This is a genomic window from Nostoc sp. FACHB-892, assembly GCF_014698795.1.
Lineage (GTDB): Bacteria > Cyanobacteriota > Cyanobacteriia > Cyanobacteriales > Nostocaceae > Nostoc.
Map to the genome: position 1 here is coordinate 1 of NZ_JACJTR010000048.1, position 44,293 is coordinate 44,293.

Sequence of the window (44,293 nt, forward strand, 5' to 3'; positions counted from 1 at the left end):
AGATACGTATAGCAGTGTTTACGAGAGAACTGGTCAATACATCCCCAAAGACGACAAATTGCCAATGATACCGATGGTTTGGGGTAGCGGTTTTATAACTCAGGTGCAAGAAACTTTTAATTTAGATGAGCAGCAAACGTATAGGTATAGTACGTCAGCGCGTCTGGTGGACTGCTTTGGGATGTTTGATTATTTGTTGGGGATGGAGACAAGTCAATGAACCAAAGCAAAAAGAAACGCAAGTCTCTGAGTTTGCGGCTTCAACCGTATGAGGGTGATGTTTTAGCGGAAGTTGTCGATTACTTGAACTCGTTACCCAAGGATGAGGCACAGCGTAAGATGGCTGATATCTTGGTGGCTGCTTTCTTGCCAGTGGCGCGATATTCGAGCGGTAATTTTACGCCAGAGCAGATCCGTTTTGCTTGCTGGGAAGCGCAAGACTCGTTGAATAAACACGGCAGTTATATGCGTTTGGCACTGTCGGTGGAACAACCGCAGTTTGTGGTGTCACAGCCAGCGTTGCCTGCACCAGTTGTAGCGGTCAATGCCCCAAGCTACTTGAGTAATGCTTTAGAGTCGCCTGAGCTTGAGGGTGAAGCGGCTGATTCAATCAGACCTGCTTCAATAGTTCAAGGTCAGGCTTCGTCTCAAGAATTGGATGCGATTTTTGGGGGAGATTGAGCGAAGAATATTTGAACAATAGCCGCCGCAGTTGTAGCTGTTAACTCTGAGGCGGCTTTTGTCGTGATTATGTAATTTTTCAGTAGTATTTGAAGTTTATTCTTGCTTTTTTTAGTTTTGGCTCAAAAAATCTGGTCAAAACTTTTTGGCGTACTGTGCGTCAAAAAAATTATTATACCCATCACTATGCTCCCCTTCCATGCTTAAGCTTTCACTAATATCAGCTGCTATTATCTGCACGCAATTACATGGTGCTGTATTTGCCCAAAGTAACCCACGTTCTGGTTTCCAGGTAATTAAGGTGCAAGAATTTATCTCTTCTAACCGTATTAGAGTTACTATCCCAAAAGCTGTGGCTGTACAATTATTTAGCAATTTAGAAGAACAAGAAGGAAGAAAGTCTGAGGACATTTCAGTTGCGTATCCTACACAAAACACATCTGTAATCGTACATACCACAGTAGGTTTAGCTGATGATTCAGTCAGTGGGATACGAAATCGCATCGAATTGAGACGCAACCAAAATAAATGGAAAATTGTCTGGGTAGGTCAGCAATACAAGTGTCAACCAAATCGAGGGCATCAAGACTGGTCTGGCAGTCTTTGCTCATAATCGGGTTTTTTAGCACGTTATAATCTACACAAAACTAAAGTAGATTTAGGCAGGCTTGGGCAGACTGGTTTTTAGTAAGAAAGTACACAATGCTTTACTTATAAACCCCGGTTAATACTAGGTGATTAGTCAGATTTCAACTAGTGAATTAATGCAATGATTAAAATATATTTACACTCTCTTTTCGATATGAAGTTGACCGCAGATGCGTGGTGCGATTCATAAATTCTCTGTAAAAACATGAATCTTCTTTTTCGGAACTTGCCACTAGGCAAGCTGTCTATCTAACAATACCGAACCACCTATACAGTAACGGGGCATTGAATCTATCAAGCCCCATATAAATTTATCGCGCTTTGCTGTTACTGCTCTCTTGTAAAAACTTGAGAGCAGTTTTGTATTGTCAGTCAGCAAAGCGCTCGCGCTTTGTCCGAACGGATATATACCGCGCACCTAGAAGAGTCGTAGTCAACCTAATCAACGATAATATCAGGAGCGAAGAAAATGAAATTGATGATGAGCCAGGGGTAAGGTATGGAAGCCAAAAGCGAAGTGACAATAAAATTTAGTGGGGAACTACCAACAGCCAAACCAGCAGAAAATAAAAAAGTTGCAATCGAGTTGACTGATCAGAACGGCATAGTCTTCACCGCTCAAGTTAATGCTAAAAGCTGGCGGAAGGCTGAAACTAGCGCCTCGGAATTCGCAGACTGGGCTGGGGCTATATCGGGTAAGCTTGGCAAGCGTTCAGAAAACGGTTTTGAAGTGATTGACGCGGGAATCCAGATTTTCGAGAAGAAAGTGAAGGAGGTAAAACCAGACGTGGGTGCTGCTGTATCAGAAGCTGGTGCAAGTTCATAGACAGATTTCCTTGGCGATCTCAGTTTTCTTTAAAAGCGATCGCTTTTGTTGATTAGTGTTTTCATATATATATTCAAGATTGTCAGCATGACCATTACTACCGATACACAGCAGTTATCAGTCAATAGTCCACAGATAATGCCAGCAGAGCCTCTACAATATCGTGCAGTTGGTAGAGTCTGGGGGAGGTATGTACCCTCGGATGAGCTTATTTATAAAGGTCAATTAATAACTGCTGACGGTGTAATGCTGGATACTAAGCTTGCTAAGAGAGCGTCTAAAGTAGTTCAAAACGCTCAACTTGATTTATCTCAAGATTATCTGTGGACTGCTTACCCCAGAACAGGATTAAAAAATTCTCTGAGTGAACTTTCGGTGTGTCTAAGGGACTTCCAAAGAATAAATTATTCCAAGAAAAACAAGAAATATGTTTTCTCAAGAATGATAATCATTTTAAGGGGGAGAAAAGGGGTTGCCGAGGCAATACCGTTCGGTTAAGGAATTTCTTGGTTGAGGCAGGCTGTTCTTGAGCAGGGGGAGAAGAGAAGCAGGGGGAGAAAAGAATGGCTGAACATATACCCTCTTGCCTCCTCTGCCACCCCTGCTTCCCCTGCCTCCCCTGCTTATCCGAACCGTATTGGTTGCCGAGGGCAACCCCTTTTCTCCCCCTCATCTATGCATGAAGAATCTATACACTTGTCATCTATTTTGAAGTTAAACAGTGTAGGATTAGTATGTTTTGTAGCTAAATAAATGCTGTTATTAAAATCAAATAACTTTTGTTTTACTACAACAAATATCAATAAACCAATTACCTAAATTTGGGAAAAGTTCATGAGTAGAATCGGTTAGCCGCTCAATCTGTTTTTCAATTTGAGCCATAGCTTTTTTTGTAAGCTTGACCCCATTCTCATAAGTTTTGTGTACTAACTTAACGACTGGATGTTTCCCGTTCCATGTCATAGTGCTGGCAAAATTTAGAGCCGTTTCTAGTTCATCTAAAATGCTACCATTCCAGTGATTTTCTAGTACTGCCCACGTCCTTTCTATTGGATTATATTTACTATGATAGGGCGGATAGTAAGCTAAACGTATATTTACTTGATGTTTTTGGGCAAACTCTACTATACGTTTCATAAATTGAGTACGCCGTGAGCTATTCTGTGGCCCGTTATCTTGATTGAGAAGTAGGGTTTGAATATCGGAAAAACGATGCTTTTGTTCTAACCAAAAATCTTCTAAAATATCAACAATAAAATCGCTTGTAACTTTCGATTCTGTAAAGTACAAAAATAGCTCATCAAGCTCTGGAAGAAAGATACCATAAGGAGTTACAGTTGTTTTTGGATTATAATCATGGTCATCAGCTTTCGCTCCATCCCGGCTTTTACCCCCTCGATCAAATGAGCCAATCTTAACGCGGGCTTTTCCGTCCATACTTAGACGTAAAACATTCTTATCTTCATCTGCATCTTTATTTACTATGTCTAATTGCTCAAAGATTGCGTCAGTTTGTGGGATTTTTTTTGAGGTTGAACTTTCTTTACCCTTCTGAGCTTATAACCTAAATTATTTAATTTGACGCGAATTGTTTCTGATGTATGTAACTTTTCGTCACTGTAACCATACTTTTCGATTAATTGCTTTCTGACTTCGGCTGCACTGAGTCTAGTATATAGTCTTTGACTTTTAAAACTTGGATCAGTTTGACTATGGAAGTCAACTAAATTTTTTATGTCTTCTAAAAGATTTGGCAAGTGTTCTTCTGCTTTATAACGCCCTTTGCCACTCATGTTATCAACACAAGTAATACCACTTTTTAATTCTCTTGTTCCTTTGCGAATTGTATCTCGATTCCATCCTAATTCTGATTGTGCAAGCCTTTGCCCCCCTAAACCTAAGCCCTGAACTGTCTGTGCCATAAATTTGCGCTTTGCTACACCCTTTAATTGAGATGCAGTTTCAATTAACAACTTTTTGAGAGAATCAGTTAATACTATAGCCACCAGTTACCACACTCAAAAACAAGCGTCATTACTCAAATTACTACAAAAGGGGATGAAGGGGCTGCCGACGGCAGCCCCTTCATCCCCTTTAAAATGATTATCATTACTGTTAGTGGAATAGTTTATTTTCTGGAAGTCCCTACAGCCGAAGATACTACGCTCGCTAACTGAGAGTTAAACCGACCGCAAAACTTTAATTATTTACTGGTCAATTGCTGATTTAATCAACGTTACAGGGTGCATTGTTCCCAAGAATTTATTATGCCTAAACGTAAATCTTCCAAGACGAATAGTTCATCATCTCAACAAGATGCCGCGCATCTCCCGCCAGCTATTTTGCGTGTAGTCAAGCAAAAATCTACTGCCACAGACGATAATAATCCTGCACAATCTGAATCAGCATCAACTAGCGTACCAACAGAAAATCAGCCAGTTGAGCCGGAATTAGAAGTAAATAATAACCAGAGTAAAAGCACTGAATTATCTTTATTAAACAGTAGCTCTGCCCTGAGTTATGACGCTGTGCCTCAAACAATAGAAGCAGAGAATGAACAGTTAGCTTTACCTCAAACAAGAGAAGCCGCACCAGTTAATTCATCATCATCAACTGCTTTGATTGAAAATACCTCTGCTGAACATGAGCAATCAGAGATAGAAACAGAGCAACCGCAATTAAGGAATAAACCAGCATATAAAAAATTATCAACAGCAACTAATAGTTCAGGACAGACCTTTACTGTTAAAGAAAAAATTGAGGTAAGTACCTGTAACTTTGGTATACAAACGGTTTTTATTATTTCCTTATATTCAGCAGCAGATGGAAGTATTTGGGCTTATTACCATCCTGTAGATAAAAACCAAAGACAGCTATGGAAGCGGGGGTGCTGTCGGATTGAGGATTTGAAAAAGCTGTCAATGGAAGCAAGCACTGGTTGAGGAAGTAAGTAGACGGCTTATTGATTGATCAGTTGTCGTAAAGCAATTTTGAAGAGTTAATGATCATTCAGGCGATTAATATCTGCTCATTGTAATATGGACATATATACGGAAAACCTTATACTGAAACACAATTAATCTCTTATGTCCTTTCAAGAAAATGAAGGACATTTAAGACCCCAACTAGATGCACTAGTTGGGGTGATTTTTTTGTGGTAGTGATAGGTGCAATTGCTGTTAGACATTTAACGGCTAACTACTGAATTAAGAGTGAGTGTTTGTTTAAGCCATGCTGTTGCCTTAACAGCCGCTTCCTCCACAACTTCTTGTTGGTCGTAAAAGGCAATGTGATTTTCTGTACTCATCCAGTGTAAATTTTTCTGATTGGTTGGTATGCTCTGGAAGAAGCGACGCGCACCATCAGGAACTAAAGCGGTATCTGAATGAATCACCAAAGTAGGAGCCTTGATATCACGACCAGCATCAATAGCATTGAATTGTAAGAAAGGCTCAAAGAACATTACTGCTGAACGATTGACCCAGCCAGAACGCAAACCACGTTGGGTTCCATAATAATCATAGGCTTCTTGACCAGGCATAGCCACATTAAGATTGTTTTGGTCTACGTTGGTCATGTAATCAACTTGACCAGTTTTTTCATACTTAATACGAGCAAGTCTTCCCATATTGAGACGAGCTTCGTAGTTCTCACCCAACCATTGACGCATTACCTGTGGGTCATGATAGAAGCCAGCTACGGTAACAAGGGCGTTAATTGAAGAGTCCATTGCCGCCGCTTTTGCAGAGTATCCACCACCTGAACAAATGCCCATTAAAGCAACTGCATCAGGCTTAACTTCTGGTAATGCCCGTAAAAAAGTTACTGCACTGTGAATATCCTCAACTTTCATTTGTGGATTTTCAAACTGGCGAGGTGCGCCACCACTTTCACCAAAGGTGCGATGATCAAAGGTCAAAGCCACAAATCCTTGTGCTGCTAATTGACGGGCGTAAACTTGACTTACTTGCTCTTTAACGCTCGACTGCGGCCCTACCACAACCACAGATGCCTGTGGTGCTTTGATGTTCGCTGGTAGATAGAGATTACCTACTACCTTCGTACCCTGGCTGAGAAATTGAACTTTACGAACTGAGATATTATTCGCTGCAACAGTTTGGCTTTGGGTAGGCATAGATTTGGCTTCAACAGTTTGTAAGTCAGCAGTAGCGGTTAATGGTAGAGCTAGTAAACCAAAAGAAGCGAGGAAGAGTGTTTTTACAGCAATTTTTTTCACAGACAGCATGATTTTTGCTCCTTAAGTTGGGGTATAACTGGATTTGCGGCTGTTGTGGTTGTGTTCCCTTGCCGATAGTTAAATACTCGCAGAACTCACTACTGGAAAAATTGGAAATTCTTGCTCAATTTTTAAACTGTTTTAGCAAAAGCGCGTGGAGTGACACCAAAAGCACGTTTAAATACATTATTAAAATGAGACTGGTCAAAAAAACCCACAGCTAATGCTACTTCCGAAAGGGACAGTTGGCTTGTGAGCAGTAATTTTTTCGCTCGCTCTAGTCGTAAACGCAGGACAAACTGATGCGGTGCTAAACCTGTGGTGTTCTTAAACTGGCGGGAAAAATAATAGTCGGAAACTTGGGCGGCACAAGCAAGTTGGCTGAGGCTCAATTCTGTACCAAGTTGTGTTTGTGCGGTTTCAATTACGTCTTTTAGTTGCTTCGATGATAGTTTCCCTTTTGGATTCAAAGGTTTTTTGGCATTGCGGTGATGTTTGCTCAACAGGTGCAATGTGAAAGACAGAGATAGAGTTTGTGCATACAAGGGTTCCCCCGGCTGGGCCAACTCTTTTGATAAGGCTCTAGTATAGGTGTATGCCAACTCATCTGTGATGCAGCGACGTTCGGCAAAGGTATCAATGGCAGTAGGTGTGCGGTCTTCGAGAATGGCGGTGATCAAATCTGGTGAGAGTGCCATCGCTGCTACTGTCAGTTCATCCTGCCAGAAAGGAGCGTTGGTTTCGCCATCCGATTGAAGGCAAAACCCCCCAGGCGGCAAAATGGCTTCATGGGTTCTTCCGCCGCTACGCCAACCAAAACGCACAGAGTCACCTAAATTGATGATCAGTCGATGCCCTTCAACATAATGTTCTGGAAGTTCCATCGGCTTGAGCCGTTGTACCTCTAGGGTGAAATTGTGATGCCATCCTGCTTGAAAACTAGACAGAACAACCGAACTATCTGGGGCAGATGGAAAACGCTGCCCTGTGTGCGGATTAATTAAATTAATACTGCTGTGCAACGTCACGGCTCGGTCTTCAATTTCAAGAACTTATCCTAATTGATTCTGGTTGTTGTCATTATCTCTAATTTTCTTGAGCCAAGGTGACTAAGAGCAGTATTTTTACTCTCAATGTTCTCCAAAATCATAAATGTGTAGAGATTTAAATTTCTCTGATAAGTCTGCGAATACTAAAAACAAACACTGTCACCGAATTAACTCTCGTTTTCTAGAATGACATAGAAGGTAAACCTACGCATCCAGTAAATGGTTAATAGATGGTTAACCAGTCATGTGATGAGGTGGCGATCGCCTATGCAGTCGTGGAATGATGATGTTATGGTATGCTGATTTAATTTTGAATTGGCGAAAATATAGATTCTCAGAAATACGTATTGTTGTATTACTAGCAATTTGTATTATTGTCAATTTAAGCGACTCATCCAAACTGTACTAACCAGTAAACCAAAGAGAGCTAACCAATCTAATAATTAGGGATACAGTCAAACTGTCTTTTGTTCAGGTGTAGCTTGGAGAAGCTAGTGATTACTACTTTTAAGTTTTTATATTTTTGAATTGGCGAAATTCTGTATTGCTGTCCAGGTAACATTTTATAAATTAAAAAATACAAATTTTCGTTATTTTGAGGGTAAACTAGCAGCATTTATTGGAGTACATGGAGTGATAATCACCCTAGCTAGTTTCAAGGGTGGCGTAGCAAAAACGACAAGCGCCATCCATATTGCTTGCTTTCTATCTCAGCATGGCAGCACCTTGTTGGTTGATGGCGATCCAAACCACAGTGCTACAGGATGGTCAAAACGAGGAGCATTACCTTTTAAGGTTGTAGATTTACTACAAGCTCCTATGCATAGCCGTAATTTTGACCATGTGGTTATTGACACAGCAGCTAGGCCAAGCCACGAAGATTTAGAAGCACTCGCTGATGGGTGTAATTTATTAATTTTGCCTACTACCCCTGATGCTTTAGCGATGGATGCCCTGTTGCAGACTGTAGACACGCTCAAATCATTGGGCAGCTCACGCTATCGTGTGTTGCTCACAATTATTCCCCCAGCCCCTCGTTTAACAGGACAGCAAGCACGGGAAGCATTAGAGGCAGAGGGAATACCACTATTTCAACATGGGATTAAACGATTTGCTGTTTATGAAAAAGCGGCACTGGAGGGGCTGCCAGTTTATCAAGTAAAAGACCGCAGCAGCAAAATAGCATGGCGCGAGTATCAAGAGGTGGGTAAGGAGATACTGTCATGAGCAAGCCTAGCCCCTTTAAGAAATTATTTGAAACCAAAGAAGAACCACAAATTGAGCCAGAACAACCAACAGAAGCAATCACAGAGAGTAACGTGACACAGACTCCAACACCACAAAAGACAGCGCCAATTCAAGAAGAACCCCGTAAACGTGGCAGACCTGCAACTGGAAAGCGGTCTGATGATGCTTGGATTGGGCGCACTTACTATGTGAAACGCTTAACAGATTTAGATGTAGAGGAAGAATTACTCAAACTTAAAAGACGTGGCGTAGAGATTGATAAAAGCGAATTGGTAGATTTTCTAATGTCCGTCTGGGTGAAATGGCAGCAAGGTGAAAATATAGATTTACTACTTGACGAATTTACGCCAAGGCGAAATTCGCGCATTTGACTGACCCCTTGCTGAATGCCTGGAACGCATTGTACTAAAGCTGAAAGAAACTACTGCGATAATGAAAAAGACTGATGCAGCTATTCCTGGATTTCCCATGCATCTTTAGGAGATACCCACTATGACTATCAAAGAATTGCTTCTTATCGAAATTGAATCCACCTCCGATACCATTCTGACTGAAACGCTAGACTTTTTACGCTTTTTGAAAACGAAGGAAACCCAAACACAGCCTGTTTCATCTGTGGCAGATTCTGCCGACCACACTCCAGTAAATTCCACAGGTCGCTCACTGCTCGAACATTTAAAAACAATTGGTAAATGGTCAGGTGATGATTTACAAGAGTGTCTTGAGCTAGTTTATGCCACTCGCGGCAAAGCCAAATTTGATTACGACAACCCCTTTGAATAATGTACTTGTTAGATACAAATCACTGTAGCCAAGCAATACTTGGTAATGTCAATGTGCTTCATCGCCTTGCAGAAGTGGAAAATTCTGTAATTACAACCTGCGCCATCGTTCAAGGCGAACTGATAGACATGGCAGAACGTTCTCAACGCAAGGAAAATAACTTAGCTCTAATTCACCGTTTTCTAACGGGTATATACAGCCATAATATTGATGGATCTACTGCTACTATCTACGGGCAACTGAAAGCCGCTTTATTCAATCAGTTTGCACCGAAGGAGAAAAGTAAGCGGAGAAAAACGAAAATAACTGATCTAGGCTTCGATGAAAATGACCTTTGGATTGCAGCTGTAGCCTTACAACACGGTCTTATCGTTGTGTCAGCCGATAGCGACTTTCAGAGAATTCAACAAGTGAGAACATTGTCTGTTGAATCTTGGCTGTAAATCCCATCCCTTATCCTCACCTGCGCTTGATTAGTTCTACTCAAAATTATTTCAATAGCAGAAGGTCAGAATGTAATGGGATTTAACAACGTAAATGGCAGTAAGGCGAAAATAAAAATTTGTTAATTGGCGAAATTTCGCATTGGCGAAATTATCACAATGAAGCAGGCGACTTTATAGAAAACCCTGACATACCAATTGATAGGGTGTCTACTCTTAGATTCGTTCACAATCCTACTACCCCAATGGGCGGGATAGAAACATACACTACGCCTGATATAGATTTACTTAACAAACTTTCTGAGCAATATCCAACGGATATGCTTCCTTTCCCAGAAGATGAATAAAAACTGTAATTAGCTTTCATAATAATTTTTTGTCAAAAGTGGATCACACTTGCCGAGGGTAACGCACGAGATATGACCGTTTGTAATTACCTATGCTTAATTTGTTTTGAGGCTAAGAATTGTTTCCCAAATTGTCCATTGGATCGGTTCAGCCAATAAATTTTTTGTTCGTTTTAAATAAGGTTTGCGATAAGGTCTGTTGAGTTGTGCTGTCTCGAAATCGTTTTTGTCAGCCCAAGTCTCGTAGAACATAAACCTAGTCGGGTCGTGAGGATTCTGGTTGACTTTGAAATTAAGCAGGTTTGGTTCAGCAAAGACGTGTTTGAGAACATTCATCAGTTCTTTTTTGTAGGCTTCTTCCATACCAGGCTTAGTACGGACTGAAACTAATACAGTTATAGGTTTGCTACTCATAATTCTTCCCTCAGAACGATGCGGTTGGGAAGTTGGAGCGAACCTAGTTGATAATTTGTGAATAAATTGGTGTGTGCGTTCATACTTTTAACTGGTGAAAGTTTGGTAATTAGATGTGGGGAAAATCTATTTTTGACGTTCCCAAATAGCGATGAGATTGCCATTGTTGTCCCGAAAATTTGTAATCGATGTGCCAATTTCGGGAATATAACGGCTCTCCCAAATCAGTGGTACACCTTTGGCTTTTAACTGAGCATTCGCTGCTTTTAAGTCATTCACGTAAAACACCATATTGCGGATGCCGAGAACCTCTAAATGTGCTGGAGGGTTTTTTGGTTTTCCTTCCAAATTTCGCTGATTAGGGATTTTGATTAAATCAATGAAAAAGCCATTCTTTTCCATCAAGGCAATCTCAATACCTGTAGAAACTTGCCTTCTAGTTTGCAACTTGAAGCTTAACTTGTCTGAATACCAACGCACAGATTCGTCAATATCTGGAACTGATATGGCGACATTGTAAATTTCCAGTGTTTCAAGCCCCATGTCAGCTTGTGAATTTATTTTAGGTTGGTTTTGGTTAGCAATTGCAAAAAGACTAGTACTTGCTGTAAGTCCGGTTGTGGTCAAGATAACTGCTATTAGTTTTTTCAAGCCTTTAGGTTGCATGGTGAAAATTCCTGCGCGTTCATGACCTAACAATAACTTGTGCCAATAGATAGAAAAAGCAGTTTACTGTCATATAACTTGTGAAAATAATTCACAGTCTTTAGGTACACAGATGCTAATAAGTTTGAAAATTTAGTTTGCTTGAGTTCCTCAACCAGTTCAATCAAATTTCCGTTGTTGTCCTGAATGAAGCAGAGCTTAAGCTTCAATGCCTCATCTACTCTTGGTTCCCACAGGAACTTAACGCCCTTTCTCCTGAGTTCTGCGGCGACGATATCTAAATCGTCTACGACAATTGCCAGATGTTTGTAACCCTGTATTAGCAAATCATCCGGAACATTAGTCACTGGCGGTTGAACTCGGAACGAGCTTTTGCGTGCAAATACTTCAAGACGGATGCCATTTAATTCTAGAAAAGCTTGCTGTGTAGATAGTTGAGGTAAATGGCGTCTTCCGATAACTCGGAAGCCAAGTTTATCTTGATACCACCGAACCGTCTCTTGAAAGTTAGTAACCGAAATTGCCACATGATGCAATTTGGCCGAACCTAGTGGTGTAACAGGAGTGGCTGGCTTCTGCACTTGGGCTTGGTCATGCGCCATTGCAGAAAAACCGACAATTGCAACAATTACAGTGCAACTAAGCGCCTTATTAACTGCGTTTTTGAGCATAATTACTTCTAGTGTTGTTTCGGACGGATCAATTTGGCACTACAGGCGGTCTTCAGCCGCAGAACCTTCATGGGCAGCCATACCACCGTCCACCACCATGATGTGTCCATTGAGGAAACTGGCTTCTTCGTCCGCGAGAAACAAGGCTACATTCGCTATCTCTTCTGGTTGTCCCCAACGTTTGAGCGGGACTTTGTTAGCAATAGAGTTACTGACTTGTTGATAAAGCTGAGTATCTACAGGGTTAACAAACTGATTCAGGAAAGTTGTCTCGATGGGGCCTGGTGCAATTGCATTCACGCGGATACCTTGGGTAGCGTACTCCAGCGCCGCAGCTTTCGTCAAACCGACTACACCATGTTTAGAACTTACATACGCACCAACATTTGGTAATGCCACAAGCCCTAATGTCGAAGCCTTGTTAATAATGACACCTGATTTTTGCTTGAGCATCTGTTGTAGCTCATACTTCATGGAGTAGAACACACTGTCGTAGTTGGTGCTATTTAATTCCTGCCAATGTTCCGTAGTCATCTCATGAATTCGCCCAAAACCTGGTACACGACCAATACCTGCGTTGTTGTAAGCTATATCAAGCCGACCATATTTCTGAATAGTTGCTTTTACGAAAGCTTCCACTTGTTTGGGGTCGCGTACATCAGCACGCATATATGTTGCTTCACCACCATTGTTGCGAATTGTGGCTTCCACTTGTTTGCCCAAGTTTTCGCGTCTGCCGCAAAACATGACTTTTGCCCCTTCTCTGGCAAAGAGTTCAGCTGCGGTGCGTCCCATCCCACTCGTTGCACCTGTAATTAAAACAACTTTGCCATTAAATCGTCCGTTTGCAGAGCGAATTGGCGATGACTGTGTCAGAGTTTGGTTTTCGTTCGCCTTGACCTGATGACTATTAAGTGCTTGATTGCCAATGACTGCCATCGTTCCCAAAGCTGTAGTACCACCAAAAATAAACTTGCGTCGTGTAGCAGAGATTTTGAAAGGCTTTCTGGAATGGCTCATTGTCGTTTTCTCCTTGATAAAAGTTTATTCAAAGTTTGATAGTTGTTCTATCTTCTGAGTTCTTTAAGGGCGATTCAGTCGCTCCCAAACGTTGCCGCGACGCTCCCAAAGCGTGATGAGATTATTGTTGTTATCTCGAAACATAGTCACGCGAGTACCAACTTCTCTTAGTTCACGGGCTTCCCAGACAAACTGGATATTTTTAGCTTTCAACTCACGCACGCTTGTATCCATGTCATCAACCCATAAAACAAAGTTCTTTATTCCTTGATATTTCAGGTGATTTGGTGGGTCAAGGTTTAGCATTGGCATTGGTTGGGAATTTGCTACTTCTAAAAATTCGATAACCACACCATTACGCTCAATCATGGCGATAGACACCCCATTGGACAAATCTGCTTGGGAAATTTTGCGGAAGCCCAACACGCGCTGATACCAATCTACGCTGGCATTCACATCGGGGACTGAAATAGAAACATTAAAGTGTTTCATCGAATCCAAACCACGACCGTTACGAGTATTAGTATCAAATGTTTCTTTTTTCTGTTCATTGCTCGATTGTGCAGATACAGAAAAGGAATTTTGGTTAAGTCCCGCTAAGTTACCAACAGTGAGTCCAACTGTAGCGATCACGATAGGTAGTAGTTTTTTCAACATGATGGTTTCTCCTTTTTACGGTTTTTTGCGCGAGTGCAATCCTCTATTGCCTTCAAGTTAACCTTTGGCAAAAAGAAGAAAAAGTAGTTACATTTCACATAACTTGTGAATAAAGTTCAAAAATCATTTAAGCTGGTGGGCATGGACAAACTCAACAGCCTAATCATCTTCGTCCGCGCTGCCCAAAACCGCAGCTTCTCAGAAGCTGCGCGACAAATGGGGATGTCGCCATCCAGCATCAGCAAAGCCGTGCAACGCTTAGAAGAAGAACTGGGAATCCGCTTACTTAACCGCACCACCCGCAGCGTGACGTTGACGGATGACGGTGCTGCTTTTTACTCACGGTGCCGACAAATTCTCGATGAGTTAGAAGAGGCAGAACAAGAACTGCTGCAAACGAGGTATCAACCCAGAGGGACGCTAAGAATCGATTTAACAATGGCGTTGGGGCGAATGCACATTGTTGGGGCGTTGCCTATGTTGACGGCGAAATATCCTTCACTCAAGCTGGATGTATCTCTGAATGACCGCTTTGTTGATTTAATTGAAGAAGGAATTGATGCTGTTGTGCGCTTGGGTATTGGTACGGACAGTCGATTAATTATGCATCGGGTGGCGACAGTGCGGTTTGTTGTTTGTGCTTCACCGGATTACTTCAAACGCCACGGTATTCCCAAAACTCCTCAAGACTTGAAGCAACATAACTGTATAAATTTTGTCTATCCCCAAACACGAAGGGTGTTTGAGTGGCGCTTTCAACACGGCAGTTTGCACACTCCAGGGAACCCCCGCAACGCACTGCCTCACCAAGGCGAACAATTTGAAATGCCTGTGGAGGGTTCCTTACGATTTGACCATGCCGAATCTTTACTGGAAGCTGCAATTGCGGGCGCGGGAATAGTGCAAGTTCTTAACTATGTTGCTGGAAGAGCAATTGCGGGTGGTGAACTTCAACCGATACTTGAGGACTATGCTGCTCCTGGTGAACCGATATCGGTAATTTATCCACAAAAGCGGCATTTATCAGCAAAAGTTCGCGCTTTTATTGATTTTATGGTTGATTTAATGGGTCAACTTAGGCTGGAGAAAATTGTTGAATAAAAGCTCTACATTATCTGTAAACATTAGCGTAGACTTAGGCAGAGTTATAGGTCTTTCCTAAATCAATTCTGATATTGAGTCACTCATCTGCTTTTGCAAACGCTGGCGGTTATCATCATATTTCAATACCGTCTGCACTTGGGCGTGTCTGCTGAAACGCTGGGTAGCACGGTAGTTGCCATTATTCAGATCCAATACTGTAGTAATCGCACTATGACGAACACGATGTGGTGACATCTTCTTAGTAATTCCGGCTTGCTTGCATAGCCCATCTACCAGTCGCCTGATTGCCTCCCCGGTTAATCTCGCTCCATTCTTGTGGTAAGCCAGCACAGTGAAAAGCGGGTCTAAACCACGTTTATTCTTACTTGCTTTTATCCAACTGGCGATTGCATCAACCGTTTTGTCCGATAGGTCAATAACTTCTTTCTGGCTACCCTTGCCTTTACCCAGGATTTCAAGAGTTTTCTCTTTGGCGTTAAAGTCACGCACATTTAGATTGACTATCTCCTGACGACGCAAGCCATTATCCCAAAGTAACCGCATAATGGCATAATCGCGCTTGCCCTTAAGAGTACTGCGGTCAACCAACGCTATAACTAAAGCATAGTCCTCGGCTGGAATGCCCATAGTGTCCCGGTAGGTTTCAACCTTTTCACCTTTGACATCATCTAGGGAGAAATTGCACACACCCAGCCGTCGCCCCATCTCAACCATTGACTTGATAGCACTAAGGCGACGATTCACTGTAGCTTCAGCCAGCTTTTTCTTAATCAGGTGCGCTTTGTACTTGAGAACCACAGCAACGGCGTGACGCTGTTCCAGGTGAAGAAACTCTAGAACCAAATCCCGGTTGGGTTCTTTCTTAACGACAAACAGAAAGAAATCTTTCAAATCTTTTTGGTATTCGCGCTTGGTGTTCTGTGAGCGCTTATCACCAATCAACTGCTGGATAACGTCGGGGTCATTTTCTAGAGAAAAATCCTCACCGATCGTTAAGGAGAGCGAGTTTTCTAGAACACTAAGGTTTTCGGGATGAATAGGGTTCATGGTTTTAAGCAGGGGGGCAGGGGGAGCAGGGGGAGCAGGGGGAGCAGGGGGAGCAGGGGGAGCAGGGGAGGCTCTTGAGGTTTAACGCTTTATCAGCCAAGGTGTTGGGTTGTTAATCATAGTCACCAAACCAGATAAAACGCGGTTGTAAGTGCCATAAAGTTCTCTACCGATTTCAACATTTATGTAATTGCATTTAACAGCAAATTCAATCCAGGTCTGAGTTTCAGCCGCCTCTGCTTCACAATCATTCAGCTTGGCAACAAATGCCGCTTCATATCGACGTTTTCGCCATGCTTCAGCAAAATTGGCACACACAGACCGTGACGACCGACGAATTTGGTCAGTTAATGAGTATCGTTCCTCTACTGGAAATTTTTTAGATGCTTCAAAAATCTTCATGGCTGTGTCAAAAGCCATCTTGTAGACTTCTAAATCTTTATGGTCTTTAATCGCGTCTTTGTTCATCTCCCCCTGCCTCCCCTGCTCCCCCTGCTCCCCCTGCTTTCCATCTTAGCCGTTTCGGCGGTGTTTATTACTCTAAGTGGTGTGAAAATTACTATTGTCGCACTATTGCTATTGCAGCTGTGGGTGGGGTTGGGGAGTTATTGTCAGTTGATTGACAGTTAAGGAGGGCAATTATCATAATTCTTACCTAATGAAAGTGTAAGCACTGACGATTTGACTAAGTAATAATGCTGTATGAATCTGGATATTGTTGTTTTGCCCTAAGCTCACTCAGGAGAGTCACGATCGCTGTGGTGAAGCGATCTCGCCACCGTAGATGGGCGGTGGAAGCCATCGCTCTTTGTGGGGCATTGATATCAGAATTGATATCATTCCTTCCCGGATAAGGAAAATGTCACCGCACAGGGTTAGGCATTCGGCTATTACGGCGGCGCTTGATGCGACGGATGGGAATATTAGAAAGGTGCAGAAATTGAGCCTGAATGCTGACCCGCGAACGCTGATGATTTATGACGATAACCGGAATAAAGACCTGTGGGAGATGTCGGAATTGTTGACTGGAATACTCAAGGATTCGGATCAATAAAATTTAACAATTTGACTAAGAATAGGAGATTAGTCTTATTCAATAACTGGTAATTAAATCTGTTTCATAATATATTTTACTGAAAAATCAAGTCACCTATAAAACGAAACTCAGGCAAAATAAATTCTCAAGGGTAGGAGTATGAAAGCGCAAACTTTAAAGAGTTTTATAGAGAGCTAGTAGAGCTTCATCTGCAAGAGAATTTAAGTGATTAAAGGTATGTCGGATTTCATAACTATTATCATCACCCTTATCATAGTTACATTTCCAACATATAAGGCATCACCGTGCCGAAACGGGAAAATTGGACGCGCTTGGCTGAAAACCTTATACAGTAATGCTTTCAGTCAGCTATATCTGGGGTGATATTTCATCATATAGAGATACAACTTGAAGTTTGATTTAAGAAGCTTGATGGCGGTGTTTCTTACTTTCTACCTGAAAGCCAGTTTTAGAGTGCCTTTTCGATGCCAATATCGCGCAACAACTCTGCTCGGTCGTAGCTCCAAATTTTTCTTAGCGTACAATTTTCCTTTTCTGACACGGTGATGCCTACAAGGCGCAACTAACTGCGGCTAAAGTAAGGTTTTTCCAATTGTTCTTCTGTATCTAGGCTTTTTCCCAATCGTTTTTCTAAGCTCTCAATGAGCTTTTGCTTTTGATTTTTCCGCCATTTAGCAACAGCTACAGCAGTTCCCAAGACAGCTAAACCCAATGAGTAGTCAGGTTCGGGGACTGGAGTGCTTTGAGTATTATTTACGTCTAAAACTTGGATGCGACCTTGGAAAAAGTCACCTACATAAAGCTTGCCATCTTTGTAATCCGAGCCAGCTGCCCAGTTAAATGTACCTGGTGTGAGATCAAGAGGGTCGCCATAAGGTGATTGCTCACCCAGTTGAGGAGGTCGTCCAGCCGCAGCCTTACCATATTCACTTAAAAAGTTTCCGTCTTTATCAAAAACTTGGACTCTGCTGTTGATCAAATCCATCACATAGATATTATCAAACTCGTCTACTTCGACATCAACAGGCTGATTAAACTGCCCTGGTTTAGTGCCAGCTTCACCAAATGTTTTGATAGGCTTTGCTTCTGAATTAAGTATCTGAACGCGGTTATTAAACTGGTCAGTCACAACAAAGTTTCCGCTTTTTGGAGATATTGCTATGCCTGCTGGGCCTTGGAACTGCCCTAATTGGTTGCCGGAGTTACCAATGCTACCAATAATCTCACCATCGGGATTAATTTTAATAATCCGATCATTACTAAAATCACCCACATAACCATTGCCGACTTTATCGAATACAATACTTGATGGCCCAAAAAATAGTCTCCCCTCAATTAGACCGCCAAATTGACCTTCAGCAACGGATTTGAGATAGTTACCTTTAGAATCGAATACATTAATGCGGTTGTTGAAAACATCACCTGCATAGAGATTTCCAGTACCTGGCTGGAATGCTATAGCTGCTGGCTCGTCGAACTGTCCAGGGCCACTGCCAGTGCCACCAATTCCTTCAAGATAATTACCAGAGCTACTGAATACATCGATGCGATCAATACCACGACCATTAGCGACAAAGATGTTGCCAGTTGATTCCTGTACGGCTACGCCTTGAGGAGCAGCAAGCGTCCCTGGAGTCCCTGGAAGTTCGCCACCAGCTAGGTTAGCAGGTCTACCAATACTAGTATTGTATTTTAAGCTGACAGCCTTGACTTCGGCGGCGGTTGCCAAAAGTAAGAATCCAGCACTGGCAATAGCTACTGAGAAAATTTTTACTGCTTTCATACAGTTGAACTCCTAAATTATGCAACTTTAACGGTTGTTCCTAAATAAGCGCAAAAACAACTGTGCAATTGCATACTGTTACGTTAGCAACACAGATTTAAATTATTGCGGCAATCACACACGACTGTTATTTGCTTGCTTCGTTTGTCAGATAGTAGGATTCTCTCGCTCCTGATAGAGAGAGGTACGATAACGGATGTTCAAACTTATAACGAATTAGTTACTTCAATAGTTACTATAAGTTACCTAGTAAAAATGTAAAGTAGGTACTTTAAAGTAACTAAATCACCCCTGATAAACTACTTATGCCTCTATTTAACGAACCTACAAGTTGTCCCATTGGCGTATTAACAAATTTGCTAACTGGGCCTTGGACACTAACCATTCTTTGGATTTTGCACTCCAAAGGCCCTACTCGGTTTGGTGCTTTAAAACGTCAGCTTGAAGGGATATCATCAAAAGTCCTAACTGAGAGGCTACGAATGCTTGAGGAGGCAGAGGTCATTTACCGCGTTTATAAGCCGATGATTCCTCCCCAAGTTACTTATGGTCTAACAGAACGAGCGCAAGACTTGATTGTAGTTTTAGATCAACTCGAAGTGATTGCCCATAAATGGTATGCACAGGAGCAGCAAAAGATAAAACCGTCAGTCAAAGGATAATACGAACTGCTACATTCTCCTGTTCGCAGTTTCTACAGTAGGAAACTGTGGTTTATGGGTGGAATATTGGTTAACTCGGATGTTAGCGATTGCCCAAAGGGGTGTGTATGAAGTCAATCGCTCTACTCGAAGAGATGCGTAAATGAATGCTCTTAGTCTTGCTAATCTAGATAGAGTAATTGCACTGTTATTGCCTGATAATCAAGCTTCAAAAAGAGTTGTAGAGAAAGCAAATTTACATTACCAAAAACAGGTACACATATTTAGTCTAGATGCTCTTTATTACTCCATAGTGCAAGGTCAAGATACAATAACGGCAAGTTCCGTATCAGTAGCAATGGTTTCTGAAGAAGTTGAGTATCGAGATGAGGTAGAATTACCCCGTAATCAGGTAATCAATCTTTATTGCCAATGCGGGTGGTCATCAGCAGATAAACCGGATGCACTACTGTTAGCCCTTTCAAACTCGCAAACAGTCGTCTCGGCATGGCATCAAAATTCGCTAATTGGACTTGGTAACGCTATTTCAGATAAAGCATTAGTGGTTTATTATTCCCACTTATTAGTGTTGCCATCATATCGAAACATGGGTATAGGGCGAGAAATCATGAAGCGTCTTCAAAGTCATTATACTGATTTTCATCAGCAAATATTGCTAGCTATAGACAGTGCTGCCCCGTTCTACGAAAAACTTGGTTTTAAGTATTCACATGGGGTTAGAGCAATGTGGATATACGATGGTCGTGACATTGATGCTGCCCAAAAACATTAGCTGCAAAGGTAGCCAGCGAACGCGCCATAACACTGCGTTGGTGCGGACGGAATAGGGCTAATTGAGATAACACCCGCTCTATAATCTGGGTTTAGGCGAGAGTCTGAATTAATCTACAAGGAAATAAGGAGGTTAAAAGATGGATGTAATGTCTGAATAGGAAAAATTACGTAAAAGATGCCTTATTTATAAAGATATTGTTTCTTTGGGAAAAAGTAATACCACTTTAATCATAAGTAGGTTAAACCTGTAGGAGACATTTAGTTCCACTTTTAATCTCAGTTAAATTGAGAAAACCTTATGCATTATTTGAGAAACTTATCAATATTGTCTTCGATTACTATTCTGAGTTTGTTAACACTTACACCCCAAACTCTTGCAGCTACTTTTGAACTTAACCCTATTGAAACTCTTACTATAAATTCAAAGAGTCCTTTAACTCCCGTATTGTCTAGTCCTCTTTTAAACGGAGTGCGCTATAAATTTGAGGTTTCCGGGACATTTCAGCCTGATTTTAGAATTCCTAATTGGGTTGTTGATGCTCGTTTTGTAACTCGCAATAATTTTGCCACTCAAAACGACCTTGACCCGAATTTTGGAAATTTTGATTTTGGCTTATTTTCTAATGCTCTTGGCTCTAACAATGACAATTTCTGGGGACAATATCAATCAACTAGTATCTATTCATTCGAGTATCTAGGTATTGGGAACAGAGCTGACTTCTATGTAAATGACGTTAGCCAAAGCAGTGGATTAGACAATGCTGGTAGCTATACAGTTAAAATCTTTAAGGAAAGTGCCCCCATATCTGTCCCTGAACCATCCTCTATACTAGGATCTTTACTAGCTGGTTTTTTTGGTGTAGGCTCACTTGTTAAGCGCAAACAGCTATTTACGGGTAAGTCTGTCTAAGGAAAGTGTGTCTGTCTAATGCACTATCGCCTAATTCCATTGCTGCATAAGCATTCTGTCTGATTTGGGGCAATTTCGATGGTCGAGGCATCTAGCCATCCGGCCAGACTCGCCTCTACCAACTCATTAAACAGTCGCTTCAACTCAAGAGAAGTGAACCGTTGACCCTTTACCTTAAAGTTGGGCTGTATCTCCTGTATTACTGCCGATGTTCTCCCTGTGCGTTGGAGGAATTGCAGCAACGATTGGGCTAGTTAGGGATATAGAGATTTTGTACAAAAATAAACCCCACCAATACCCGACTTAATACCTTCCGTCTCCTCACCAATACATCATTCATTCACAATCAAGTTATAGTCTATATAACCAAGCATCGCCCCTCTTTTTATCGCCTCATAACGGTTCTTGACGTGCCATTTACTGTACAAATCACTGGCATAATTTTTGACTGTACTAACAGAGAGAAACATTTCTTTGGCAATCTGTTCAAAAATCAAACCCTGAGCCAGTAAACGCAGCACTTGTATTTGTCGCTCAGTGGGAGGTTCAAACAAGTTTTTGTCAGCAAAACTAGGGTCAATATATCTGTTGTGATAAAGGCTTTCTAATAATTTTTTAGCCAGCTTCGGGTCAAGTAGACATTCATTAAAGTAAGCTCTCTTGATGGCTAGTTAAATCAATTCTACATCAGCACTTTTGAGCATATAAGAATCAGCCCCATGACGGAAAGCTGAGTTAATAAAATCTGAATGAGTCTGATTAGTAAAAATTACCACTTTACTATTAGTTTCCCTTTTGATTGAGCGAGTCAGTTCTAAACCACTCATGTCGGGTAATAATAAATCAACTAACACAACATCAGGGTTCATCTGTTCAATTAACTTAAACCCCAGCTTTCCAGAAGTGGCATCACCAGTTACTTCTATGTCTGGAGATTGTGAAATAGCAGCTTTGATGCCTAAGAGAGTGAATATTTCTGGTTCAACAATTACTATTTTCAGCATGATTTTATTAATCCTCTAATAATAAATGGCTGTTTATTGGCGGACTTATTATTGATGCTTCTGCCGTGGGTGTCCGTGCTGCCGTAGCAGTGCCGTAGGCTACGACCTATACAGAGTATGGATTGCCGTGATTGCTGCCGTATGCCGTGTCCACTCAGAAAAGCAAGTTATACATCCCTTTTTATGACCACGGCATCACGGCAGGACTTTCACCAATCAGGTAGGGAGTAGCTATCAGGAGCGTCAGAATTTACCTTCTCCCTCTCTACTAATTCAGCTACTCCATCAATTAATTCTGATTCTGAATAACCAGATAACCTGTCTGCTTTCTTCAAATCACGTAATGTTTTTGGCGTTTTCGACTTCACATTCTGGAAGTATTCATAAATCTTTTTAGCTACCTCAGATAATGGTTGGGGATGTGGATTGTGAGCAGGATTTAAATTAAATTCCAGGTCAAATACTCTATCTAAATATTCCTGCTCCGAAGCAATTGACTTGGCTTGATTAGATAATTGAGGCATTAAGGCAACTACAAAGCCCCCAACAGAAGCAATCATCACTGGGCGTAAGTTTTGATAGGAGACTGTTTTAATATCCAAGTATTTAGATTTAATTTGCTCCCGCTCTTGCTTACCTGGAATAATGTCACCTCTATTTAAAATCAACTCCAGTACCCCATAAGATTCTTGTTCCCTTCCATTCTTGATATACCTATTACCTAACAGCAATAAATTCAAACACATTCTCGTTTGAGCATCCATTTTTTCAATGCCCAATGCTGCCAGATTAAAAGACTGTAGGGAAGCAATAAACTTAGTATTAAACTCTCTACCAATCAGTAAAACGTCAAGTAATTTACCCCCATAATTCCAGTCGGAGTAATGCTTACTTAATTGGTCAGCAATCACTAACCAGTCATCCAAAATTAGAATCAATGGTGGTAAGGATTCGCGCTTTGATTCTAGTAGTTGCTTACGCTGTTTGTACGAGGTGTAAAAGTTATCAATTACCTCTTTCGCTAGGTCTGGGTTTTCCCCGTCAAAGACAATTACTCTTTCTTTCTCTCGTAAACCGCAGAAACTATCATTCTTAGCACTAATTACCCAGATGTCAGCATTCTTGTAATCCGCCAAGATTTTCTGAATTAAGTAATTGAGGGTGACTGATTTACCGCTTCCCGGTGCAGCGACTAAAGCAGTAGAGCTATCGGCTCTGGCTAGGGCTTGCAAAGTATTGAGGGCAAGAGCTTCTGATGGATCAAGGCTTTTGGCAGTATTCTGTTGTAATGTCTGCTGTTCTTCCCCAGTTACTTTATCGTCACCCCTAGCAATATCCTGCATTGATTGCCCTGGTAATGCCCCGACTGGCTGCCCCGTTGCCTGTTGCAGTTGCACTTGTGCTTCGGCTTCTGCCCTTAACCTCACTTGCTCCTGAAAGATGGCTAACTCTTGCGGTGTCATTTTTGACAACTGTGCTGCTCTGACCCGTCGATTCTCTGACCACTGGTGAAACTCGTAGTCTAACTGCGCGGTGTAGCTTTCTTTGTGGAGCCTTAACCCGTACCAAAGTTTAGAAATTAACCAATTGCTACGAATTTCTTCTCGAACAGAGGGCATTAGTTGGACTAATCGCCATTCCCTAGCTTTGGATAAAGCGAAAGCGCTACCAGTTGCCACAACGGAGGCTAGGCCCCAAAGCGATTTATCAGGGTTGCTTGGTGGAATTATTCTTAGACGGGTAGCTTTGGTTGGCAGAAAATTATCACGTTGAAACTCTGGATTAGCTGGTGCATAAGCTTCAGCATAAAATTCCGACTCTGGCATTATGTAACGCTTGCTGGGAGTGCAGTACCTTTGACGGTTAACCGGCTTGGTGAGCGTTGAGGGGATGAAGCAATATTCAACTAAACTAATCATTGTGCCACTAAATGACTTTGCCCCACAAATTAAGCCAATTGCCGCCAGCACCCCTACAGTAATATTGTTGGCTGTTCCCGAACGCAAGTATTCTTCAAATTGTTTGCGTTTCATTGGTTTGTTCCCCTGACGATTGCTGCAATCACCAACAACACAAAAGCACCTACCCCAATCCACAGCCAAGGTATTTCACTCTTGGGAGTTGGCTTAACTTCGTAGGTTTTAACCTCCTGATAGAACCGTGTCTTACCTGTATTAGTTGCTTCTGACACTGCCCTATATTCATCAAAGGCAATCCACAACGAAGCTCCTACACTTGCGGTTTGGGCGGTCGCTACCAAAAAATCTTTGTCAATGTGGATTTGTCCGTCGTAGTGAAGCTTGGTCAGGGTATTGGCGAAGAATAGCCCCAGTACAATGCTGCCCAATGTGCCAGAAGCCATTGCCCCAATCCCAAGACTTGTGAGTAGGCTGACTCCAGCATTGGCGGTGAACACTCCCAAGAATGTAGCCAGTGCTTTGTTTAGCAGTTGCTTGTTACTGAAGACATCACGGATGGACTGTTCTAGCCGTTCGCCGTCTTCGCTCTCTGGGGTCGGTTTTTCTTCAGTAGTTTCACCCCACATTAACGGTGTGGATTGTTCGCTGGTATTTTGGAACTGCGATAATAGGGAATCAATTTCATTCATGTTTACCTCGCGTGGGTGAAACAAAAAAAGCCAGAGTTTTCCGTCACTGCTGGCTTTTAGCTAACTATGGTTAGATGCCCATAAAATTCCTGAACCACTGCCCTACTCGGCTAATGCCAGCAGTGCGCGAGTAATTAGGCTTTGGTATGCGGTCGGTTTTCGCTTCACTGCCATTAGTCCACAGTGCGCTAGTTACCGCAGTTTCATAAGCGCGATCTGCTGCGTCTTGTGTCTCAGGCAGCTTGTTAGAAGCTTTGATTAAATCAGCCTCATATTTTGCGATCGCCATGAGGTCGGCTGTAGCCCCAGATATCTGAATCAAGGATGAGCGTTGAGCGTGACGGGTGGCCTCGGCAGTAGTAGCGTTGACGTGTTCCGCCTGCATCTCGGACATCTCATTTTTGAAACGCTGCTCTCCTGTCTTACTGGTGTTGATAGCTTTCAGGGTTTGCGTACCGTGTTTTTGGGTCAGTTGCACCAATTCGGCATAGGCTTGGTTTACGTCCCCAGTTGTTTCGATAATTTTGCGGTATGCCTCCAAAGCTTTAGGCAGATTAGCCTTAGCTGTGTCAGACAGTCGCGCCATATCTGCAATTTTGGTGATTACCGTTTGGTCGCCAAGGAGGGCTTTGTTGAAGTCCGATTCTGAGACATCAAACAGTCTGCCCATTGCTCCTAACGTACCGGGGGCATTGTTGGGAATATGGTTTTTGAGTTTTGCTGCTCCAAAATTACGTGCCATTTATTCTCCTAATAAGGGATGTAGTCATAGTCGATATTGCTGGATGATTGGGGCAACTTATCCCAGTAACCCATCTCTTCAAATCGGCTATAAATTCTCGTTGCTAGTTGCCGTATTGGATCATCAAAATCATCAGAGATTAAATCAAATCGCTTAGAGCCAAACGCTAAGATATTTGCAATATCCGGGTCAATACCGTTGCCCAAGAATTGACCAAATGCCGCAGAGTATGGATGATCATCAATGGTTTCATGAGTTGCTAGAAATTCCGTCCCGGTAAAGGGTGGGTAATCTTCACTCTCGAATATTGGCGTGGAGAGTGCTTCAATATCGGACTCAATCATTGCTGCCCATTGTTCAGGATTTTCCGCTTTGAATTGCTGCTTTCTTAGGGCGGAGTCGGTCAGAGGTGAGCGTCCCCAATCGTTGGGATTTCTGTAGTCGAGTGCCATGCTGCTAAGATCCAAAATGTGTCTGATGTGTACTCACGATGCACAGATGGGCGATCGCCAAGCTTGCCGGCAGGTGCGATCGCTTCATCATCAGTTCTCACAAAACTCAACAACTTCAAAAACCTCCAACTGTACTTGGTTTTGGCTTAATTCTTTTCTTCTGCCTTTCGAGTCATTGAAAATGAAAGGTGCATTGACTCGACAATTAGAGCGATGGCTGTAGCGCAGTTGTTGACCACGGAATTGGTACAAATGATTACGCACTAAGGCTGTCATTGAAAACATTTGTTTGTCCCTCAACTTGCGAATAAAACTCGATATTTAGGATTGCTTCGTGAACTTCAACAAGCGTCTGAACAGCATCACCCATCTTTAAGTCATTCGATGTACTGAACCGTTCGGACGCTTCGATTTGTTTGTAATTGGGAGATGCTTGCACGAATCTAAGAATCTGTTCGCAACCGAGGATGATAGTCATGATTTCGGTTGTTGTTAGCGATGGTTGTGTCTTTTGGGTGTCCTGGTCGCTCATGACTTCTTTCCTTTCCTTTGAGCTTTTATCGGTGCGGTTGGGGCTTCTGGCTGACTCGGTTTCTGAAGTACATAGCTGATGGCCCCTGCACCCCCCACAGCCGCAGCAATGGTAAACATGGTGTTTCTCCCCAGGTGCTGCACTCCGAAGTAGCCCAATGCGAGAGCCGCCCCTGTTGCACCAATGCCTAAAACCGTGTTTCTGAATGTGGTTCTGTTCATGCTGCCCCCTTGAAATTAGTGACCATTGCGCTAAGTGCCGATTTATTGGGCTGTGTAGATTGCACTGTTTCTGGTTTTGGTGATGCTTGCACATTGCCATGTTGAAAAATCAGCTTCTCTACACCTGCTGATAATGCTTGTGTCGGTGCGTCTTGAGGTAAATCAAACATCTTGCACAATTCAATTACTGCTAAGTAGGAGATGGTTATACGCCGAGATTCGTAATTCATTGATTAGGCTCCCTCTGCAATTTGAGTTAATAGTTTCAACCCCAAAGCATTGATGAATTGGGGATTATTCAAGACCACAAAGCCAAAACCAGCTAAGTTCTGATCCACCACTGGCAAGTCAACACCCCCACCCCAGGCGACAAGGTATTTCGCTCTATCCAGGTAATTACCAGCAGTCACAAAGTTGGCGAATTTCTCAATCCTGTTTGACCACCACTGATCAAGGCATTGGCTGTACTCGGTTTCAAACTTCTTACCCGTGAGGTGGTTGCCTCCATAAGTGAAAGTGCCTTCAATAATCCCTTGGTTCACCAAACTGGGCGAGTGTTTCACATCCTTGGACAGCAAGCTCACTCGGTCGTTTCGCTTGTCGAGAGCTTCTGCAATCATGCTGTGCAGTTCACCGGCTCCACCTTCAATCAAGTGACGGTCAATCACTGCACCACTGCCGTTAAAGACAGTTACAAGCCACGTTGATGAACCGATATCGAGAGCGATCGCTAATTCTGAGGGGTCAAGCACCAGGGATGCTTCACCAAACAAGCAGTGGGCAATGCTTCCAAATCCTTCGGGATAAATGCCTGTGACTATGATTTCAACTGTCTTGGTGACAATGGAACGAGTTACAGGATGCAAATGTTCAAAGGTGTGAGTTCCTTCAACCCTGCGTTTAATCTCTTGGCCCCAGCGTTCTGGGTTGTGATTGCTCAAACTAATTGAAAGCTTGACCCCCGAAGGAATATTCAGAACTGATAAGTCTGCAAGGATGCTTTCTAATGCCAGTTCTGCCTTTTTCGCCTTATCTTCGTGCAGTGGAGTGTGGTCACTTTGAGCTAGAGCCGCACTGCCCCAGAAAAATTGAACGTCTTTTAAGTCCAGGCGTGAACCTTCTACATAACGCAGCCATGCCCCATCTTTTGAGATGGTTTCGTGGTGCATGATGTTGCGGTTGCGAACAAGTGAGTATGCGGCTGGCATCATGATCGAAAAATCACCGATGATTGCCTTCCCATACCCTGCTCCTGCGTCTTTACCTCCTGTGAGGTCAGTTAGCCCTGATTTGGCTAACAAGTCTGCTTGGACGAGCCAATTTTTGGCATTGGAATATAAGGTTGTCATGGTTCTGTTGTTTGTTAAAGTCTTGATTTGTCTGGCTTTGGAGAATTTAGAGGCGCTTATCACCTTAAATCCACACATCCAGTTGGTGGCAAGCCATAGCATCACTTTCTGGCTTCTGTTGCCTTTGTTGGGTGACTGGTTTTGGCTTGCTGTTAATGCTATGATAACACTATAGAGTTAAAACAACAAACTACTATAACTCTATAACTCTTTATCTCTCTAGCGGATTACCTCTAAAGGTGGCAATCTAGAGTTAAAGTGATATGGAGTTTTAACACTTGACTGAAGAGGAAAAACCAGTAAGAGTCTCAATTTACCTGAGCGAGGATGTGAGAGCGAGATTTAAATCTGCTTGTGCATTACACAAGAAAAGTATGAATGAAGTTTTAGTAGACTTCATTGAGGAGTACCTAGACCAAAATGAGCAATCTCCACCTCAGCCCAAAAAAAGTAAAGATGCATAATTTGTATTTTTGAGGATTACCCCCATGCTGACAGCAATAAGCTATCGCTCCTGGGAACAGTTTAAAGCTCTCGAAATTAATTTTGCTGCCCAATACGGTGTAGAGGTCTGATCGGTCAGACGTATCTAACTTTCGCTTACTGCCAGCAGTGGATAAAGACTTTAATAACTGGTTATTGATTCAAAAATGCAGTGCCAAGCATTAGTATCGGTAAAGAAAGAGCTAATTTCACATCATTAATTTTGATGTCTCCAATGACTACCGTGAAAGACCCAGCAACCGATTTTCAACTTCCGCCGCATAACGAAGCGGCGTTAGAGTGGATTAGGGAGGCGATAGACCATGAATCTGGTCTGGCTCTAGTGACTGGTGGTGTTGCGCTTGGTACAGGCAGCTTCATTAATCCGTTTGGCTGGCTTGCTTTTGCATTGGCTTACCAGCCCTTAGTACGAGTTCAAAAACTTGTGCGGCTAGAAAAAATAACAGCCCTACTTTTGCAAGAGTTTAATAGTTTTGGTATACAAGTCTTTCCGGTACTGAAAATACAAGACAAGAACCCTGTAGACTTATTTATTAGGTTTCCTGGGAAAACTCACCTGTTTATCTCGATTAGATCGAAAGGAGACAGCTTAATTGTCTACAACGAAGCCAAAGAGGTTTTGCAGGTGAGAAGAAAAAAGAATCGCTTAGGGACTTGGGAACCTTGCCCTCTAGTTGAACTGGCAGATTACAAAAGCTGGTTTGACAAAAATAGAGATTTGTTCAGGATGTCTTCGCGTGAAGCGCAAAAGACACCCACAGCAAGAGTTTTGGTTTTATGGCCTCCGACAAAGGCATCCCCAAATCACAAAGAACATCTTTATACGGAGATAGGAAACATGAAAGTTCTAGTTCTCAAGAGAAAAGGTAGTGCATTTGTAATTCCAGAGGAGGAAGTAACCGAGTTTGTCAGAAATTGGTTAAGCAAATATGAATAGAATAAATAGCGAAAACCCCGCTTCCTGCTAGGACAACGGGGCTTTCTAAGTTTATTCACTTGGAATTGGGGATTGGGTTTTGCCGCCTAATTAGTATCCCTAATAGTAATTTTATCTTACACGATTTGGTGTAAAGCCAATGTAATACTGGCTCACCAGATGTAAAGAGCGTTTCAGGAATTTTAGCAAAGCGTGATTTTTGAACGTTTGTACTAGAAGATTACTGCCACGGGATAGCTCCAATTCCTCCAACACACATAATGGAGGATTTGTAAAGTGTCACAAAAACAGCTATTTCATACCTCAGCTACCAACAAGCTGCTATTCGCAACTATTGCTAACGCTTGCCCCCACTGCGGTAAACCAGACTGGTGCTATTCAATAGGAGAATTTACAGTCTGGAACCGCGATCGCTTTCATCAGCCTAACTATGCACTGGCTCAACCGAAACAATCGCCAACTTATGTATTAAGCAATAGTCAAAAATTAAATAATGTTCAAGGAGGTATCGCGTAATGGTTGCACAATTCCCCAATCAACAGGCGTTCGCCTCCTTCGACATCCGAAATTTTCAAGACCAGCTAGAACCGTCCAAAGTTAAAAATAAGTTTATTTGTCCAGTTTGTGGCGGTAATGACTTATCTATTGTCCCAGAAACCGGGAAGTACAGATGCTTCAATAATTGTGAGTGCAAAGACATCCGGGAGGCGATTAAACCCTGGGCTGAAGTTCTAGCAGAAAGGGCAGGGGCTAATTACACTCCATCCCTAAACCGTTTGGCTGCGAAGCCCAAGAGAATCTTGCCCAAACCAGCACCAATTCCAGATGGTGAATTAGGTTTGGTGATGTTGACCCAAGCAGCAACAGATATTCCCCAACCGAAAAAATTAACGAGTAGACCACCAAAAGATGTTGAGGGCAGTGCCACCGAAACAATTTATCCTTACTCAGAGTCGCAATGGGTGGTTCGCTACCAGTGGCCAGATGCCAATAAGGAGAAAGGTTATAGCAAGACCTTTCGGCAATGGCATAGGCGACTTGATGGCACACCCCAAATGAAAAAAGGCGATTTGCCTTGGGGAGCATACCGCATTGATGAAGCTTTAGCCTGTGCTAAATCAGTAAATGGAACTCCGGCACTACTTCAGCATGAAGGCGAGGGATGCGTAGAAGTTGGTCGCTCACATGGTCTTGCTGGAATTACGTTTCAGGGCAGTGGATGGGATAAAAAGACTATCACGCCTGAATATCAACGCGCAATTGAAGCAGGCATAGGATTAATCGTTTTTCTGCATGACCCCGATGACACTGGCTTGAAAAAACTCCAGACGTGTTCTGAATGTGCTGCCGAAGTAGGAATTGCATTTATTGGAATTAGCCCCAATAGTATCTGCCCCGATTTACCATATAAATCAAGTGACATCAAAGAAATCTTGGGGCAGATGGAAACACCAGAATTTATCCGTCGGTTAGAGCAGGAGATTCACGCGGCTGTGGCGCAGCGAAAGCAAGAGTTGGCAGAATCCGAAACTATTGAAAAAGAAGTTACGGATTTATCTAATTCTAAAATAGATATTGACCCAGCAGACCCAGAGGCATTTTACTTGCCTGTATGCACTGCCATGAATTTACCCTATTCTAACTGCGTGACGGCGGGTACTTTTGATGGCTGGGCTTACCGAAAAATCTTTCCTCAAACTGAATGGATGGTAGTGAATTCATCCTTTTACAAGTGGTCACAAGAGAATAACCAATGGCAGCACCAAGATGATAATAAAGCTTACAAGCTCCTCGCAGACGCTGGAGAATCCGCTTACAAGCTCTCTTACACAAAGACATTTGGCTGGAGAATAACCAAACCTTACGAAACTAACGCACACAAAGAATCTGCCTTTAAATATTGCCGCAGTCGCTTAGAACCAGCAGAACCACTGCCAACCAATACTCATTTATTAGGGTTTAACAATTGTGTCGTTGATTTGCGAACTGGTGAACAAATGCCTCATCGCAAAGATTTTTACCTCACTAATATTATTCCCCACGATTACGAAGCCAACAAACCATGTCCAGAAGTTTTTCTCAAATTTCTAAATGAAAGCTTTGGGTCAGAATTGGTTGAAGTGATTCGGGCGTTCACGAGTATGTTTTTAGACCCAACCGCCCCTTATGGTCGGTTTCCCCACTTAATTGGCTTAAGTGGTGGGGGCAAGGGGACGCTAGGACGGTTTTGGAGTAGTTTATTTGGCGAATCCGGCTCTAGTAGCGCCACACACTTTGCGGATATTTCTACACCGGAAGGACGGCATCAATATTTAAGTGGAAAGCGGATATTTGGATTCCCTGACGTAGGAGGTTATGCCGAAGGAGTCCGAGCTTTTTACGAATTAGTTGACAATGGGGCAATGAGCGGACGCGCTTTATTCAATCCAGTGGCTTATTCAATCCAGTGGTACATTCGGTTTTGGGTTGCCTCTGTAAGTCATCTACAAATCGAAAATGCTGGCGACGGCTGGATGCGTCGAGCTTACCCAATCCCAGTAAAAAACCGAGATGTAACCCCTGACCCAGACTTGTGGCTGAAGCTACAAGAGGTGAAGTCGGACATAATTTCTTGGGCTTTAGCAATGCCACGAGCAGAACGCGATCGCATTTTATTATCGCCTCCTTCTTCAGATCGGGCAAAGAATTTGGCGCTAGAGGCATCTTTGTACGGGGACTCAACCAAATCCTTTGTGGATTTGTGCTTACGCCCCTCAACGAATGCAACATTCATACCACAAAGTCGTTTACACAGCTGGTATGTACTTTACTGCCGGGAACATGGTTATGCACCTTTGGGGATGTCCAAATTTATTAGCCATTTAAAAACAGTCTTGCCCCACAACTTCAAGGAACGTAGCTGGACACCTACGGTCAACGGAAAGCGTGAAAGAATTCAGTCCCACTTTGCATTCATTGAACCACTGGCTGGGGTATTTGAGATGAAAGTACCGGAGGGGCCACCGGATTCTTCACTTTCTTCTTCGGAATTTTGGTATTGCTTTAAAGATAAATGCCTTGAAGGGGGAATAGAAGAATTTGATGAGTTTTTTCACCCTACCAAAACGCCAGAACCCATACACAGCTTACCTGTCCACCCTGTCCACCCACTAAATACCCCTCATTTTGACCCTGGACAGGCTAAAAGCCTTACACAGCAAGGCTGTCCACCCTGTCCAATTGTCCTCCCCCAAGAATTAGCATTGCAAAAAAAAGATGAAGAAAATAATGAAAGTGGAGTTAATCAAATTGTCAATTTAACTGATAACCCTTCAGTCCCCCTAGACTTTGTGGACAACCTGGACAGCCTTACTGTGACTGGGTTTGAGCCTGTCCAACAAGTTGATCTTGCCGAAAACGGGGTGGACAGCCAGGACACCCTTGCTGTGACTGGGTTTTCTTCTCGACAAGATGGTGAATTGATAAATACACGAGAAAGCGAATTATCTCGCCCGGAATTGAAAGTTGGGGATAAAATTGAATTTTTCAACGACAGTGTTCGCAAGTGGCAAGTCGGAATCATTAAGAGCGTTCAACTAATGGAAACATATTTTTGTAGCGCAACAATTGATTATCGAGGCTTTAAAGGTCAATTATGTCAATTAGAAATCTTCAGGAGTGATTGGATAAAATTTCTGCATGATTAGGCAGTGGATGAAAGCAATGTCTACTTTTAGGGCTGGCTGTGACGCTCTTCGTCACTGATTGTGCTGTCCCATCAGTTCATCCTGCCATTAATATTTGGCTGACGGAAACTCGCATTTTGATTGGGGTGGTTTGCAACGATCTTTGCGGAGAGCGACCCCAAGACATTGGATCGCGCTAAAGCGTGATCGCCTATTCCCCATATACCCCATCATTTTGTTTTGAGTGGCTTCTGGAATCGTCTGTTGCAGAAATATTTGGAAGTGACTGACGAGCAGGTGTTGGGAACAGAGGCTAGCTTGGCGATGCTGTCACCAGTTGGGAAAGATACCGATAAATATCAACTTTAGAACAACGTGCAACTTACAAAAATGACCAAAGACGAATTGAAAAATTAAGTTATTCCGATTCCAAAACGGGTATTTTAATACTACATGTAGATGTAAATGTAAAAGCAACGTGCAAAAACTAAGTCTAAATTTGTACTAAGAAGATTTTTTTGAATATGGATAACGACAATCAGATAGACAAAAATAATTTTCTCTACCAGCGCTATCGATATCTTGGAAAGTATACGCCTCAAAACCTTTTATTCAATGCTAATCTTCAAGAATTTTCTGAACGTGTCTGTCATCTCTCTAATCTACAGACTTCTGGGAAAATTTCTTCACAGAAATGCTATGAGGAAATTGAGTTACTCTGGCAGCAGTTAACACAGAGCTTTAAGGCGCTAATAAGTGATGAGTTTGATGTAACTGAATAATTGTTACACTTGATTACTCCTGGTTTGCTAGTATTCTTTTAAATAATTTGTTTTAAGCGCAAGCCTATACTCTTATACCCCTCGTCATCCAAAATACTGATTTTCTATCACTGCGTTAGTCCTATTACTGGATACAGTTGGGGGTAGCGTCAGGAGTAGCATCGGGATAGAAAGTACGGATACCGCCTTGTCTTCTGACAAATACGGCTTTAAAAGTTCTATTCTCATCTGTGACACCCAGAAGACATGCTTGGTTAGTGGTGCTAGTGTTGGGGTTGTTCTTGTAACCTAAAGATGCGTTTGACAAAATTTCTTCAGCATTGAGGCTGTAAGGATAACCTTTGATAGTAGACTGAGCAGTGCCAGTACCTACCTTCATGACAACACCCATTGTGTAGACTGTGTTGGGAACAACTTCTTCCCTAAACGTATTATTATTCAGTCGTCCAGCTAAACCCTTATTTTGCAGTTCCACATAACGACCAACAAAATGTAGCCCACCAATAGAGCCTCCTTGAACTGGTTCTCCACAGAATACATGGTCAAAACCTGCGACATTAAACCAAAGATCGGTTAAATCGTTCAAGAAATCAGTATCTGAAGTACGACCTACTTTGAGATATCCTCCCACGTATGCTTTGACATTTGCCAAAACAGTAGGGTTATTTTGCATCATAGACTGGAAGCCAGTGCGACTGACAACAGTACCTGGAACGCTGCAAAGATTGACTACTGCTGTGTCAAAGCTATTGAGGGCTGGGGCGCTTGGTGTAACATCAGCCGGGCTACCATAGGCTAACCCGGATACAGGGTTGTTGATATCGTCAAACAAAGGTACAGAACCGGCTGGTAGAGAAGGAGAAGTGGAACCGGAAGAACCATAATCATTAATTATGATGTCATCAATGTTGGTTCGGTTTGCAGTTCCATCAGTCTTACGAATTTCACAGCGAACACTACCAGAGATGTTGGGTGTAAAAGTCGCTGTTTGCAAGGCTGTAGAAGTGGTATTGACAGTGGAGCCGATTTGTATCCATGAAGAGCCACTGTTAGTTGAACACCAAACACCCCAAGTAGTATTAGCGTCAGTACCAAACTTAGCGTATTTGATAGTAATAGAGCCTGCACCCGTAGTGCGATCAAATCGCATCGTCACTTTACCACTATTACGAATGCGGGCAGACTTTGCACCATTTTTTCTGTCAGTGCTGAGATCACCAATTAGAGCATCATTCAAATTCCATAAGCCTGTGCTGAGATTAACATCAGCATCTGCATAACTTGTTTTTGTACCACTCTCAAAACCTTCAGAAATTGTGGTGCTATTTGCACTAGTTACGCAAAAGGTAAGCAGTATAACTGCTCCTGTTGATACCTTTAAAGTGAAAGCTAACTTAGACATACTTAATAGGTTAGTTACTTGAGTTAATTAGTAGTATTTTATATTGAACCTAAATAGGTAGATTAACGCTGCTAATTTAGTTTATTTTAAATGAATAAATCAAGAAATAGTACATAATTAAAAATACTAGCAAATCAGCAAATATTAAATCATTTGATTTTAAAAAATCTGCATGACTATTGGTAATGTAGTTACAGAGTATGTCATCCACCTATTAAATTTTGATTAAATATAAGTTAAAAATTTGATTGCTAATTTATTTGATAGATCAGCTATTAGTCTTCATCCTTAACCCACAGCATTCCAATCAGTGTAGCACTTACAAAAATTATACCTGTGTCAAATGTTGCGTCTGTCAGTGAATCCCAAGCACTAAGCGCCGAGTAGTTGTTGGCAAATACTGCGTTAGTAAAAAATTTACAGGGATTTTGAAAAAAGTTGAACATCTTAGTAGAAATTTTTTCAGCCTCTTCTATTGTCATAATTTTTGAAGAGTAAGCCAAATCTTTCGTCAAGACAAGTGCTAAAATTTTTTGAGCTGCGGCTTGATGAATTTCTTTCCAGTGATCGCCAAGCCCTACATGCCCCATTTGACTAACAAATAAATCCAGAAGTTCTGTCAAATCTTCAGATTCTTCAAGGGTCATATCAGAGCTTATTTCTTTTATTTCAAATAAAATATTTCCTATACTACGTTTTGTTAGGATTTCTGCTTTAAATTCTTTAATTTCTAAGGAATTTAGACTTTCTAATATTTTGATGCTCATTTTATTTAAATAAGTAATTACAGCTTTTTGCAAGCTTCATCTAAAACATTACTACCAAGTTGATGCATATTGGGGAGAAAGTAGCGAAGCTGCTATAAGCCGCCATGCAAGGCGCACGTCCGGTTCTCTTGGGGTGGGATTATAGCAATATAGTCCTGCTACCCGACTACGATGACCCAAAATCTATCTCAAGGAAGATATCCGAATTAATTGAAAGCACAGTAGGCTGCTACTAACAGGATAAAAACTGGCCTTTACTTTTTGAAAGTTGGTTATAGCAGTGTCTTGAGTTTGGCATCATCAAAGATGTGCAAATGAGCGCACACCTAAGACCTCTGCTCTGGCAGAATGTGGAGAAATCAGAATTATGTCTTGTGCAATATCTTTAAAAAAGTTATCGCCAGAAAATACCACCGCAGCGATTGGCGTTCGTGAGACAGACCCAACAATAGATGTCAATTTAGATGTCAATTTAAAAACATTTAGTGTTTGGGGAAATTTTGCTTGTACATCTGCTCTTGGGTCATTGGGATTACCAATGGAGTTGCATGGTGGTTCTTTTAGTGGAACTTATACAGTCAATGTGGAGTCACTACTTACTTCTAATATTTCTCAAGTATTTTTGACAAATTGGACTGTGAGCTTGCTAGACTCTGCCAACACTGTTTTGCGAAGATTATCTAAGACTTTACCTGGCAACACTGCTTACATTCAAGACAACATACTTGGTTTTATAAACGAAGGTTTATTTACACGAATTAATAGTGATTATTACGGTTTAGGATTGTATTTCAACAGCAATTTCACAGGTATGGGTAGTACCAATAATGGAATTTTTGAGGACAGAAGCTCCCTTGGAGATGCCAAAAGCTATGGCAATATCCGTATTACTTTCGCAAAAAGTGAAGTAGCTCCTTAAGCCATTAGTTACACGTAAGGGCTAATACATGTAATGCAGTTGCGGACTAATTGCCAACCCTGATCGTCCAGCAGTCATCTTGCAAATCCGGCGGCAGTTCTGCTGGAAACTCATCAGTGGCATCTATCATAACGCTAAAGTGTTGCGAGGCGTTTTTTCCTAACCTCTTGATTTCACGCAGCCATTTTGCAAGGTTCTTACCCATAAAATCAGGATTAGAAGTATCGAGAATTAACAAACGTACTCCGCTAGTAGCCATCCGTCGCAACCGTTTCTCAATTTGCTTAGATGTAATTGATGAGGGTTTGATGCTGTAGGGGTCAGCAACATCGAAACTCATGACAGCCACACTGTATCGACCTTCAATAACTGCATCGCCATTATCAATACTGCCCATGAAAATGAAAACTTCGTGGTGAGGGGGGCAGCATAAGTCATCGACAACGTTCAAAACGTTAGTGGCCATTTCGCTGTTTAGGTATTGATGAGTTGTTGATTCATCCAGCCACAAAGTCTCAAGCCCATCTTTGTTTGGGTAAGTGAACTCGCCAATGTCTGGGTGAAACTCTCCAACATTAATTAAGGCATACCCCAAGCCAAACTCGCGTTTCATCTGATGTATCTGCTTAAACGCCTTCGCCACAAAACTTGTATCAAGAAGCACTTGTGAGCAGAAGTCACTTAAAGCTTGCTGCTTTCATTGAATTGGCATCCACAATAAACAGTGCTGTACTTTTAGTTGATGATACTAACTCACTCTAGTATGTCCGATTTTGGGGTAGACATAGCTCACCCCTAGCTCATTATCAATTTCATTTTTTTCTTGACTGTCACATATCGCCATTCTTTTTGACTGCCACAAATTAGTAAACGCTAGAGAGTTCATCTTAAAAAACTTCGCATACGAACTAAAAACTTACCCCAATGGCAGAATTATGGCAAATTTATGGCATCTCAATGGCAAATGAATGGAATTTTGAAACCTCAATTCTCAACTAATTATCACTATTGATAATTAGGGTTAAAACTGGCTCAATTTTGGCATACCAATGGCATGGGTATGGCACAGTAATGGCAAATCAATGGAAAATGCCAGAATTTCTGCATTTTTAAATATCACAGTGATATTATGCTCCGAGAAAAGAATAATATGATTTTTTGACGCACAGTACGCCAAATTTTTGCGAAAGTTTTTTTGAGTCAAAACTGATTTTTTAGTCACAGCCATCGAAAAATACTACTAAATTGCTACATAAAGACTACAAAAAAGATTTTTTGGGAGGCTACTATGATTAGTTCATTCATTCATTTATTCAGTTATGCTATAGATTTTCTGTTCTAATGATTCTCATACCCCCATTAGAGAAAGGTGTTTCTCATGAGCAAAGCTTCGGCTGCCTGCGGCGGTAAAGGTCTAGACAAGAAATAACCCTGTCCGAATTTACAGCCGAGGCGCTGCAATTGTTCGATTTGTTGTAACGTTTCGATCCCTTCGGCAATCACTTCTAACCCTAACTGGTTGCCTAACGTTACAATCGTTGAAACGATTTTATAGTTCTTGTCGCTTACCTGCATATTGCTCACAAAAGAGTGATCAATTTTCAAAAAGTCAATGGGCAAACGGTGAAGGTAGCTTAACGAAGAATATCCCGTACCAAAGTCATCAATGCTGATTTGAACACCTCGCTCTCGTAAGCTGGCGACCAGCTTAATCGTGTCCTCCACATTGTCGAGCAACATACTTTCAGTGATTTCTAGCGTTAGGCAACTGCTATTTAAGCCTGCTTTCACCAGAGCTTGTTCCACTTCATCCAGAAGATGAATTCCCAAAAAATCTCTGGCTGAGAGATTAACGCTGATCTTCAAAGCGGTATTGCTAAACGCTCTTTGCCACGCTGCAAGCTGTTGACAGGCTGTATGGAGCATCCAACCATCTATGGAGACAATTAGCCCTGTTTCTTCAGCCACCGTCAGAAATTCTCCAGGAGCAACGAGTCCTCGCGTTGGGTGCTGCCAGCGAATTAATGCCTCAAATCCTACTAGTTGCCCATTGTTTAACATTATGATCGGCTGATAGTAAACAAGAAATTCTTGACGTTCCAGGGCTTTGTGGAGGTCGTTTTCTAGATGCAGCCGCTCCATCGCTTGGGTATGCATTTGTGCATTAAAAATTTCGTATCTGGCTCTGCCTTGGGCTTTAGCTCGATACATCGCAATATCGGCATCGCGAATTAGGTCAGAGACTTGCTCGTAATCTTTCGTACCCCAAACAATGCCAATGCTGGTGGTTATAAAGACCTCATGCTCGAATAGCACCAAAGGAGATTGCAGTTGAGCGAAGATACGTTCAGCCGTTTGAACTGCCTCTTGAATGCCTTTAATTTCTTCCAGCACAAGGACAAATTCATCACCTCCCAGACGCGCTGCTAGGTCGGTAGAGCGAATGCTGGACTGGAGTTTGTGGGCAAAGCTAATCAGCAGACGATCACCTACTAGATGTCCTAAACTATCATTAATTACTTTGAAGCGATCTAAATCCATAAACAGAACGGCAAAATGGTACCCATCCACACGCTTGGCTCGATTGATTGCGAGTTCCAGCCTTTCCATCAACAAATTGCGATTAGGTAAATCGGTCAAAGCATCGTGTAGCGCATTGTAGATCAGCTGTGCTTGTGTTTGTTTGCGATTGCTGATGTCTTGAAAAGCGGCGATTGCATAAGCGATTTGTTCCTGCTCATCAAAGATCGGCGTTGCCCATACCTCTAAGGAGATCACCCGATTGTCTCGATGAATTTCAATATCTTCTGTTTGAACCGTTTCACCCCTAAGCGCCCGCATCGCTGGCAGGTCTTCAAGCGGATAAGGCTGCGATGTGCCAGCTCGATATTGTTGAAACGTATCGATGAGATTCCACTTTTCGGTATTGGGAAGTTGATTAATGTTAAGCAGCCTTTGCCCAATGCGATTTACGTAAGTCAAATGTCCAGCCTGGTTATGGATTGCAACACCTACAGGTAATGCTTCTAGAAATTGCTTCACGCGGCTTTCACTTTCTAGTAGTGCCTGGTTTAGTGATCTCATCTGCGTGAAAGATTTCTGTAGCTGTAACGTCATTTGGTTAAATGAGCTTGCCAGCTCTTTAACTTCACGGATGCGTGAAGCAGTGATCATTTGCTGAAAGTTCCCCTGGGCAATTTCCTTTGCCGCATAATTGAGCTGCAACAGGGGGCGAGTCAGCCAACGGGTGGTCATTATACCGAAGTAGGTGGCGATCACCAACGCGCCGATGCACAACACAATAGTGGTGCGTGTATTGGCGTGAATCTGTCCCATAAAATCGGATTCTGGCACAACAACAACGATGAGCCAATCAAGTCCCCACTGATCTTGATAAGGAAAAACTTCAATAAAATACGGTTTGCGGTCTATCAAAAACCGAAGCTGCTTTGTTGTACTAATCCCCTTTAAATTACTGAATTGTTTGAGAAGATAATCAGTTGCTGCCTGAAGCACGGCATTATTGCTCGTTGCTACTGTCATCCGCTTGGTTTTACCATCTTTCCCAATTAAAAAAGGTTGCGGTGCAGTAGAGCTAGCTACTAATTCACCATTTTGCTCTAGAATAAACGTCTGTCCAGATTGCCCAACCTTGAGGCTGTAAAGAAACTCACTAATGGTTCCCAATGCCAAATTATTACCTATAACACCCTGCAAATCTCTGTTACTGTTGAGTACTGGAGTAATGGCAGGTAGATCAATGCTTGGTCTGATTTGGAGTGCAAAAATATTTCCCCACGTTGGAGTTCTTCTGATGCTCGCAGCTTTGTACCAAGGGCGCTTTCGCACGTCAATAAAATTTGGAATCACTGATTTAAATGCTGCTAGCTTCCCCTGTGTGCTTGCGTTATAAACTTTAGCCTCAGCAGGAGGCAATTCTCTTTTAATAAAAATAAGTGAATTATCGTCTAGCCGTTGCGCTGCGATGAACCTCCCTTGAGGATTACCAAAGAAGACCGTATTAGTCGATTTAAACGTTTGAAGCTGATGCCAAAAATGGGTTCCTAAAGCGGCAAAATCATCTGTTTTCAGTTCACCAGAGCGGATGAGTCCTAAATTAATGCGGTTGATCAGGTGGGAGGTGGCAAGCTCAGTATCTAAATGCTGACGAATTCGAGCAACCACTTCATCTCTAAGTTGGGCTGCAAGATCATTGACTGCCTGCTCTCCATTTCTGTAAGAAAGCCACCCGGTAATACTAACGGCGATCACAATCTGTAAAACAAAGGGAAGAATCAGAACCAGCCGTAAAGGCGCCCTATAAAGCAGCATACGGACTGTAGCTTTAGTGCGTTTCAGCCTCATGGTAGTGACCAGTGACCTGGTTTCCTAGTAATAGGTATCACCGTAGCAGTTGCTATAGCATTGTTTCAAAGTGTTTTTCACGGCTAGAAAAACTACATCAGCACTACAAAAGGGCTTTTAATTAAAGACTCAATTCATCATCCTGCTGGCGTTGCTGTTGCTGCTGTTGCCTTAACTGCTGCCCATAATCAATAAGCTGCTGATTCCAATCGCTAGCTTTGCACTTGAGCCGCTTGGACTGTGGCAGTAGTTCCTTGGTAGCCCGTGCAGCTGCATTGCCAGCATCATCCGAGTCAAAAGCCACTTGTACATTAGGAATATTCTGCAATTGCTCTACTGGTAAGCTTTTGGGATTATCTACCGCCATGTACAGCGTTCTATTGGGTGGCACGTCGCCTCTAAGCTGATATTCCAGCATGGCAAAAGACACGGCATCGATAGGCGATTTTAAAAGCACCACTTTCTCTACAGGTTCAGTTGGCTGTCCGCCTAAGCGGAAGTGAAACCAGCCCTCACGCCTAACTGTTCCTTTCTCGTAGCCCTTAAACGTGTTGTTCTCGCCCCGTGTCCCCCGCAGGAATGCTCCTATTGCCTGGGGTTCTTCGCCAAGATTCCGCATGACGAACACAGCGTTTTGCTGGTCATCAGCGTAAACTAACCCCCTTTTATGCAGAAGTTCCACAAAATTTTCAGGTATTCCCCGTTTCTGGGTCAGGTAGTTGGAGACAGAAGACCACTTGCTTTTTTCCTCAACAGGTAGCTGAAACGGGGTTCGCGGTTCAGTCTGAATAATGTCAGCAGCCCTGTTCTTAACGTGAGCGATCGCTGCCCGTTCTACCCCAGCTTCCCCAAAACGCTCATGTAACCAGACAACCGCCTGCCGAAAATTGCAATTGTTAACGTGCATCACCAAATCAATCGCACCACCTGATCCCTTTTGTTGATCGGGGGCGAAGTCGTAGAATTTGGACCCATCTATATTAATGATGTGTCCGTGACCCTTCCATTTTCCTTCCTCGTGGTGTAGCCCCAACTCCCAGGCGACATCCTCTAAGGCCAAGTCACGCAGTTGTTGGGTTTTCAATTCCAGCTCGCGCACAATTTCTTCTGGCCGTTGTCGTTCCTTCTCGCTGGCCCTAGCCCGTTGCTCTGCCCTCTCTAGTCGCTCTTGCATGAAAGCGCGGTCAGCCAGTTGGTGGTTGAGGACATGGAATTGGTGATCATTCTGAATCCGGGCAACGTAATTTGTAGCTGATTCAAAAGGTTCGGGTTCAAGTTTTTTATTCGACCAGACGTTGTTTAGTGGTTCACTGTTAACAGCTTGGTAATATTCCTTTACTTTGGTGTGGGTTGCCTTACTGCCCTTGACCCCTCGTTCAATGCCCAAAGGAGCGAGTGCAGCAGCATAACTATCTTGGAGTTTCGATAACTTAATGCTGGCAGCACGACCATTACCCCCAAACATTTCTTTGTGGCTTAACTGCTTAGTTTTCTCGTTGATGGGTACAACATAGGCATGAATGTGGGGAGTAGCTTCATCCAAATGCAATTCTGCCCTGACGCACTTATCACCATAGTTGTTGACTAGCCAACTGCGAGAAGCCTTAACAAAGTCCAACATTCGGGGATTATCCCATTCGCCGGCTTTTGATGGATTATCGGGGCGAAAATATTCTGGGGATGCTGAAAGAAAAATATCGCTACACAGCACGGCATCCTTGCGCGGTTTGTGTAAAGTTGTGTTGGCTATCTTGTTTTTCACCAAAACTTCAAGCGGTGAATCATCCTCCATGCCAATCAGCCGGATATTTTTTTTAGTGGTGTCGGCATTTGGGGTATCTTGTAAACGTGCGGTATGCTTCTCGCTACCGCCAATGTTGCCGAAAGACTTGAGTTTTTCAACGCGCAGAATCGCTAAAGCCACCATTCTTTTTTCTCGGATTTTACAGGTGTGCCAATGGGGTGCAAACTCCCCGCAGGGGCGAACGCAACTTCTGTGTTCTGAGCGGAGCGAAGAATGGGCGCAGCCCACCCGCAGGGCGCGGAAGTGTAGTGAGTACATACACCAACAACATGGTACACCGAGGCGAAATTCTGCGGCAACAGCACCCACTCCCGCTACTCGCGCGACCTCTTGGCACAATAATAGTGCAACTCAGCACAAATATTGAGCAACTTGGCACAATTTGGTCAGCCGAAATCAGCATTTAGGGTGATGATGCGAGGTGAATCACGAGTGCCAGATTGTGCTAAATTGGTGCGGTATCTGCACTGTTTTAGTGCCAATCTGCTCTAAATCTGCACTAAGATCAGATCATCGTTTTAACCAGCTTTTTGCATGACTGACATTTTCCTCAGCGTGGACGTTGGCGGGTCACAAACTAAGATAATTTATCAAGTGGATGACCAGACTAAACCAAATTATGTTCTGCTGCCACCAGCGATAGAAGAGATTACTAAGGATAAACTCAATTTTTTCATGGAACGCTTGGGCTGGATTGGTAGCCCCTCACCAGACCAACAACTGTGGATCGAGTGGAATAACAGAGTGGTGGTATTGGGTGAGTTCGCGGCTAACTTTGATCCGCTTGACCGGATTAAGGAACTCAAATATGAGAATGCCTTGTGGAAGGTACTGGGGGCTGTTGGCTTAATTGTTGAACTAAGCTTAGTTAAGGTGACAGCGAAAAAACAAATTAATTTGGAGTTGGCGTTACTTCTGCCGTGGAATGAGTACAGCGATCGCCGTCGCTTTGAAGAACAGTTACGGGTGATGCTGGCTAATTTTACGGTACGCAAACAATATTTAAAGGTGAACCTAGAGCGTTTCTTGTGCCGTCCTGAAGGTGGGGGATTAGCAGCACTGCGAATCAAACAGCAGGGGGTAGACTGGTTACGCACTTCCCAACTGGCGGTGTTGATGTTTGGTCACAGGAACACGACAGCACTTTATTTTGACCGGGGGCAACTGAAGCTGGGGGATAGTCCACTGTTGGGCTTTGCCAATATGTTGGATA

General features: G+C 42.6%; 52 protein-coding genes and 2 pseudogenes. 25 read left to right on the top strand and 29 right to left on the bottom strand.

Features of this window, described 5'->3' with window-relative positions; all coding sequences use genetic code 11:
- The 5 genes and pseudogenes from H6G96_RS33515 to H6G96_RS33535 all read left to right on the top strand — a co-directional run.
- A pseudogene (locus H6G96_RS33515) lies at nucleotides 1-220 on the top strand (hypothetical protein); the annotation flags it as partial.
- On the top strand, nucleotides 217-681 hold the full coding sequence (locus H6G96_RS33520) for a hypothetical protein (RefSeq protein ID WP_190917724.1): 465 nt from the start codon (nucleotides 217-219) through the stop codon (nucleotides 679-681). The pseudogene H6G96_RS33515 and the gene H6G96_RS33520, both read left to right, overlap by 4 nt.
- A gap of 199 nt (nucleotides 682-880) precedes the next feature.
- Complete coding sequence (locus tag H6G96_RS33525; RefSeq protein WP_190917726.1) at nucleotides 881-1,294, top strand: hypothetical protein; 414 nt, start codon at nucleotides 881-883, stop codon at nucleotides 1,292-1,294.
- Nucleotides 1,295-1,828: 534 nt separating this feature from the next.
- A complete protein-coding gene (locus H6G96_RS33530; protein ID WP_190917728.1) occupies nucleotides 1,829-2,155 on the top strand; it encodes a hypothetical protein in 327 nt (108 codons plus the stop codon).
- Nucleotides 2,156-2,242: 87 nt separating this feature from the next.
- A complete protein-coding gene (locus H6G96_RS33535) occupies nucleotides 2,243-2,653 on the top strand; it encodes a hypothetical protein (RefSeq protein WP_190917729.1) in 411 nt (136 codons plus the stop codon).
- Between the two features lie 270 nt (nucleotides 2,654-2,923).
- Here the strand turns inward: H6G96_RS33535 and H6G96_RS33540 are convergent.
- Nucleotides 2,924-4,155 (bottom strand): ISAzo13 family transposase gene (locus tag H6G96_RS33540; RefSeq protein ID WP_190917832.1). Its coding sequence is split into 2 segments (ribosomal slippage): nucleotides 2,924-3,675 and nucleotides 3,675-4,155, totalling 1,233 coding nucleotides; the frame shifts between segments, so codons are not numbered across the junction.
- Between the two features lie 267 nt (nucleotides 4,156-4,422).
- On the opposite strand from H6G96_RS33540, the gene H6G96_RS33545 reads away from it, so the two are divergent.
- Nucleotides 4,423-5,097 carry a hypothetical protein gene (locus tag H6G96_RS33545; RefSeq protein WP_190917731.1) on the top strand — a complete coding sequence of 225 codons (675 nt, stop codon included), beginning with the start codon at nucleotides 4,423-4,425 and terminating at the stop codon, nucleotides 5,095-5,097.
- Nucleotides 5,098-5,342: 245 nt separating this feature from the next.
- Here the strand turns inward: H6G96_RS33545 and H6G96_RS33550 are convergent, their stop codons facing one another.
- Both H6G96_RS33550 and H6G96_RS33555 read right to left on the bottom strand, forming a co-directional pair.
- Nucleotides 5,343-6,401 carry an alpha/beta hydrolase gene (locus H6G96_RS33550; RefSeq protein ID WP_190917733.1) on the bottom strand — a complete coding sequence of 353 codons (1,059 nt, stop codon included), beginning with the start codon at nucleotides 6,399-6,401 and terminating at the stop codon, nucleotides 5,343-5,345.
- Between the two features lie 122 nt (nucleotides 6,402-6,523).
- Nucleotides 6,524-7,420, bottom strand: a complete 897-nt coding sequence (locus H6G96_RS33555; RefSeq protein ID WP_190917735.1) for an AraC family transcriptional regulator — start codon at nucleotides 7,418-7,420, stop codon at nucleotides 6,524-6,526.
- Nucleotides 7,421-8,074: 654 nt separating this feature from the next.
- On the opposite strand from H6G96_RS33555, the gene H6G96_RS33565 reads away from it, so the two are divergent.
- The 5 genes from H6G96_RS33565 to H6G96_RS40955 all read left to right on the top strand — a co-directional run bounded on the left by H6G96_RS33565 (nucleotide 8,075) and on the right by H6G96_RS40955 (nucleotide 10,262).
- Nucleotides 8,075-8,668, top strand: coding sequence for an AAA family ATPase (locus tag H6G96_RS33565; RefSeq protein WP_190917739.1), 594 nt, complete (start codon nucleotides 8,075-8,077; stop codon nucleotides 8,666-8,668).
- Nucleotides 8,665-9,060 carry a hypothetical protein gene (locus H6G96_RS33570; protein WP_190917741.1) on the top strand — a complete coding sequence of 132 codons (396 nt, stop codon included), beginning with the start codon at nucleotides 8,665-8,667 and terminating at the stop codon, nucleotides 9,058-9,060. The genes H6G96_RS33565 and H6G96_RS33570 overlap by 4 nt, the downstream gene beginning before the upstream one ends.
- Before the next feature lie 121 nt (nucleotides 9,061-9,181).
- The gene (locus H6G96_RS33575) at nucleotides 9,182-9,472 is read left to right on the top strand and encodes a DUF2281 domain-containing protein (RefSeq protein ID WP_190735003.1); all 291 of its coding nucleotides are present in this window, start codon (nucleotides 9,182-9,184) and stop codon (nucleotides 9,470-9,472) included.
- Complete coding sequence (locus tag H6G96_RS33580; RefSeq protein ID WP_190917744.1) at nucleotides 9,472-9,915, top strand: type II toxin-antitoxin system VapC family toxin; 444 nt, start codon at nucleotides 9,472-9,474, stop codon at nucleotides 9,913-9,915. The genes H6G96_RS33575 and H6G96_RS33580 overlap by 1 nt, the downstream gene beginning before the upstream one ends.
- Nucleotides 9,916-10,034: 119 nt before the next feature.
- Entirely contained in the window at nucleotides 10,035-10,262 is a 228-nt protein-coding gene (locus H6G96_RS40955) for a hypothetical protein (protein ID WP_206757686.1), read from the top strand.
- 96 nt (nucleotides 10,263-10,358) lie between these two features.
- Here the strand turns inward: H6G96_RS40955 and H6G96_RS33590 are convergent, their stop codons facing one another.
- The 5 genes from H6G96_RS33590 to H6G96_RS33610 all read right to left on the bottom strand — a co-directional run bounded on the left by H6G96_RS33590 (nucleotide 10,359) and on the right by H6G96_RS33610 (nucleotide 13,690).
- A complete protein-coding gene (locus H6G96_RS33590; RefSeq protein WP_190917748.1) occupies nucleotides 10,359-10,676 on the bottom strand; it encodes an antibiotic biosynthesis monooxygenase in 318 nt (105 codons plus the stop codon).
- Nucleotides 10,677-10,802: 126 nt separating this feature from the next.
- On the bottom strand, nucleotides 10,803-11,342 hold the full coding sequence (locus tag H6G96_RS33595) for a VOC family protein (RefSeq protein ID WP_190917750.1): 540 nt from the start codon (nucleotides 11,340-11,342) through the stop codon (nucleotides 10,803-10,805).
- A 26-nt stretch (nucleotides 11,343-11,368) separates the two neighbouring features.
- Nucleotides 11,369-12,013, bottom strand: a complete 645-nt coding sequence (locus H6G96_RS33600) for a VOC family protein (RefSeq protein WP_190917752.1) — start codon at nucleotides 12,011-12,013, stop codon at nucleotides 11,369-11,371.
- Between the two features lie 39 nt (nucleotides 12,014-12,052).
- The gene (locus H6G96_RS33605) at nucleotides 12,053-13,033 is read right to left on the bottom strand and encodes a glucose 1-dehydrogenase (protein WP_190917754.1); all 981 of its coding nucleotides are present in this window, start codon (nucleotides 13,031-13,033) and stop codon (nucleotides 12,053-12,055) included.
- A 63-nt stretch (nucleotides 13,034-13,096) separates the two neighbouring features.
- Nucleotides 13,097-13,690 carry a VOC family protein gene (locus H6G96_RS33610; protein ID WP_190734987.1) on the bottom strand — a complete coding sequence of 198 codons (594 nt, stop codon included), beginning with the start codon at nucleotides 13,688-13,690 and terminating at the stop codon, nucleotides 13,097-13,099.
- 105 nt (nucleotides 13,691-13,795) lie between these two features.
- On the opposite strand from H6G96_RS33610, the gene H6G96_RS33615 reads away from it, so the two are divergent.
- Complete coding sequence (locus H6G96_RS33615; RefSeq protein ID WP_199339820.1) at nucleotides 13,796-14,791, top strand: LysR family transcriptional regulator; 996 nt, start codon at nucleotides 13,796-13,798, stop codon at nucleotides 14,789-14,791.
- Between the two features lie 57 nt (nucleotides 14,792-14,848).
- Here the strand turns inward: H6G96_RS33615 and H6G96_RS33620 are convergent, their stop codons facing one another.
- Both H6G96_RS33620 and H6G96_RS33625 read right to left on the bottom strand, forming a co-directional pair.
- On the bottom strand, nucleotides 14,849-15,841 hold the full coding sequence (locus tag H6G96_RS33620; protein WP_190917757.1) for a tyrosine-type recombinase/integrase: 993 nt from the start codon (nucleotides 15,839-15,841) through the stop codon (nucleotides 14,849-14,851).
- Nucleotides 15,842-15,922: 81 nt separating this feature from the next.
- A complete protein-coding gene (locus H6G96_RS33625) occupies nucleotides 15,923-16,309 on the bottom strand; it encodes a four helix bundle protein (RefSeq protein WP_190917759.1) in 387 nt (128 codons plus the stop codon).
- A gap of 391 nt (nucleotides 16,310-16,700) precedes the next feature.
- On the opposite strand from H6G96_RS33625, the pseudogene H6G96_RS33630 reads away from it, so the two are divergent.
- Nucleotides 16,701-16,895: pseudogene (locus H6G96_RS33630) on the top strand (integrase); the annotation flags it as partial.
- Between the two features lie 565 nt (nucleotides 16,896-17,460).
- Here H6G96_RS33630 and scyF read toward each other — a convergent pair.
- Entirely contained in the window at nucleotides 17,461-18,681 is a 1,221-nt protein-coding gene (gene scyF, locus H6G96_RS33635; RefSeq protein WP_190917762.1) for a scytonemin biosynthesis PEP-CTERM protein ScyF, read from the bottom strand.
- Between the two features lie 305 nt (nucleotides 18,682-18,986).
- Here scyF and H6G96_RS33640 point away from each other — a divergent pair, with 305 nt between their 5' ends.
- From H6G96_RS33640 to H6G96_RS33650, 3 genes are all read left to right on the top strand, one after another.
- A complete protein-coding gene (locus H6G96_RS33640; protein WP_190917764.1) occupies nucleotides 18,987-19,343 on the top strand; it encodes a helix-turn-helix domain-containing protein in 357 nt (118 codons plus the stop codon).
- A 142-nt stretch (nucleotides 19,344-19,485) separates the two neighbouring features.
- Nucleotides 19,486-20,115, top strand: a complete 630-nt coding sequence (locus tag H6G96_RS33645) for a GNAT family N-acetyltransferase (protein WP_242063500.1) — start codon at nucleotides 19,486-19,488, stop codon at nucleotides 20,113-20,115.
- Between the two features lie 300 nt (nucleotides 20,116-20,415).
- On the top strand, nucleotides 20,416-21,027 hold the full coding sequence (locus tag H6G96_RS33650; protein ID WP_190917766.1) for a PEP-CTERM sorting domain-containing protein: 612 nt from the start codon (nucleotides 20,416-20,418) through the stop codon (nucleotides 21,025-21,027).
- A gap of 23 nt (nucleotides 21,028-21,050) precedes the next feature.
- Here the strand turns inward: H6G96_RS33650 and H6G96_RS33655 are convergent, their stop codons facing one another.
- The 13 genes from H6G96_RS33655 to H6G96_RS33710 form a co-directional block, all read right to left on the bottom strand.
- Nucleotides 21,051-21,269, bottom strand: a complete 219-nt coding sequence (locus H6G96_RS33655) for a hypothetical protein (protein ID WP_190917768.1) — start codon at nucleotides 21,267-21,269, stop codon at nucleotides 21,051-21,053.
- Nucleotides 21,270-21,359: 90 nt separating this feature from the next.
- On the bottom strand, nucleotides 21,360-21,581 hold the full coding sequence (locus H6G96_RS41785) for a LuxR C-terminal-related transcriptional regulator (protein WP_242063501.1): 222 nt from the start codon (nucleotides 21,579-21,581) through the stop codon (nucleotides 21,360-21,362).
- A gap of 117 nt (nucleotides 21,582-21,698) precedes the next feature.
- Nucleotides 21,699-22,031, bottom strand: coding sequence for a response regulator transcription factor (locus H6G96_RS41790; protein WP_242063502.1), 333 nt, complete (start codon nucleotides 22,029-22,031; stop codon nucleotides 21,699-21,701).
- 209 nt (nucleotides 22,032-22,240) lie between these two features.
- Nucleotides 22,241-24,064, bottom strand: a complete 1,824-nt coding sequence (locus H6G96_RS33665; protein ID WP_190917770.1) for an ATP-binding protein — start codon at nucleotides 24,062-24,064, stop codon at nucleotides 22,241-22,243.
- A complete protein-coding gene (locus H6G96_RS33670) occupies nucleotides 24,061-24,639 on the bottom strand; it encodes a hypothetical protein (RefSeq protein WP_190917772.1) in 579 nt (192 codons plus the stop codon). The genes H6G96_RS33665 and H6G96_RS33670 overlap by 4 nt, the downstream gene beginning before the upstream one ends.
- 70 nt (nucleotides 24,640-24,709) lie before the next feature.
- Nucleotides 24,710-25,381, bottom strand: coding sequence for a hypothetical protein (locus H6G96_RS33675; protein WP_190917774.1), 672 nt, complete (start codon nucleotides 25,379-25,381; stop codon nucleotides 24,710-24,712).
- An 8-nt stretch (nucleotides 25,382-25,389) separates the two neighbouring features.
- The gene (locus H6G96_RS33680; RefSeq protein ID WP_190917777.1) at nucleotides 25,390-25,833 is read right to left on the bottom strand and encodes a hypothetical protein; all 444 of its coding nucleotides are present in this window, start codon (nucleotides 25,831-25,833) and stop codon (nucleotides 25,390-25,392) included.
- Nucleotides 25,785-25,934 carry a hypothetical protein gene (locus tag H6G96_RS33685; RefSeq protein ID WP_190917779.1) on the bottom strand — a complete coding sequence of 50 codons (150 nt, stop codon included), beginning with the start codon at nucleotides 25,932-25,934 and terminating at the stop codon, nucleotides 25,785-25,787. The genes H6G96_RS33680 and H6G96_RS33685 overlap by 49 nt, the downstream gene beginning before the upstream one ends.
- Nucleotides 25,924-26,118 (bottom strand): hypothetical protein, encoded by a 195-nt coding sequence (locus H6G96_RS33690; RefSeq protein WP_190917781.1) that lies wholly within the window; start codon nucleotides 26,116-26,118, stop codon nucleotides 25,924-25,926. Before H6G96_RS33690 ends, H6G96_RS33685 begins: the two co-directional genes overlap by 11 nt.
- Entirely contained in the window at nucleotides 26,090-26,365 is a 276-nt protein-coding gene (locus H6G96_RS33695) for a hypothetical protein (RefSeq protein ID WP_190917783.1), read from the bottom strand. The genes H6G96_RS33690 and H6G96_RS33695 overlap by 29 nt, the downstream gene beginning before the upstream one ends.
- On the bottom strand, nucleotides 26,362-26,586 hold the full coding sequence (locus tag H6G96_RS33700) for a hypothetical protein (protein WP_190917785.1): 225 nt from the start codon (nucleotides 26,584-26,586) through the stop codon (nucleotides 26,362-26,364). The genes H6G96_RS33695 and H6G96_RS33700 overlap by 4 nt, the downstream gene beginning before the upstream one ends.
- Nucleotides 26,583-26,816: a hypothetical protein gene (locus H6G96_RS33705; RefSeq protein WP_190917787.1), complete on the bottom strand. Its 234-nt coding sequence runs from the start codon at nucleotides 26,814-26,816 to the stop codon at nucleotides 26,583-26,585. The genes H6G96_RS33700 and H6G96_RS33705 overlap by 4 nt, the downstream gene beginning before the upstream one ends.
- A 3-nt stretch (nucleotides 26,817-26,819) precedes the next feature.
- A complete protein-coding gene (locus H6G96_RS33710; protein WP_190917790.1) occupies nucleotides 26,820-27,935 on the bottom strand; it encodes a ParM/StbA family protein in 1,116 nt (371 codons plus the stop codon).
- A gap of 278 nt (nucleotides 27,936-28,213) precedes the next feature.
- Between H6G96_RS33710 and H6G96_RS33715 the strand changes: the two genes are divergently transcribed.
- From H6G96_RS33715 to H6G96_RS33735, 6 genes are all read left to right on the top strand, one after another.
- Nucleotides 28,214-28,399: a plasmid partition protein ParG gene (locus H6G96_RS33715; RefSeq protein ID WP_094346453.1), complete on the top strand. Its 186-nt coding sequence runs from the start codon at nucleotides 28,214-28,216 to the stop codon at nucleotides 28,397-28,399.
- A gap of 254 nt (nucleotides 28,400-28,653) precedes the next feature.
- Complete coding sequence (locus H6G96_RS33720; RefSeq protein WP_190917838.1) at nucleotides 28,654-29,376, top strand: hypothetical protein; 723 nt, start codon at nucleotides 28,654-28,656, stop codon at nucleotides 29,374-29,376.
- 276 nt (nucleotides 29,377-29,652) lie between these two features.
- Nucleotides 29,653-29,892, top strand: coding sequence for a hypothetical protein (locus H6G96_RS33725; protein ID WP_190917792.1), 240 nt, complete (start codon nucleotides 29,653-29,655; stop codon nucleotides 29,890-29,892).
- Nucleotides 29,892-33,062 carry a primase-like DNA-binding domain-containing protein gene (locus tag H6G96_RS33730; protein WP_190917794.1) on the top strand — a complete coding sequence of 1,057 codons (3,171 nt, stop codon included), beginning with the start codon at nucleotides 29,892-29,894 and terminating at the stop codon, nucleotides 33,060-33,062. Before H6G96_RS33725 ends, H6G96_RS33730 begins: the two co-directional genes overlap by 1 nt.
- 219 nt (nucleotides 33,063-33,281) lie before the next feature.
- Nucleotides 33,282-33,410 (top strand): hypothetical protein, encoded by a 129-nt coding sequence (locus tag H6G96_RS42605; RefSeq protein WP_277933020.1) that lies wholly within the window; start codon nucleotides 33,282-33,284, stop codon nucleotides 33,408-33,410.
- A 155-nt stretch (nucleotides 33,411-33,565) separates the two neighbouring features.
- Nucleotides 33,566-33,823 (top strand): hypothetical protein, encoded by a 258-nt coding sequence (locus tag H6G96_RS33735; protein WP_190917796.1) that lies wholly within the window; start codon nucleotides 33,566-33,568, stop codon nucleotides 33,821-33,823.
- Nucleotides 33,824-33,947: 124 nt separating this feature from the next.
- On the opposite strand, the gene H6G96_RS33740 is transcribed toward H6G96_RS33735, so the two are convergent.
- Together H6G96_RS33740 and H6G96_RS33745 are read right to left on the bottom strand one after the other, a co-directional pair.
- Nucleotides 33,948-35,225 (bottom strand): EndoU domain-containing protein, encoded by a 1,278-nt coding sequence (locus H6G96_RS33740; protein ID WP_190917798.1) that lies wholly within the window; start codon nucleotides 35,223-35,225, stop codon nucleotides 33,948-33,950.
- A gap of 275 nt (nucleotides 35,226-35,500) precedes the next feature.
- Entirely contained in the window at nucleotides 35,501-36,025 is a 525-nt protein-coding gene (locus H6G96_RS33745) for a hypothetical protein (protein WP_190917800.1), read from the bottom strand.
- Nucleotides 36,026-36,359: 334 nt separating this feature from the next.
- Here H6G96_RS33745 and H6G96_RS33750 point away from each other — a divergent pair, with 334 nt between their 5' ends.
- Nucleotides 36,360-36,911: a hypothetical protein gene (locus H6G96_RS33750; RefSeq protein ID WP_190917802.1), complete on the top strand. Its 552-nt coding sequence runs from the start codon at nucleotides 36,360-36,362 to the stop codon at nucleotides 36,909-36,911.
- A gap of 46 nt (nucleotides 36,912-36,957) precedes the next feature.
- Here the strand turns inward: H6G96_RS33750 and H6G96_RS33755 are convergent, their stop codons facing one another.
- The 3 genes from H6G96_RS33755 to mobV form a co-directional block, all read right to left on the bottom strand.
- On the bottom strand, nucleotides 36,958-37,524 hold the full coding sequence (locus H6G96_RS33755; protein WP_190917822.1) for a hypothetical protein: 567 nt from the start codon (nucleotides 37,522-37,524) through the stop codon (nucleotides 36,958-36,960).
- A gap of 746 nt (nucleotides 37,525-38,270) precedes the next feature.
- Complete coding sequence (locus tag H6G96_RS33760; RefSeq protein WP_190917824.1) at nucleotides 38,271-41,276, bottom strand: EAL domain-containing protein; 3,006 nt, start codon at nucleotides 41,274-41,276, stop codon at nucleotides 38,271-38,273.
- A 121-nt stretch (nucleotides 41,277-41,397) separates the two neighbouring features.
- The gene (gene mobV, locus H6G96_RS33765; RefSeq protein WP_190917826.1) at nucleotides 41,398-43,203 is read right to left on the bottom strand and encodes a MobV family relaxase; all 1,806 of its coding nucleotides are present in this window, start codon (nucleotides 43,201-43,203) and stop codon (nucleotides 41,398-41,400) included.
- Nucleotides 43,204-43,238: 35 nt separating this feature from the next.
- Between mobV and H6G96_RS33770 the strand changes: the two genes are divergently transcribed.
- Both H6G96_RS33770 and H6G96_RS33775 read left to right on the top strand, forming a co-directional pair.
- The gene (locus H6G96_RS33770) at nucleotides 43,239-43,487 is read left to right on the top strand and encodes a hypothetical protein (protein WP_190917828.1); all 249 of its coding nucleotides are present in this window, start codon (nucleotides 43,239-43,241) and stop codon (nucleotides 43,485-43,487) included.
- A 127-nt stretch (nucleotides 43,488-43,614) separates the two neighbouring features.
- Nucleotides 43,615-44,293 (top strand): ParM/StbA family protein (locus H6G96_RS33775; RefSeq protein WP_190917830.1); only part of this gene is annotated, 679 nt, incomplete at its 3' end.

Excerpts from the sequence above, each read along its gene's own strand:
- H6G96_RS33520 (WP_190917724.1), top strand. The coding sequence starts at position 217 with ATGAACCAAAGCAAAAAGAAACGCAAGTCTCTGAGTTTGCGGCTTCAA.
- H6G96_RS33525 (WP_190917726.1), top strand. The coding sequence starts at position 881 with ATGCTTAAGCTTTCACTAATATCAGCTGCTATTATCTGCACGCAATTA.
- H6G96_RS33530 (WP_190917728.1), top strand. The coding sequence starts at position 1,829 with ATGGAAGCCAAAAGCGAAGTGACAATAAAATTTAGTGGGGAACTACCA.
- H6G96_RS33535 (WP_190917729.1), top strand. The coding sequence starts at position 2,243 with ATGACCATTACTACCGATACACAGCAGTTATCAGTCAATAGTCCACAG.
- H6G96_RS33545 (WP_190917731.1), top strand. The coding sequence starts at position 4,423 with ATGCCTAAACGTAAATCTTCCAAGACGAATAGTTCATCATCTCAACAA.
- H6G96_RS33550 (WP_190917733.1), bottom strand. The coding sequence starts at position 6,401 with ATGCTGTCTGTGAAAAAAATTGCTGTAAAAACACTCTTCCTCGCTTCT.
- H6G96_RS33570 (WP_190917741.1), top strand. The coding sequence starts at position 8,665 with ATGAGCAAGCCTAGCCCCTTTAAGAAATTATTTGAAACCAAAGAAGAA.
- H6G96_RS33575 (WP_190735003.1), top strand. The coding sequence starts at position 9,182 with ATGACTATCAAAGAATTGCTTCTTATCGAAATTGAATCCACCTCCGAT.
- H6G96_RS33580 (WP_190917744.1), top strand. The coding sequence starts at position 9,472 with ATGTACTTGTTAGATACAAATCACTGTAGCCAAGCAATACTTGGTAAT.
- H6G96_RS33590 (WP_190917748.1), bottom strand. The coding sequence starts at position 10,676 with ATGAGTAGCAAACCTATAACTGTATTAGTTTCAGTCCGTACTAAGCCT.
- H6G96_RS33595 (WP_190917750.1), bottom strand. The coding sequence starts at position 11,342 with ATGCAACCTAAAGGCTTGAAAAAACTAATAGCAGTTATCTTGACCACA.
- H6G96_RS33600 (WP_190917752.1), bottom strand. The coding sequence starts at position 12,013 with ATGCTCAAAAACGCAGTTAATAAGGCGCTTAGTTGCACTGTAATTGTT.
- H6G96_RS33605 (WP_190917754.1), bottom strand. The coding sequence starts at position 13,033 with ATGAGCCATTCCAGAAAGCCTTTCAAAATCTCTGCTACACGACGCAAG.
- H6G96_RS33610 (WP_190734987.1), bottom strand. The coding sequence starts at position 13,690 with ATGTTGAAAAAACTACTACCTATCGTGATCGCTACAGTTGGACTCACT.
- H6G96_RS33620 (WP_190917757.1), bottom strand. The coding sequence starts at position 15,841 with ATGAACCCTATTCATCCCGAAAACCTTAGTGTTCTAGAAAACTCGCTC.
- H6G96_RS33625 (WP_190917759.1), bottom strand. The coding sequence starts at position 16,309 with ATGAACAAAGACGCGATTAAAGACCATAAAGATTTAGAAGTCTACAAG.
- scyF (WP_190917762.1), bottom strand. The coding sequence starts at position 18,681 with ATGAAAGCAGTAAAAATTTTCTCAGTAGCTATTGCCAGTGCTGGATTC.
- H6G96_RS33640 (WP_190917764.1), top strand. The coding sequence starts at position 18,987 with ATGCCTCTATTTAACGAACCTACAAGTTGTCCCATTGGCGTATTAACA.
- H6G96_RS33645 (WP_242063500.1), top strand. The coding sequence starts at position 19,486 with ATGAATGCTCTTAGTCTTGCTAATCTAGATAGAGTAATTGCACTGTTA.
- H6G96_RS33650 (WP_190917766.1), top strand. The coding sequence starts at position 20,416 with ATGCATTATTTGAGAAACTTATCAATATTGTCTTCGATTACTATTCTG.
- H6G96_RS41790 (WP_242063502.1), bottom strand. The coding sequence starts at position 22,031 with ATGCTGAAAATAGTAATTGTTGAACCAGAAATATTCACTCTCTTAGGC.
- H6G96_RS33665 (WP_190917770.1), bottom strand. The coding sequence starts at position 24,064 with ATGAAACGCAAACAATTTGAAGAATACTTGCGTTCGGGAACAGCCAAC.
- H6G96_RS33670 (WP_190917772.1), bottom strand. The coding sequence starts at position 24,639 with ATGAATGAAATTGATTCCCTATTATCGCAGTTCCAAAATACCAGCGAA.
- H6G96_RS33675 (WP_190917774.1), bottom strand. The coding sequence starts at position 25,381 with ATGGCACGTAATTTTGGAGCAGCAAAACTCAAAAACCATATTCCCAAC.
- H6G96_RS33680 (WP_190917777.1), bottom strand. The coding sequence starts at position 25,833 with ATGGCACTCGACTACAGAAATCCCAACGATTGGGGACGCTCACCTCTG.
- H6G96_RS33690 (WP_190917781.1), bottom strand. The coding sequence starts at position 26,118 with ATGTTTTCAATGACAGCCTTAGTGCGTAATCATTTGTACCAATTCCGT.
- H6G96_RS33695 (WP_190917783.1), bottom strand. The coding sequence starts at position 26,365 with ATGAGCGACCAGGACACCCAAAAGACACAACCATCGCTAACAACAACC.
- H6G96_RS33700 (WP_190917785.1), bottom strand. The coding sequence starts at position 26,586 with ATGAACAGAACCACATTCAGAAACACGGTTTTAGGCATTGGTGCAACA.
- H6G96_RS33705 (WP_190917787.1), bottom strand. The coding sequence starts at position 26,816 with ATGAATTACGAATCTCGGCGTATAACCATCTCCTACTTAGCAGTAATT.
- H6G96_RS33710 (WP_190917790.1), bottom strand. The coding sequence starts at position 27,935 with ATGACAACCTTATATTCCAATGCCAAAAATTGGCTCGTCCAAGCAGAC.
- H6G96_RS33720 (WP_190917838.1), top strand. The coding sequence starts at position 28,654 with ATGACTACCGTGAAAGACCCAGCAACCGATTTTCAACTTCCGCCGCAT.
- H6G96_RS33730 (WP_190917794.1), top strand. The coding sequence starts at position 29,892 with ATGGTTGCACAATTCCCCAATCAACAGGCGTTCGCCTCCTTCGACATC.
- H6G96_RS33735 (WP_190917796.1), top strand. The coding sequence starts at position 33,566 with ATGGATAACGACAATCAGATAGACAAAAATAATTTTCTCTACCAGCGC.
- H6G96_RS33740 (WP_190917798.1), bottom strand. The coding sequence starts at position 35,225 with ATGTCTAAGTTAGCTTTCACTTTAAAGGTATCAACAGGAGCAGTTATA.
- H6G96_RS33750 (WP_190917802.1), top strand. The coding sequence starts at position 36,360 with ATGTCTTGTGCAATATCTTTAAAAAAGTTATCGCCAGAAAATACCACC.
- H6G96_RS33755 (WP_190917822.1), bottom strand. The coding sequence starts at position 37,524 with ATGAAACGCGAGTTTGGCTTGGGGTATGCCTTAATTAATGTTGGAGAG.
- H6G96_RS33760 (WP_190917824.1), bottom strand. The coding sequence starts at position 41,276 with ATGAGGCTGAAACGCACTAAAGCTACAGTCCGTATGCTGCTTTATAGG.
- mobV (WP_190917826.1), bottom strand. The coding sequence starts at position 43,203 with ATGGTGGCTTTAGCGATTCTGCGCGTTGAAAAACTCAAGTCTTTCGGC.